Here is a 57,424-nt window from a genome sequence, read left to right on the forward strand (position 1 = left end):
CGCGCGGCGAAACGGACCGTGCCGAAGGTTGGCGCGATTACGTAGTCTCCGAACTCGATTACAGTTTCCGCGGCGCGCGTCTCGCACTGGAACGCAAGCCCGACGAATGCCGTGGCTGGATGGTGCGCGATACGCGCTGGAAATACGTACACTGGCAGGGCTATCGCCCGCAACTCTTCGACCTGGCGAACGATCCGGACGAATACGTCGATCTCGGCGCCGACGCGAGTCACGCCATCATCCACGCGCAAATGCATGCGAAGCTCGCCGACTGGTACGGCGCGTTGAAACAGCGGGTCACGATCGACAACCCGACGGTCGAAAGCAAGACCGACACGCACAAGGACTGGGGGGTCTTTTTCGGCGAGTGGTAATACAGGCAATTGGCAGTAAAGGCGAATGCGGCCTCTGGCAGAGCCTCAATCAGAGTTTCTGAGCAGAGCCTGACTCAGCGCCTCACAAAACCATCATACGCGCCCGGCCCAACGTGCCGGGCCGCCAGGAGACACCATGCAGCGCTCGCCAGCCCTTACGCCCGACGACGCGATTTATCGCAAGATCGCGCGGCGTATCGTGCCGTTTCTGTTCATCTGCTACGTGGTCAATTTCATCGACCGCGTCAACATCGGCTTTGCAAAGCTTCAGTTCCTGCAAGATCTGAAACTCGACGACGCCGTGTTCGGTCTCGCGGCAGGGATGTTCTTCGTCGGCTATCTGGTGTTCGAGTTGCCGAGCAATCTGCTGCTTGAGCGCATCGGCGTGCGCAAGACGCTCCTGCGGATCATGGTGTTGTGGGGTGCTTTGACGGTGCTGCTGATGTTCGTCAGGAGCGCGGGCATGCTGTATCTGCTGCGCTTTCTACTGGGCGCCGCCGAAGCCGGTTTTTTCCCCGGCATCATTCTTTACCTAACCTACTGGTTTCCCGATCGGCAACGCGGACGCATCACCAGTCTGTTCATCATGGCTGTGCCGTTGGCGGGCATCATCGGCGGACCGTTGTCGGGCTGGATCATGGTGCATTTCCACAACTCGTTCGGCTTGCATGGCTGGCAGTGGCTATTCCTGATCGAAGGTGTGCCGGCGATCGTGCTCGGCATCATGGCGATGCTCTATCTTGACGATCGTCCGCTGCATGCAAAATGGCTGAGCGACGCGGAGAAGGCCCACATCACCGCCGCGCTCGAAGCGGATCGAAAACAGCGCGGTGTTCAGCACGCGCCGCCCGCGCGCCTCGCCGATGTGTTGCGCAACCCGCGGATCTACCTGCTGTCGGCGATCTATTTCTGCGTGTTCATGGGACTCAATGCGGTCGGCTTCTGGATTCCGACGCTGCTGCGGCATGTCGGCGTGCAGCAGATCGGCAATATCGGCTGGCTCAGCGGCGCGATTTCGGTTTGCACAGCAATAGGTATCGTGGTGATCGGGCGCAGCTCGGATCGTCAGGCCGAACGGCGCTGGCATGTGGCGGGCTGCGGCTTCGCGGTGGCCGGAAGTTTTCTGTTGCTCCCGCTCGCTGCGCATAGCGTACCCTTCACGGTCGCCCTGCTGGTCGTCGCGTCGATCTGCATCTACGCGACCCTGAGCATCTTCTGGACGATCCCCACCGCCTATCTGGACGGCGGCGCCGCTGCAGCCGGTATCGCGACGATTACCGCAATCGGCGCGATTGGCGGCGCGGTGAGCCCTTCATTGGTCGGGATGCTGAAGGCCGAAACCGGCAGCGTCTACGCAGGTTTCGCGGTTATCGCCGTACTTCTGGTCGTGGGCATGGTCGCGCTGCTGTGGGCCGTGCCCGCGCCAGAACGCAAAGGATTGAGCACGGTGCAGCCGGCTACGTTGAAGTAAGCACTCGCCCGTGCTGTTCGTCAATCCAGATGACACACCACATAATCAGCAGCCGCGTCATCGCCGTACGCCTTGAAGTCCGCGAGCACCGTCTCGCGCTCGCGGACATCGGCAAGCACAGCCGGATCGAGTAGCGCGGTAATCACTTCTTCCTGTTCACGGCTCGCCTCCTCCACCACGTCGCCATAGGGGCCCCAGATCGCGCTCGCGCCGCACGTTTCCCAGCCGCCTGTCGTGCCGACGTGATTCGATAACAGCACGTACATGGTGTTGTCGAAAGCGCGCGCGGGAAACCAGATGCGTGACTGGTGGTAGCCAGACTTCACGCTGAAGAGCGCGCTCACGAGATACGCGTGCGCGCCGTTTACCGCAGCGCGGCGCGCGTGTTCCGGAAAACCGGAGTCGTAGCACACGCCGAGCGCGAGCCGCCATCCGTCGATCTCCAGCATGCAGCCTTGCGTGCCCGGCCGGTAAATCTTCGTCTCGCCGCTGTAGAGATGCTGCTTGTGATACGGCTCGATCTGCTCGCCGGAACGGTTGAACACCAGCGAAGAAATATGAAGGCCGTTCGCTCCGCCTACGCCACGTGTTGCCGCGCCGACGATCACGGCGATCTCGCGCTCGCGGCAGATATCCCGAATCGGCTCGAGGCGTGCATCGTGTCGGTCGAATGCGTATTTTGCGGGGTCACCCGCAATCAGGTCGGGCTCGTAGCCGCTTAGGAATTTCTCGGGAAAAACCACCAGTTTCGCGCCATGGTCAGCGGCGATACCGGCCAGTTCAACCGTTCTGGCAATGTTTGCCGTGACGTCACCGGAAACGGGTTGCGCTTGCGCTGCGGCAATTCGCAGTGGCGCTCGCGGCAGCGGGGCCTGTTTGTTATTCAACACGAACTCCGTCAGGAATGGACCGTTGGGGTATGCCCGCCGGGGAGTGGCTTTGGCGCTTTGTATGGCGAGCGGGGCCTTGGCATTTAAACACGGGCTGCGTGCCGTGCGTGAGTGCGAAGGTAGGTTTGTGAAACACCTTCGATTATTCATGGCGCCTACGCGTAGCGGCAAATGACGCGGAAGGAGTTTGACTGGGGGCGTCGTTTTGTCGAAGGCGACCGGCATTGCTGTGCGTACTCCGACTGCCTTTTCGATGGACGGTTGCGGCTTCGAGTTGTTGTCCGCACAACCATTCGATTGGACGGCGGGATTGGAGAGTGAGTTGTTGTCGTTTGGGGAACTCGATGCCCCAGTGCACTCGCCTCGCGCTCGAGGGGATGGCCACGAGCCGCGTGGTCGAGATGTAGACCGTGATGCGAGTAAATGTCTCGCATCAGTGTCTGCCCAGACACAAACGAGAATTTACAAAGCCAGGAGTGAGGGCAACCACACAGACCGTGCACATCAGGCAGGAAGCGCACTCCGTCATGCGCCTTGACATCTCCTCTGCACAAACGCTGTCGTTTTCGATGCGCCGCCCCACTGAACAAGCGAGAAAGCCGAATCAGGCGACAATAGGAAAATCGAAACCTCGTCAACAACAGGAAAAGAGATGCTTTTATCCGAACAATGGGTGCTGGTAACGGGGGGCGCCCGCGGACTCGGCGCCGCGATCACGCGTGCACTGGTACGCGAAGGCGCGGGCGTCGTGGTGAATTACCGTAAGAGCGAAACGCTGGCTCACGCACTCAGAGACGAACTCGGCGACCGTATCGTGCCGATCCAGGCGGACGTAACCGATGCAGCGGCTGTCGCGCGTCTGTTCGAAACGGCGCAGGCGCAAGCCGGGCAGCCTATCGTGTCCGTGGTCAACAACGCGCTGGCCGACTTCCAGTTCGACGGCGACGCTCGCCCGAAAATCGACTCAATCGACTGGGCGCGCTTCCAGCAACAGTCGGACGGTTCGCTCAAGGGCGCGCTCAATACGATGCAAGCGGCCGCCTCGGGTATGCGCTCACGCGGATTCGGCCGCATCGTCAACGTCGGCACCAATCTGTTTCAGAACCCCGTGGTCCCCTATCACGACTACACCGCGGCCAAAGCGGCGCTGCTGTCGCTAACGCGCACCGCTGCTCACGATCTCGGCCCGGACGGCATTACGGTGAACATGGTGTCGGGCGGCCTGCTACGCACCACGGACGCGAGCGCGGCCACGCCGGAATTCGTTTTCGACCTGATCGCCAGTTCAACGCCGGTGCGGCGCGTCACAACCCCCGAAGAGTTCGCCGACGCCGTGCTGTTCTTCCTGTCGCCTTGGGCGCGCGCGGTCACGGGTCAGAATCTGATCGTGGACGGCGGCCTCGTGAAGGGCTAATCGAAAAGCGCGCAGCAACGCCGCGTTCAACGTTCCGCTCAGCTCACCTCGACCACAACTTTGCCTCGCGCGCTACCGTCGGACAGTGCGTCATAAGCAAGCTGCGCGGAACTCAGATCAAAGCGCCGTGCGTCGAGGCGGGGCGCGAGCCTGTTTTCTTCAGCGAACCGCGCCGCCACATGCAGCATCTCGCCGTAATGCGCGCGGCCTTTGCCGGAAAGCAACGCATGCAGCGTAAACACGCCTGAGTAAGTGGCTTCGCGAAACGACAGCGGCGCTAGCGCATGCGTGCCCCACCCGAGCGCGCTCACCACATGGCCGAAATGCCTCACGGCGGCAAACGATGCGTCGAGCGTCGCCCCGCCGACCGTATCGACGACCAGGTCGAAACCCACGCCATCCGTCGCAGACTGGACATATTGCTCGACCGACTGCGCACGGTAGTCGATCGGCGTAGCACCGAGCGCCTCGATCAAACTGCGTTCGCGCTCGCTCACTGTCGCAAAGACTTTCGCACCGAGCGCGAGCGCCAACTGCACTGAGACGTATCCGACCCCGCCCGCCCCGCCATGTACAAGCACCGTTTGCCCCAAGCGCAAATGCGCGCGATCGACAATGCCCGAGTATGCCGTGATGAAGGCAAGCGGCAGCGCAGCGGCTTCGCGCATCGAGAGATTGGACGGCTTCAAGGCCAGCAGATCCGCGTCGACACATGCGTATTGCGCCAGCGAGCCTTGCAAGCCACCCACGCCACCGGTCATTCCGTATACCTGATCACCCGCTTTGAAGGCGCCGACACCGTCGCCGACTGCCTCGACGACGCCTGCCATGTCGATCCCCAATACCGCCGGTAACGGATGTTTCGCGTGCCCGGCGGCGCCGGCGCGGATCTTGGTGTCGAGCGGATTCAGGCCGCTCACAGCGATTCGCACCAGCACCTCGCCGCGCGCAGGTTCAGGGCGCGGCAATTCAGTTAGTTCGAGCGGGCCGTTGTGCCGTTTGAGAACGAGAGCTTGCATGGACATGACGCTTCCCCTGCGATTGATTGTGAACGAGTCGATACAGGCATAGTCCTCCCCGCGATACAGCGTGTAAATCGACACTTCCGCACGGCACGCAAACAAAAATGCCACCGTTCGTCCACAAAAGTGTCGCCGCGCAACCACCACCACGGCGCACAACCAACACTTCTTCTCGTTGTCTTTTTCCGAAGCATTTCCACCATATGCAGCAGTGACGCCAGCCATGACTCGCCCCGCAACACGCGGACACTTGCCGCACGCGCTTTCGCGCGGCGTCGATCGCGGACGCGGGTTTACCTTCGTTTGACTTAAGGAAGCAGGGCCGTTTACTGGACGCAGTTTGAGCCCGCCCAGACGCTTTCAATTTACTTTGCCCAGCTGAATTGTGTTCTGGGAGCGTCTCCCATTATTTATGGAGGTGTGTCATGGTTAGCGTGTCCAGCAGCGCCGCCGGAGAACTCAAAGCCGCGATCCGAGGCGAATTGTTGCTGCCCGGCGACGCGGGTTTCGACGAGGCCCGCAGCATCTGGAATGCAATGATCGACCGGCATCCAGCGATGATCCTGCGCTGCGCCGGTGTGGCCGACGTGCGCCGCGGCGTAGCATTCGCGCGCGACAACAATTTGCCGCTGGCGGTGCACAGCGGCGGCCATAACATCGCCGGCACCGCGCTGTGCGACGACGGCCTCGTGATCGACCTGTCGCCGATGAAATCGGTACATATCGATCCGCTGGCGCGGCGCGCGTATGTCGAGCCTGGCGCGACGCTCGCCGATTTCGACCACGAGGCGCAAGCGTTCGGGCTCGCCACGCCGCTCGGCATCAACTCGACCACCGGCGTAGCAGGTCTGACGCTCGGCGGCGGATTCGGCTGGCTAAGCCGCAGATACGGCATGACCGTCGACAATCTGATTTCAGCGGACGTGGTGACCGCCGACGGCGAGCTGCTGCACGCGAGCGCCGACTCGCATGACGATCTGTTCTGGGCGATTCGCGGTGGCGGCGGCAATTTCGGCGTCGTGACACGCTTCGAGTTCGCGCTGCATCCGGTCGGACCGCTCGTGTACGGCGGCCTCTTTGTGCTGCCACTCGATCAGGCGAAAAATGCCCTGCTCCAGTACCGCACGGCTGCAGAACAGATGCCGGAGGAATTGAGCGTATGGGCCGTTTTGCGGCTTGCGCCACCGCTGCCGTTCCTGCCGCCCGAAGTGCACGGCAAGCCGGTCATTGTATTCGCCATGTGCTACTCGGGCCCCGTCGAAAAAGGCCCGTCCGTGGTGGAGGCCGTACGCGGCTTCGGCACGCCGGTTGGCGAACATCTTGGGCCGATGCCGTACGCCATGTGGCAACAGGCGTTCGATCCGCTGCTGACGCCGGGCGCTCGTAACTATTGGAAGTCACACAACCTCGACAAAATATCGGACGGTCTCATCGATGCACTGCTCGATGCGATTGGCAAGCTGCCGTCGCCGCAATGCGAAATCTTCTTCGGGCAGATCGGCGCACAGACGAGCCGGGTGCCGGTCGAAGCCACGGCCTATTCGAGCCGCGACACGCAGTACGCGATGAACGTGCACGGCCGTTGGGACGACGCGAGCGATGACGAGCGCTGCATTGCCTGGGCCCGCGCTTTCTTCGACGCCGCAGCACCGTTCGCGCTGGGCAGCGTGTACGTCAACTTCATGACAGAGGAGGAAGGCGGCCGGGTGGCTGACGCGTATGGGCCGAACTACGCGCGTCTCGTCGCCGTGAAGAACCGCTACGACCCGCGCAATCTGTTCCGCCACAATCAGAATATCCGCCCGGCGGCGTAGGGATCGAGGGGGAAGCGGCGTTGAATGCCGCGAATCCCCGCGAACGTCAGCGCATTACGGTTGTCTGAATCACAAGCCGTGGCGTCAGGCACGCTAAATGCTCGTTAGCAGGCATACGGGCTCCCGGCGTATGGACGTGCCGGCGTCACGGCACTCACTGTCACATAAGAAAACGCAACCTTCACCACGCAAAAAGGAAAACAATCATGCGCAGACGACAATTCATCATGACCACGAGCGCTGCTTTGGCTACGGCGGGTTTTAGCCTTGCCGGTTGCACGACCACGTCGCCGTCCTCGAGCGCATCGCCGTCGGCAAACGCCGGCAAGCGCGACACAATCAACGCCGGTGTCGATTCCACGCTGTCGCGTCTGTACGCGAACGTCACCGGCTCGCGTGAACTGGTCGCCAAAGCGCGTGGCGTGCTCGTATTCCCGTCGGTGATTTCGGCGGGCTTCTGGGTCGGCGGGCAGTACGGCGAAGGTGCGTTGCGCGTGGCTGGACGCACAACGGGCTACTACAGCACCGTCGCGGGCTCGTTCGGTTTGCAGATCGGCGCGCAGTCAAAGGCGCTCGTGTTTCTGTTCATGACGCAAGAGGCGCTGGATAAATTCCTCGGCAGCCAGGGATGGGCTGCCGGCGCCGATGCAACGGTCGCCGTGCTGAAGGTCGGCGCGAACGGCGCGGTCGATACCTCGACCGCCACCAGCCCGGTCGAAGCGTTTGTACTGACGAACGGCGGCCTGATGGCTGGTTTGTCGCTCGAAGGCACCAAGGTCTCACGTCTGATCATCTGAGCACGCTCCGCTCGCTAAAGACAGTCACGCGGCCTTGCAACCGGCTGCGTGACGCCGCCATCTGGCGGCGTCATCCGCGCCACGGCCGCAGCTCTGTTCGCCTCGCCAGGTCACATTGACCGGTCTGCTGTAAAATTCACCCGTTTTGCAATCCAGGCTGGCCACTGCTCTCTCCTGGCCACGACATTATTCTGTCTGGCGCCTCGTGTATCGCCACGCTGTTTGCCCCGGCTTCCCACTTCGCCGACCGCTCGCGGACGGCTTTTGTGTATGAAAGCGGCGGCACGCCACCTTTTACACATTGATAGCGCAGCCGCCCAGCCGACGCGCTCGCAACCCGCAATCACAGCTCCCTTCAGATGAACACCGCTAGTCCCACTCACGGTTGGCTCGCCAATCTTCCCGGTATCAAGAGCAATGTCCTCGCGGGTCTCACCTCGTCGTTCGCGTTGGTGCCGGAATGTATCGCCTTCGCGCTGGTCGCCCACCTCAATCCGCTGATGGGTCTGTACGGCGCCTTCTTCATCTGCACGATCACGGCGCTTTTCGGCGGACGGCCCGGCATGATTTCCGGCGCGGCCGGTTCGATGGCTGTGGTGATCGTGGCGCTGGTCGTGCAGCACGGCGCGCAATATCTGCTCGCCACGGTGGTGCTCAGCGGCATCCTGATGGTGCTGTTCGGCGCGTTACGGCTGGGCAAGCTGATTCGCATGGTGCCGCACCCCGTGATGCTCGGTTTCGTCAACGGACTCGCAATCATCATCGCGATGGCGCAACTGGCGCACTTCAGGCAGAGCACGCCGCAAGGCGAACAATGGCTGCACGGCAGCGCGTTGCTGATGATGTGCGGTCTCGTCGCGCTGACGATGCTGATCGTCTATCTGCTGCCGCGGCTCACACGCGCCGCGCCGCCCGCGCTGGTGGCAATCGTCGGCGTGGGGCTCTTCAGTCAGATTTTGCACCTGCCTACGCGTACGCTCGGCGACATGGCCCACATTGCCGGCGGCCTGCCGAGCCTGCATTTACCCAGCGTACCGATGAATCTCGACACGCTGTATGTAGTGCTGCCCTATGCGTTGCTGATGGCAATCGTCGGTCTGCTGGAAACGCTGCTGACTTTCAACCTGACCGACGAGATCACCGAAACCCGCGGCCAGCCGAATCGTGAATGTCTGGCGCTGGGCGCGGCGAATATCGCCTCGGGGCTGTTCGGCGGCATGGGCGGCTGCGCGATGATCGGGCAGACCATGATCAATCTGAATTCGGGCGGCCGTTCGCGGCTGTCGGGCATCGTCAGCGGCGTGATGATCCTGATGTTCATCCTGTTTCTGTCACCGCTGATCGAACGGATTCCGTTGGCGGCGCTGGTCGGCGTGATGTTCGTGGTGGCGCAGCAGACCTTTGCATGGGGCTCGCTGCGGGTATTGGGCAAGGTGCCGCGCAACGACGCGCTGGTCATCGTCGCAGTCACCATCATTACCGTATTCTCCGATCTCGCGATCGCAGTGTTGTGTGGCATCGTGATCGCCGCGCTCAATTTCGCCTGGCAACATGCCCGCGAAATTCACGCGCATATCGAAGACCACGGCGGCGACAAAACCTACGTTCCGCGCGGCACGCTGTTTTTTGCGTCGACCACCCGCTTTCACGAGCTTTTCGACCCGGTCAAAGATCCAGCCGACATCACGGTCGATTGCAGCCATCTGATGCTCGCGGACCATTCCGCATTGGCGGCGCTGCAGGGACTGGTCGAACGCTACCGGAAAGCCGGCAAGCAACTACGCGTGAAAAATCTGTCGGAGCGCAGCCTGCGCCTGCTGACCCAGGCCGGCGTTGAAATATCAGGTAACGGCGACCTTCTTCATCGGCGCGCGTCGCTTTAATGGCCGCGTTCAAGGCCGCGTTCAAGACAATTCACTCGATCGACAGCACAAGCGAGGCAACTTCACAACGCGGCCACTGCTGCAGCACCTCGGGCGCCAACAGCAACTTGGCCGCCCGCACCCCTGCCCCCATCACGATCTGAGCGCGCTCCATGACCGCGGCGTCGACGAGAATGCGCCAGTCGTCCGGCAAGCCAAAGGCAGTAATTCCGCCGAACTCCATCCCGCTATGCTCCACCGCGGCCTCCCGCCTGGCGAACGAAAGGCGCTGCGCACCCAGCGCAGCCTTCACCGCACCGTTAATGTCGAGGCGCAGCGAACCCAGCGAAACGAGCGCCGCGTAGTGCTCGGCACCCTCCTTCTTGTAGCGGATCACGATCGTGTTGGCGCAGTCCTCAAGGCCGAAGCCGTAGCGCGCGCTGAATTCGGCGGTATCAGAAGCGTCATCGCTAACGGCAAATACGGTCACGCCCTGAGCCGGCAAATTCTCGACGACATGCGCTGGCAAATGCGCGCTCAATTGTTCCGCAGGAATGATGTCCAGCTGCTTTACGGGTTCGTGCGAGTGCATAGTGATCAAAGTGTGAAGGTCCAACGGCATTCTAACGGCACACCTGCTTGCGGCGCATCACGCCCATGCGCATACGGCACTTGATATAGTGACAGGCACAAGGTTTGCGAAAGGTGTCGATGCGAAGACTGCGTCGATGCCACCTCAACGGCACGCACACGGCGCATCCGGCGCCAGTATCCCATTGAGAAAAACGACCATGGACATCGACACGCTTTCCGCCGAGAACCTTCAACTGGTGGCCCGCAAGCAGGCCAATTGGGCAATCGGCGCATTCAAACAGTTTGCCGACGACCGTTGCGCGGCCATGGCCGCCAGCATCGCTTTCTATGCGGCATTCTCGCTCGCGCCCACGCTGGTCATGGTGATCGCCGTGGCCGGCTGGTTCTTCGGTGCTGAAGCCGCGCGCGGTGAGTTGTTCAACCACATTCACGGCCTGCTCGGCGACCAGGCTGCCGCGGGCGTGCAGACCATCGTCGAGAACGCCCATCACAGCGGCAGCGCCGGTGGCGTCGCGGCCATCATTTCATTCACGATGCTGGCGATCGGCGCCTCGGCGACCTTCTCATCGCTCAATAGCGCACTCAATATGGTGTGGCCGTACACGGGGCCGCGCTCGTCGAGCGTGATCGCGCTGGTGCGCGTGCGCCTGATTTCGTTCGGCCTCGTGCTTGGTGTCGCGTTCCTGCTGATCGTCTCGCTGGTGCTCGATACGGTCATCACATTCATCGGCAAATGGCTGTGGGGAAACTCGCCGTATGTGGTGATCGGCAACCTGCTGCAACTCGGGGTCGGCCTGCTGGTGCTGGCGTTCGCCTTTGCCGGCCTGCTGAAGTTTTTGCCCGACGCCAAGGTGCGCTGGCGCGATGCGTTTGTCGGTGGGATCGTCGCGGCCGTATTGTTCTCGGCGGGCAAGAAACTATTCGCGCTGTATATCGCGCACGCCGGGATGGCGAGTTCGTTCGGCGCGGCCGGTTCGCTCGCGGTGTTGCTGATGTGGCTGTACTTCTCGGCCGCCGTGCTCCTGCTCGGCGCGGAGTTTTCAGCGGCACGCGGGCGCATGCACGATCCGCGCGGCGGATGGGGCATGCAGGAAGACTCGCCGCCTGGCAGCCGCGCCATGCTTGCGTCGGTGCTCGCAGCATCGACGGTATCGGCTGATGCGCGACCGCGCGTGCAAGACCGTGAATCACGCGCTGCGGGCGCCGCGCCGGCAACGGGAGCGGCAGCCGCCGCGGCGCTTGCAGCAACCGCTCCGGCGTCGGCTTTGCCGCAGATGGAATCGCAAAAGAAGGCTTCGCCACGGGCGACCGCGGTCAAGGTCGGCCGCACCGTCGTTCGTGCTGAAGTGCAGGCAACGCGAGTCGCCGCCGTCACGCTGGTCGAAGCCGGCCGCACGGCCGTCGCGGCCGATCGCTATGTCAAACGGCATCCGTGGACCTCGGTGCTGCTAGCCGCGGCGGCCGGACTGGCAGCCGCGACCGTGGCGCGCCGCAACGGGAAACGATAGCGGCCGTCACGAGCGGCGACCCCACACTGCGCGGCCGCGCCTCGCGCTAACAAGCGCTGGATATGACTGCGCCGATGCGAAGGCCATCACATCGGACCGCAACGGCAAGTCTCCGCCCAAAAGGGTGCAACCGCAGCGGTTGCGCCTGCTCACACCGCACAAATTCTGTCCAGCGCGCACGTCAAGCGAAAACACGGCCCCATTTTTATATGGGCGCTACAGAACGGCGAGAGTAGTTAGACGACTAAATTACAAATGCCATTCAAACATGTGTCTAAATTGAGGGTACCGGACCCTTCACTATCAACGAAACAACAATAATGCGCAGTCAACGAATAAATATTGCGGAAATAGCAATAATCGTTAACGGGCTTTAAATACAAGGCTTTGCGTCGTTTGTCACTTTTTAGAGACAGTCTTTTTTTTCCTGTTCTTGCCGGTTGAGGCAGTGAGCTATTCTCCTTTCCGCAACAAAGAAACTAATCATCTGCGTGGAGAAATGGATGAAACGAATCGCACTGTCTACCCTCTCGCTGGCGCTTCTGGGCGTCACCGGCGTGGCACATGCTCAAAGCAGCGTTACCCTCTACGGCCTGATCGATGAATCGATCCAGTTCGCGCACAACACGGTTGACGCTTCCGGCAAGAACTCGAATCAAACCGGCCTGGTCGGCGGCAACCTTCAAGGTAACCGTTTTGGCCTGAAGGGCACGGAAGACCTCGGCGGCGGCCTGAAGGCGATCTTCCAGTTGGAAAACGGCTTCGACATCAATACCGGCAAGCTGGGTCAAGGCAACAAGATGTTCGGTCGTCAAGCCTTCGTCGGCCTGTCGGGCGATCAGTGGGGTACGGTCACGCTGGGTCGTCAGTACGATCCGGTGGTGGACCTGGTTCAACCGCTGACGGGTGACAACTACTTCGGTTCGACCTTCGCAACGCCGGGTGACGTTGACAACAACGACAACACCTCGCGCACGAGCAGCGCCGTCAAGTACACCTCGCCGGTGTGGAGCGGCTTCCAGTTCGAAGGCATGTACGCGTTCGGCGGTGTGGCTGGCGCAACGGGTTCGGGTCAAACGTGGTCGGGTGCAGCAACGTACTCGACGGGTCCGTTCAGCGTGGCTGCAGGTTACTTCCGCGCCGACAATCCGAGCTCGACGGCTCTGCGTTCCACTTGGGGCGGCACGTCGGACGGCACGTTCGACAACCAGGTCAGCACCATCTACACCACGGCGAAGTCGATCGGCATCGCTCAGGTGGCAGTGCAGTACGTGGCAGGCCCGTTCACGGCCAACCTGCGCTACAGCAACGCTCAATACAAGCCGGACGCACAATCGGGCTTCGGCTCGGCTGAGAAGTTCAACGTCGGTGGCGCTTACCTGGGTTACCAGGCAACGCCGGCAATGCTGGTGGGCGTAGGCTACGTCTACACGAAGGCTAGCGGCGACACGAGCGCAACGTATCACCAGGTTTCCCTGGGCGGCGACTACAACCTGTCGAAGCGCACGGACATCTACCTGGTCGGCGCATATCAGCACGCAAGCGGCAACCAACGCGTTTCGCTCCCGGGCAGCACCACGGGCACGGCGATCGTCGACGCTGGCGCAGCGATCGGTTCGTACGGCTACAACTCGGCTACCAGCTCGCAAGAACTGGTCAGCCTGGGCATCCGCCACAAGTTCTAATCGGGCTTGACGGACTGCTGAAGCAACACGCAGTTGAAAACCAGCCACGGGCGCAAGCCCGTGGCTGGTTTTTTTTCGTCTGCCGATCCGTACGCTACTACCCTGAACCGCCTAGCGCCGCTGGGCCTTGCCCTTCTCTGCCTGCGCCAACGTCTGTGCGGGCTTCGCATCGAGCTCATGCTCCACGCCGTCCGCACCCACCGGCGCGCGATGCAGCACCAGTGCCCGCTCACGCTGCAGCAGCGGCACATTGGGCGAATCCTGCCAGTCCGGATCGGGAATTTCGCCGAACACCTGGCGCAAGCGCTCGCCCCATGTGCGATGAATCATCTCGAAGTACGCATTGTCGTGATCGATCGAGACGAAGCGCGTGACGTGCAGCACATCTTTCTCGTAGACGAGCAGATCGAGCGGCAAACCGACCGACAGATTCGAGCGTAGCGTCGAATCCATCGAGATCAGCGCGCACTTGGCGGCTTCGTCGAGCGGCGTGGACGGCGTGAGCACGCGGTCGATGATCGGCTTGCCGTACTTGGCCTCGCCGATCTGGAAATACGGGTTCACGGCCGACGCTTCGATGAAATTTCCCGCCGCGTAGATCATGAACAGACGCGGCCGGTTGCCCGCGATCTGGCCGCCGAGAATGAAGCTGCAATTGAACTCGACGCCGAATTCCTGCAACGCCTCGGCTTCGCGCTGATGCACGCAACGCACCGCACGGCCGATCACGCGGGCCGCGTCAGCCATAGTGGGCGCGTTCCAGAGCGTGGGCAGCGAGGGATCGGCAGGCTCGGACAGTTCGTGGAGCACCGCTTGCGTGAGCGACAGATTGCCGGCGCCCAGCAGCACGAGCATGCGTTCGCCAGGCTGTTCGAACACCGACATCTTGCGTGCGGTGCTGATGTGATCGACGCCCGCATTGGTGCGCGTGTCCGAGAGGAACACGAGCCCGTCGTCGACGGACATCGCTACACAGTAAGTCATAAGGAAAGGTACCCGCGAAAGACGACAGAACGGCGCTATTGTAATGCGGCGCGCATGCACCTTACCCCTATTACGGCGCGTGCGGGCCTAATCTGAAGCGCTATGCGGGCTGACGCTCATCCAGGCCCCTCGTCAGGCCTGCTGGCAGGCGTCGCCCCGCGATGATGCCAAGGCCGGTCCCAGGGGCCTGTCAGGCGGCCGGTCAGCGCCCCTGGAGCCTGTCCACCCCGGCCGCTCTATTGCGCCAGTTGCGCACTGACCGTGACGGACACCTTCAGTTGCTCCTCCAGCCCGCCGATACGCCGTCCGCGCACTGGCGCTGCGGCTTCGTAGTCGCGCGCCACGGCGAGCCGGCAGTAGATCTCACTGGCAAACGCGGCGTGCGTGACGTCGACGGAAATCCAGCCCTTGCCGTCGAGCCATACGTCGACCCATGCGTGACTCGCTCCGTGCTCGACTTCGCCGGGTTCGATGTAGCCGCTCACATAACGCGCCGGAATGCCTCGCGCGCGACAGCAGGCCAGCATCAGATGCGCATGATCCTGGCACACGCCGTTGCCGAGCGCGAGCGCCTGGGCGGCCGTGCTGGTAACTTCGGTGATGCCCGGGTTGTACTTCACGCGCTGCACGATCTGCTCGGACAACGCAATCAGATTGCTCGAACTCGCAAGGCTCGGCACCGATCCGGCCAGTTCGCGGATCGCCGCGTCGGCCTCGGTAAGACGCGTCGAGCAGGTGAAATGCTCGAGCGGAATCGGGCCGACTGCGTCGGGCAGTTGGCCGTCGATCAGCGGGATCGTGTCCACTTCGCCCGCTACGTGCAGACGAATCTCGCCGTGCGGTTTGTTGATGACGAGCGTATGCAGCACGTTGCCATAAGCGTCGAAGGTGGCGTCGAGCTTGCCGGGCGCATCGATACTCCAGCGCCGCACCACCTGCGAGGCGCCGCTCGACGGCGTCAGACGCAGTTGCTGGATCGAATAATGGACAGTCGCTTCGTAACGATAGGACGTGTCGTGGCGGATCGTCAGGTACATATAAAACTCCGTCAGGCGACTGGCAGCATCAGATAGGTACGCGCAACCAGATTACCAAGCTCGAACACGCGAGCGAGGAACTGCGTCAGATAGGCGTGCAGGCCGGCTTCGAAAATCTGCCGGATGTCGGAGTACACCAGCTCGGCGCGCAACTTGCCGGCAAATCGCTCACACTGGTTCGAGCCCGCCGTGCGCAGCATCGCCAGATTCGCGCAGACGCCTTCGAGCGAAGCGAGCAGCGAGCGCGGCATCTGCTGGTTCAGGATCATCAGTTCGACCACCCGCGCCGGCGTGACGACATCGCGATACACCTTGCGATAAATCTCCAGCGCCGACACCGAACTGAGAATCGAAGTCCAGTAGTAAAAGTCTTCGAGCTGGCGCGCGGCATCGCGTGAGTTCGGCTCGACGTCGGCAAAGCGCACGTCGAGAATCCGCGCGGTGTTGTCGGCGCGTTCGAGGAAGGTGCCGAGCTGTGTGAAGAAGAACGCGTCGTCCTGCAACGCGGTGCCGATCGTCACGCCGCGTGACAGGTGGGAGCGGAACTTCACCCACTCGAATAGCGCGCCTGGATTGCTCGACGCCTGCCCGGACGAGGCGCGTTCGTTGAACTCGAGCCAGGTGTCGTTGATGGTTTCCCACCATTCGGTCGTCAAGGTGCCGCGCACGGCGCGGGCGTTTTCGCGCGCGGCCTGCAAACATGAATGAATGCTCGACGGATTGGTCGCATCGGCCACCATGAAATCGAGCACATGTTCGCGGGTCGGTTCGTCGTAGCGTTGCGCGAAGGCAGACTCGAGTTCGGAGATGCGCAGCACCGAACGTTGCGTGCGCGCATCCTGTTCGGGCGTTTGCGGCAACAGCAGTGCCTTCAGGTTGATGTCGAGCATGCGGGCGGTGTTCTCCGCGCGCTCCATGTAGCGGGCCATCCAGAAAAGGTGATCGGCGGTTCGGCTTAGCATGACGGCGTTCCGTATCTGATGGCGCGGGACCTTTGCAAAAGTAAAAGGTCCGCGCTGGTTATCCGTGTGCGCCGGAGACAGTCTGGTTCGTCTGCCGGTGCGTTAGGTTGCGGGCACGGTTGCCTGCATCGCTACAGGCGTTGCTGCTGGAATTGCTGCGTGAGCTGTTACCTGAGCAATCGCTGCAACCGCATTGGCAACCGCGTCAGTCGACCATCCACGTATCTTTGGTCCCGCCTCCCTGCGACGAATTGACGACGAGCGAACCCTCCTGCAAGGCCACGCGCGTGAGACCACCCGCGCACATCGTCACGCTCTTGCCAGACAGCACGAAGGGGCGCAAATCGATATGGCGCGGCGCAATGCCCGCTTCGACAAAGGTCGGACACGCGGAGAGCGCCAGCGTGGGCTGCGCGATATAACCGGCGGGCCGCGCAATCAGACGTTCGCGGAACGATTCGATTTCGGCTTTCGTCGACGCCGGCCCCACCAGCATCCCGTAACCGCCCGCGCCATGCACTTCCTTCACGACCAGCTCGGCCAGATGCGCGAGCGTGTAGGCGAGGTCGTCGGGCTTGCGGCACTGGAACGTGGGCACGTTGTTGAGGATCGGCTTCTCGCCCAGGTAAAACTCGATCATTTCCGGCACGTACGGGTAGATCGATTTGTCGTCGGCGATGCCGGTGCCCATGGCGTTCGCCAGCGCCACCCGTCCGGCACGATAGGCGGTCAACAGACCCGGCACGCCCAGCGCCGAGTCGTTGCGGAAGGCGAGCGGATCGAGAAAATCGTCGTCGACGCGGCGGTAGATCACGTCGACACGCTTCGGCCCCTGCGTGGTGCGCATGAACACATAGTTGTCGTCGACGAACAGATCCTTGCCCTCCACCAGTTCGACGCCCATCTGTTGCGCGAGGAAGGTGTGCTCGAAATAGGCCGAGTTATACATGCCCGGCGTGAGCACCACCACGACCGGATCGTCGACGCCTTCGGGCGCAACCGAGCGCAATGTGTCGAGCAGCAGATCGGGATAATGTGCGACCGGCGCAATGCGGTTCTGCACGAACAGCTCGGGGAAAAGCCGCATCATCATCTTGCGGTTTTCCAACATATAGGACACACCCGACGGCACCCGCAGGTTGTCTTCGAGCACGTAAAAGTCGCCCTCGTCGCCCGCGCGGACCACGTCGACCCCGGCGATATGCGCGTAAACACCGAGCGGCACGTTAACACCCTGCATTTCAGGCCGGTATTGCGCGTTGGTATAGACCTGTTCGGCCGGCACGATACCGGCGCGCACGATGTTGCGATCGTGATAGACGTCGTGGATAAACAGATTGAGCGCCTGCACCCGTTGGCGCAACCCGGCCTCCAGGGTCTGCCATTCGCTGCGCGGAATGATGCGCGGAATCAGATCGAAGGGAATCAGCCGCTCGGTGCCGGACAAATCGCCGTTCACCGCGAAGGTGATGCCGACCCGGCGGAACAGCAGGTCGGCTTCCGCACGTTTGCGTGCGATCGCCTCGTTGCCCTGCTTCACCAGCCACCGCTCAAAGCGCGCGTAGTGTGGCCGCACGGCATCGTCATGATGACGCATCTCGTCATAGCATCGCATGTCACGCCCCGCTCTTGTTGTCGGATAGAAGGCGAATGCGCTGCGCATTCGGTGTTCGACAATCGTTGAAGCAAGCGCTATGCCATTCGGCTTTTCGCGTGCTAAACACGGTGCATGCACGCCAAGAGCGCATCCTGACCGGCATGGCCTCGCTGCCATCGTACTGCGGCGGCCCATGATGCGCTAGTACGGTGCATAAGGGGCACCGTGGCGGGCGGCGGCGAATGCGCGGACCGCAGCAGGCGCGCATAAAAAATCCCCGGGGATTTGCATCCACGGGGATTTGGACAACTCGCACTGCGGGTCGGCTCAAACGTTAATCACAGTTAAAAGCGCACGGTTAAAAGCCCACGGCTAAAAACGCACCGTTAAAAACCCACGCTCAAAAACCGCGACAACGCATCAAGCACGATCAGCCTGCTGCTGCGTCTTTCAGCTTCTTCAGCGGACGTGCCTTGATGCGCACGCTAGCCGGCTTGGCCGGGAACCAACGCTCTTCGCCCGAGAACGGGTCTTTGCCGAAGCGCTTCTTCTTCGCCGGCACAGCTTGCACGACGATCTTCAGAAGACCCGACAGCGTGAATTCGCCAGCGCCCTTCTTGTGCACTGCGCCGAGGATCGTGTCTTCGAGCGCGGCCAGCACAGCCTTGGCAGCCTTCGGTTCAACAGCAGCGCGTTCAGCGACGTGAGCAGCCAGCGAGGCCTTCGTGAAGGTGTCCTTGATCGGCGACGGAGCGCTGGACGCCTTCACGGCGACCTTCTTAGCTGCGACGGCTTTCTTCGCAGGAACTTTCTTTGCAGCAACCTTCTTGGTCGGTACCGGGGCAGCAGCCTTCTTGGCCACCTTTTTTGCGGAAGTCGGCATGTTTCTCCTACCTGTAGTGGTCAGTGAATTGCACGAAGCGCATACGGTATGTGCACGCTTCAACGCCGGATTCTACAAGCGCTAATGCGATTTGCGCGACTCTTTTGTGTATAACAGCGAAGGTTTGTTGCGTGGCGCAGACTGCGCAACACATTTTGATCCTTGTTTTAGCGGGTAAACGTGCGTCGGCGAGGTCTGCAACACGAACACGTAACGCGCGTTACAAGTCGTTTCGATGCATGAATAGAGGCACTTTCGGTGCCGGGCGATGCCCGGCGGATCGCGAATCGAAGCGACGCGATCGCCAGATCGCCGCTCTCCGGCGCGCTCGCGATACCGATTCACGCGGCGGAAAAAACACGCCCCCTGCAGCGAAAGTCTCTGCAGGGGGCGGCTAACGTTGCTCTGCGACAGAAAATCGCAGGCCGCCTCAACGCGCGATCAGGGCCGGCTGACGTGTTTCAGATCGTGCTCGCTCTCTTTTACGTGGGCCCAGTACGCGTCTTCGTCACGCGCCATGCCGAATTCGCCGTTGCGATACGCGATTGCCAGCGCCAGATTGGCCTCGGGTAACTCCGCACTGGCTGCGCGTGTCAGCCATTGCAACGCCAGGGCGTCGTCGTGCGGCAGCGTCGTGCCGAAACGGTACTCGTTGGCGAGCTGGAATTGCGCAAGCGGCACGCCCGCTTGCGCAGCCTGTTCCAGCCAGCGAATCGCGAGACGCGGATCACGCGCGACGCCGTAGCCGTTGCGATAAAGCGTCGACAGATCGTAAGCAGCCTGCGAATCATGCAATGCGGATTCGCTCAACCAGCGGCGGCTTTCCACGTAATCCGGCGTAATGCCGGGCAGTCCGCGCAACAGCAGATGTCCGAGTGTGGCTCGTGCGCCCGCCACACCGCCGAGCGCAAGTTGACGATACAACTCGACGCCTTGGCGCCGTTCGTGGAGTTGCGCCGAGCTCACCAGCACGTCGGCGAGAGCCTCACGCGCCGCCGCGTTACCGAACGCCGCGGCGAGGCGCAACCGCCACACCGGCCACGCCGCGTGCGTGGCCGTGCCCTGCATGCGCCAAGCGTCGATTTGCACATTCGACACGGGCGTCGCCACGCGCGTAGCCGCGACCGTGACGAGCGTACCGGCGGCAATCACGACGGCCACCGCGATGGTCGCCGCCACGGCCGCGGGCTGCAAAGAGAAGCGCGCGGTCATTGGTTGAGGTTCACCGAGTAGACCGCAAGACCCTTGCCGGTGCCGTCGTCGGTCTGGATCTGGGTAACGTTGGTGATGCCGTTGGTCTGCGCGAGCGCCACCAGGTTCGGCGCCGCCTTGAACGTCACCTGCCCGGCCGTCGCCACTTTCGTGAAACGCCAGCTACGGTCGCTGCCGTTGTTCGCCGCCTTGATGGCCTGCACCTTCTTGATGTAAGCGATCAGGACGTCGCGGCTTGCATCCGGCGAGGCGTAAATCGTCTTGCTGCCATCCAGACCCGGGAAATTGCCGCCGCCGCTCGCGCGATAATTGTTGGTCGCGACGATAAACGACTGCGCGTCCGAGATCGCCGCACCCTGATATTTCAGGTTGCGGATCCGGCTGCCGACGGCCTGCGTGACGTCGATCTCATAGCTGAAATCCTTCGACGTGATGATGTCGAAGTTATAGCCCGGATAGGTACTGACCAGCGCCTGCGCTGCCGTATTGGCCGGATCGATCTTGTTGAAGCGCTTCGCTGCGGTTTCGAGCCACGCCTTCAGATCGGCGCCCGTCACCTTCACCGCGTAGATCGTGTTCGGGTACAGGTAGAGGTCGGCGGCGTTGTTGATCGCAACGTTGCCTTGCGAGACGTCGGTGAAATCGTTGCCGCCGCCAAAGCCGCTCTTGAACGGCGCGCTCACCGACAACACCGGAATGCCCGCATATTGCGGCAGATTCGCGGAAATGTAGTCCTGCACGTAAGCGGCCTGCGCCTGGTTGACGATCTCGATGGCCGATACGTCGCCCACATCCGCGAAATAGGTGCTCATGCGGAAATCGGTCGTGCCGATCGGTGTTTTCACATAGTTGATGGTCGCGTTGTGTTCGGCTGCGATCGCCTGCGAAATCGCTGGATCGACTGCCACGTAGCTGTTATCCGCGTTCTGGATCGAGCGCGCTTCCGCCGTGCTCGACGTGCGGTCCACCGTCCAAGTACCGTTCGTGTAGTTCAGCGCGAGTTTGATCACGCCGAGATGCTTGCCCCAGAAATTCGCCATCACGGTCGGCACGCCGTTGACGGTGCCCTTCACCTTGTCGACGCCCGGCAGGTTGAATTGCGTGACCGTGCTGTTCTTGTCGGGGAATACCTGATGCGAATGGCCGATCAGCATCGCGTCGATGCCGGGCACCTTCGAAAGATAGTAGCTGCCGTTTTCCATCGACGGCGAATAGGTCGAATTGTCGAGCCCGCCATGCGACATCGCGACGATAATCTGCGCGCCCTTCGCCTTCATTTCCGGCACGTACTTCGACGCACTTTCCACCAGCCCCTGCGTGTAGACGTTGCCGTCGAGCCAGCGCTTGTCCCACGCCATGATCGCGGGCGGCGTGAAGCCGATCACGCCGATTTTCACCGGCGCGCTAATAGTCTTGCCGTCGGGCGTCGTGGCGGTGAGCGTGCGCTCGAGGATCGTGTACGGCTTGAAAATCGGCTGCTGCGATTTCGCGCCGAGCACGTTCGAGAGCACCAGCGGAAAGTTCGGCCCCGCGCACGCCGGTTGCGACGCGACCGGGCTCATGTTCGGCACGTCGAATGCGTTGCCGGTGACTTGCGCAAGGAACGGCAGGCCGTAGTTGAATTCGTGATTGCCGATCGTGCCCGCGTCGTACTTCAGCAGGTTCATCACCTTGTAGACGCCGAGCGTCGTCTTGCAATCGATCGGCGCGACCTGCGCCTGGTAGTCGGCGAGCGCCGTGCCCTGGATCGTGTCGCCGTCGTCGAGCAACATCGTGTTCGGGAATTCCTTGCGCGCCGCCGCGATCAGCGTCGCCGTGCGCTCCAGACCGAGCGACTTGTCTTCAGCCAGCTTGTAGTAATCGTAGCTGAGGAGATTGGTGTGGATGTCGGTGGTTTCCAGCAACGCGAGCGTCGCCTTCGTACCGTTCGCCACCTGCGGCTGCGACTGCGGCGTATCGATGTCGCTGCTGCTGCATGCCGCGATGCCGATCGCGCTCAGCGCGCCTAGCGCTCCCAGGGCACTGGCCGCGCGAAGCGTGCGCATCCTTTTTCCTGCCATAAACGTAACTCGCATCCCTGCCATCCTCCGGTTTGTCGTGTTGTCGCGCCGGTCCATCCGGGCCGGCACTGCCTTACAAACAATTACAGAGGCGCAAGGTTACGATTGCTTTGTGACAATGATTTGTATGGCGTTAGATAGGTTTAAGTAATGTTATTACGTGTTCCGGGTCGTCAGCGCGTGAGGCGCGGCAGGATACCGGCGAGCTTCGTGAGCGCCGCGTCGATATGTTCGACGGCGATGCTGCCGTAGCCGAACATCAAGCTGGGCTGCGGCTTCACGCGCTGATGAAACGGTGCGAGCCCATACAAACCGATCGACGCTTCACGCGCGGCGCTCACCAGCGCCGCCTCGGTCAACGGCGCCTTCAGCCGCGTGGCCATATGGATGCCCGCGACCGGCACGATCGGTTCGAACCACGGCGCGAGATCGCCCCGCAGATGCTTCAGCAGCATCGCGCGACGGCCCGCATAGATCTTATGCATGCGCCGTAGATGTTTGGCGAAGTCGCCATTGAGCATGAAGGTCGCGAGCGCGGTTTGCGTGAGCGTGCAGCCGTGCCAGTCGGCGATCTGCCGGGCCTTGAAAAGCGGACCATAGAGGGAGGCCGGCGGCACCACGTAGCCGACCCGCAGCTCCGGGAAAATGGTCTTCGAAAACGTGCCCACGTAGGCGACGAGACCGGCGCGGTCGAGGCTTTTCAGCGGCTCCATCGGCCGGCCTTCGAAACGGTACTCGCAGTCGTAATCGTCCTCGATGATCACGGCACCACGTTTCTGCGCCCATTCGAGCAACTCGACGCGCCGCTCCAGACTCATCGGCATGCCGAGCGGGAACTGATGCGAGGGCGTCACGTAGACCAGCCGTGCCTTGTCCGGGAGCTTGCTCACGATCAGGCCTTCGGCGTCCACCGGCACCGGCACCACGCGTGCGCCCGTGGCCATGAAGCATGCTCGCGCCGGCGGGTAGCCGGGGTCTTCGAGCGCCGCGATTTCGCCGGGACGCAAGGTGATGCGCGCGATCAGATCGAGCGCGTGCTGCGCGCCTTGCGTGACGATCACCTCATCCCAGTTGCTCACGACCGCCCGGTTGAACGCCAGGTAGCGCGAAATCGCGAGACGCAACTCCTGCTCGCCGGCCGCGTCGCGATAGGTGCCTGTGCCGCGCGCTTGCACACGCAATGCGTGGTTCACACAGCGGCGCCAGACGTCGAAGGGGAACAGCGATTTGTCGGTCGCGCCGCCGACGAAATCGTGCGGCGAGGCCACCGTGGGCAACGGCAACGGCAGGGGCTCGGACATCTGCTCCCACAGAGGCTGGGCGCGCGCCGCCGATTTCGGTTTCGCTTTCGCCCGTTCGCGCGCCGTCTCGGCGGCCCGAGCATGTGGCGAGCGCTCCACCGGCAGACGCTCCAGACCGTCCGCCACGAAGGTGCCCGAACCGGCGCGAGCACTCAGATAGCCCTCAGAAAGCAGCCGTTCGAATGCCTCGAGCGTGGTCTTGCGCGACACGCCCAGTTGCGTGGCGAGGTCGCGCGTGGACGGCAAACGCGTGCCGCCGGCGAGGCGCCCTTCGAGTGCGCCGGCACGCAACTGCCGATAGATCTGTCCGGACAGATCGTGACGCCCTTCTACCGCGATATGGATCTCCATCCGAGTGGTTACCTCAAATATCCGAGAAATGGTTATTCCGAAAGACCAATACCAATCGTAAGCTTACCTCCGTCGCCGCCATCGGAGCGAAAACTTACGATAAGGAACAGTGCATGCAAGCCCGTCTCGACTTCTACAAAGCCAGCCCAAGCGGCACCCGCGCGATGCTCGCGCTCGAAGAAACCATCGGCAAAAGCACGATCGACAAACCGCTCGCGGAACTGGTGCGGATCCGCGCGTCACAACTGAACGGCTGCGCGTTCTGCCTCGACATGCACGTGACGGACGCGCGCAAGCACGGCGAAACCGAACGGCGTCTGGCAACGGTAGCGGCGTGGCGCGAAGCGCCGTTCTTCACCGATCGCGAGCGTGCGGCGCTCGAATGGACCGAATCGGTCACGCTGGTCGCGCAAACACGCGTACCGGACGAGATGTGGGAAGCGGTGAAGCCGCATTTCACCGAACAGGAGATTAGCGACCTGACCTTGTTGATCATTGCGATCAACGGCTGGAACCGGATTGCGGTTTCTTTCCGGAAAATGCCGGAGTAAATGTGCGGAGTAGATGCGCGCCGCAGATTACTCCGCCACCGCCCCACTCAATGCAGCGGTTTGCCGCGCATTCTCACGCGCTTCGTCGCTGCAACGCTGATGTTCACGCGACAGCTTGCGCATCAGCGGCAACAGCAGCACGGCAACCAGCGCACCCACTGCCGCGAGCCAGCCCAGGCCCGTAAACAGCTTGACGTACAACGGCAACGATTCGAGCGGGTCCATATCGCCCGCCGGCATCTGCGCGAAGTTCGCGACCACGCTGCCCAGATACTGCGACACGCCGGTTGCCACGAAATAAGCGCCCATCATGAAGCCGCTCATCCGCGCCGGCACGTAGCGCGCGATCATCGCGAGACCCAGCCCGCTCACCAGCAGTTCACCGAGCGAATACAAGCCGTAACCGCCCACCATGAACCATGACGACACGCGCCCGTTCACCGCATAGTTGCCGCTCGCCGCATACACGAAGAAGCCAGCCGCCACCACCGCGAAGCCGAACGCGTACTTGACCGCCACCGGCACGTCCTTGCCGCTCTTCGCGAGCTTCGTATAGAGCAACGCGAGCAGCGGGCTCAGCAACATGATCCAGATCGGATTGAGGGCCTGGAACTGCGCGGCGCTCCACGTGAACAGCGTCTCGCCGAACAGCACGAAGCGCGGATCGACGTTGCGCAGCGCGAATAGCGTGAGCGACGTCGACATCTGCACGTAGAACACGAAAAACAGGATCACCTGCGCGGTCAGGATCAGCGCGGCAACCAGACCCGAACGCTCCGAGCGTTCGCACTTCATCAGCATGTAGCCGAAGATCGCCAGAATCGCGATGCCCGCCGTGTACACGCAAGCCACGGCAATCGCCTTGTGCTGCAGCACGAACATCGTTACCGTGCCGAGCACGATACCGCCCAGCGCGACCGCGCCGACGCGCTTCCAGCGGATCGGTTCGGCGTCCGGCGCGGAACCGATATGCGCGAGCGTGCGGAACATGATGAAGTAGTTCAGCACCGACAGCAGCATGCCCGCGCAGCAGACCGCGAATGCCGTGTGCCAGCCCCAATGGTCCTTGATCCACGGCGTCGCGAGCATCGACGCTGTCGAGCCGATATTGACCGCCATGTAGTAGATCGTGAATGCGCTGTCGATGCGCGCGTCGTCGCCTTCATAGATACGGCGCACGAGGTTCGCGGCGTTCGCCTTGAACAGCCCGTTGCCCACCACGATCACGCCGAGCGACGCATACATGTAGCTCAATTGCTCGTTGGGCAGCGCCAGCATGAAATAGCCGGCCGCCAGCACGCCGGCGCCGAAAATCATCGTGCGGCGCGCGCCGAGAATCTTGTCGCCGATCCAGCCGCCGATCGACGGCGATGCGTACACCAGTGCCGTGAACGCGCCCCACGTGAGGGTGGCGTGGCTGTCGGTGAAGTTCAGCTTGTCGATCATGAACAGGACCAGCAGCGCGGCCATCCCGTAGTAACCAAAGCGCTCCCACATCTCGATCAGAAAGACTGTCGAGAACGAACGGCTCTGCGAGACGCGCGCGCCGGGGGGATTGGACGAATTCATCATGTGCCTCTTGTTCTTACGGTTACGGCGGCGCGTGGGCTGGCCACGCGCCGCGAAAAACTGGATCTGGAAAAACGGTCGATGGACCATGCGCGACGCGACACACACATTTGCCTATGCATGTGCGTAGTCGGTGGCACGTTCATCTACGTGTTCATCTGGAAACTGAGCCGCGCGCTCATTTGCAAACTGAATTGCAAACTGAGGCGCCGGTACCAGCAGAAAAACCAGGGAATGGGACAGGGGCCCGCCACGCGGTACGCCCCGAAGGAAGTCCCCCTAGGGGGCACCCCGAAGGGAATCGTCCGGGAGGCCGCTGCGTCACATCGGGCTCGGGCTCCGGCAAGCGGAACGGGCTCAATGATAAAGCATCGCGGGAAATGGGGATCCGGAGGCCGGCTATCCGGGGGCCGGCCATCCGGAGGCCGGCGATCTGGACGGCGGCTATCCGGCGGGCGGCAGACGGCGGCCGCGCCAGGCGGCGGGCGCAATGCCCGCGGCGGGAAAAATCGGCAGTGATAGTGATGTCCTCATGCCGGCCAGCGTTCGGATGGAACGTGCCGGACAACGCTCCGCCGCGCAGGATCGCTGCGTGCGGAATGAAAAACAGCGGCCGGCGTCGCGTCTGATACAAACACGTGTGCCCAACCGCCAAGCGGGGCTGATTCTGCAAATAGAAGCACGATTCGTCACTCAGGGAATTCACTGATGCCATGCCAATTACCTGTTGTTACACGCGATAGCAGCTTCGCTGCGCAATCGCGTGTGGCTGAAAATAGTCTTTGATGTCATGGCTTTAACGATTCCCCATACTCAATCTGCATAAATGCCGACACCCTTACAATGCAGCAGTCTTTACCGCATCCACCTTCAGTTTCTGGTCGACCCCGGTCAAAACGGCGGGTGCGAATTTCGGTTCTGGCAACATAGAGCGTTGTCTCGAACATGCGGCCCCTTGCACGGCCGGGCGCTGAACGGCCCGCCACCCCGGCCTGGACCGCAATCAAACCATATTTACTTATATCAAACAAATTTTGACGGGCTAATTTCCTCCTGCTATGGTCACGACAATTCAAAAGAAGAATCCGGCACTCGAACTCGGCAGTAAGATCCGCGCGCTGCGCCAACGTCTCAAGCGCACGCTGGATGACACGGCAACAGCGGCGGGTATTTCCAAACCGTTTTTGTCGCAAGTCGAACGCGGTCTGGCATCACCGTCCATCACTTCGCTGGCCGGGATTGCCCACGCACTCGGGGTGACGGTGCAGTATTTCGTCGACACACCAAGCGAAGAACGCTCGATGTGCCGCGGCGATCAGTTGAAGTTTTTCGGTTTTGCGGACTCGGCCAATCTGTTTGCACGGCTGACCAATCTGACGGGCGGCCGTCAGCTCGAAGCGATCCTCGTGAGGATGCCGCCCGGGCAGAAGCGCTCGGAAGTCACCACGCACGCTGGTGAGGAGTTTGTGTATGTGATCGACGGCGAAGTGTCGTTGACGCTGGAAGGCAAGACGTTCGTGCTGCACGCGGGAGACAGCGCGCATTACGAATCGACGGTGCCGCATAGCTGGGCGAATACCGCTCGTATCGAGTCGGTGGTCGTCTGGGTGGGCACACCGAGACTGTTCTAAAAAGCAGGCACCTTTTCCGGTTGATCCGGCCAGGGTTTGCCTGCATTACGCAATGTAAGGAATCCTGCATGTCGCGCAACCAACACGGGCAACAAGGGCCTCCCCGGCCCGAGCACCGCAGATAACCGGGCGCCTGGCGCCAGCGCGTTCTTCTCTCGACCTTTCCTGCGATCTCAACCGATGAAAACCCCGTTCGTCTACGCGACGGCGCTGACCGCGCTCGTCCTTACGTTTCAGCCTTCCGCCTTCGCCGTCACGGTGCCCGCAGGGGTCACGCTCGCTGCCAGCCAGGAGATGACCCGCCAGGTGCCGGCCGAAACCGAATCGCTCGACCCCGCGCATATCGAATCCTGGACCGGCGACACGATCGCGCTCGACATGTTCGAAGGTCTGACGCGCATCGACGCGGCCGGTGCGATCGTGCCGGGCGTCGCACAATCGTGGACGCGTACCGGGCCGACTACGTGGGTTTTCAAGCTGCGCCACGACGCGCGCTGGAGCAATGGCCAGCCGGTCACGGCGGCTGACTTCATCTATGCATGGCAACGCGTGCTCGATCCGAAGACGGGTTCAAAATACACGGTGCTGGTCGAATTCGTGAAGAACGCCAAGGCGATTCTCGCCGGCAAGGCACCGCTGACGAGTCTCGCCGCGCGCGCCGTCGATCCGTACACGCTCGAAGTCACCACCGAAGTGCCCGCCGCCTTCTTCCCGCAACTGACCGCCATGCCAGCCATGGCCCCGGTCAATCGCGAGACCATTACCAAATTCGGCGGCGAGTGGACCCGGCCGGGTAACTTCGTCGGTAACGGCCCGTATGTGCTGACCGACTGGCAACCGAGCAACCGGTTGGTGGCGACCAAAAGCAGCACGTACTGGAATGCCAGCAAGGTCGTGATCACGAAAGTGACCTATCTGCCGATCGAAAACGACGAAACGGCAATGCGTATGTATCAGGCCGGCCAGTTCGACTACACGTATTCGATTCCGTCGGGCATCTACGCACAGCTCAGCAAACAGTTCGGCTCCGAACTGAAAACCGGCCTGCAGATCGCGACCTACTACTACAGCCTGAACAACGAAGACCCGGCATTCAAGGACAAGCGCGTGCGCCAGGCGCTGGCGATGGTGCTGGACCGCGATCTGCTGACCAGGCGTCTAACGGCCGACGGCGAGGTGCCGATGTACGGCCTGATCGCCAAGGGCACGCAAGGCGCGAACGTCTTCACGCCCGACTGGGCAAGCTGGCCGATGGCCAAACGCGTCGATTACGCGCGCAACCTGCTGAAGGCCGCAGGCTATTCGGACGCGAAGCCGCTGACGTTCACCCTCACCTACAACACCAACGACCTGCACAAGAAGGTCGCGCTGTTTGCCACGTCGGAATGGCGCACCAAGCTCGGCGTGACCGCCAGGCTCGAAAACGTCGAATACAAGGTCCTGCTCAAGCAACGCCACGACGGCAAGGTGCAGGCCTCGCGCGACGGCTGGTTTGTCGACTACAACGACGCCAACTCGTTTTTCGATCTGATACGCTGCAACAGCGTGCAGAACGATCAGCGCTACTGCAACCCGCAAGTCGACAAGCTGGTCGATGAAGGCAACCAGCAACTCGACGACGCGAAGCGCACCGCCCTGCTCACGCAGGCGCACGATCTGGCGATGAACGACTACCCGCTGGTATCGCTCTTCCAGTACTCGGCGGACCGACTGGTCAAATCGTATGTGGGCGGCTACACGTCGACCAATTACGTCGACCAGCGCGCCACGCAAGACATGTACCTGATCAAGCACTAAGCGCGGGAGCACCGTCATGCTGGCTTACACGCTGCGCCGCACGCTCTGGGCGATCCCGACGATTCTCGCCGTGATCACCGCGTGCTATCTGCTGCTGCACCTCACCCCCGGCGGGCCGTTCGATACGGAGAAACACCTGTCGGCTGCCGTGCTCGCGAACCTCAACGCCAAGTATCACCTCGACGAGCCGCTGTGGTTGCAGTACCTCCACTACCTCGGCTCGCTGCTGCATGGCGATCTCGGTCCGTCATTCCGCTACGCCGACTGGTCGGTCAACGATCTGGTGTGGAAGGCTTTGCCGGTGAGTCTCGGCGTAGGCGGCGTGTCGGTGCCGATCGCGCTCGTGATCGGCGTCACGCTCGGCACGCTGGCCGCCGTACGGCGCGACCGTTTCATCGATCACCTGGTGATGGTGCTCGGCAATATCGGCAACGTCGTTCCGCCGTTCGTGCTGGGTCCGGTGCTGGTGTGGATCTTCGCGATCCTGCTCAAGACTTCCGCAGGCAACGGCTGGCTGCCGGCCGGCGGCTGGGGCGATGGCGAGTGGCGCTATCGTGTGCTGCCGATCGTGCTGCTCACCATCATCAATGTCGCCGGCATTGCCCGCGTGATGCGCGGCAGCATGATCGAGGTGCTGTCGGGCAACTTCATCCGCACCGCACGCGCCAAGGGTCTGCCGGGCCGCACGATCGTGTTGCGCCACGCGATGAAACCAGCGCTGATGCCGGTGGTGTCGCTGCTCGGCTCGATCTGCATCTCGTCGATCACCGCCGCGGTGGTCACCGAGTCGGTGTTCGCGCTGCCCGGCCTCGGCCAACTGGTCGTCAATGGCGCGATCAACCGCGACTACACCCTCGTGCTCGGCCTCGTCGTGCTGACCACCGCGGTCGCCGTCCTGTTCAATCTGCTGGTCGATCTGGCGTATGCCTGGCTCGATCCGCGCATCCGGTACTGATCCATGCCTCGCTCAATTCAATCGACTGCCGCAGCGCTCGATCCGCTCGCGGCTATCGCAAGAGCACCGCGTTCGCGCGGGCCGCTCGCTACCGCCGCGATGCGCTTCGTGCGCAATCGCGCGGCGTTCGCCAGCTTCGTCGTCCTGCTGCTGATCGTGATTGCGTGCGTGGCCGGTCCGTGGTTTCTGCCGAACAATCCGATCGACAGCGACTGGAGCGCAATCAGCCTCGCGCCGACGCTCTCGAACATGCACTGGTTCGGTACCGACGAACTCGGCCGCGATCTGCTCGCGCGCACGCTGCAGGGCGGACGCGTCTCGCTGGAAGTCGGTCTGCTCGGCACGCTGGTCTCCGGCCTGATCGGCGTAGCGTACGGCGCCACCGCCGGCTATCTGGGCGGCCGCGTCGATGCAGTGATGATGCGCATCGTCGACATGATGTACGCGATCCCCTACATGCTGATCGCGATCCTGATGATGACGATGTTCGGCCGTGCGTTCTATCTCGTCGTGCTGACGATCAGCGCATTCTCGTGGCTCGATATGGCGCGCGTAGTGCGCGGCCAGACGCTGTCGCTGCGCTCACGCGAATTCATCGACGCCGCGCGCGCAATCGGTGTGAGTTCGCGTTCGATCATCGCGCGTCACATCGTGCCGAATCTGCTCGGCGTGGTGGTCGTATACGCCAGCGTGACCGTGCCCAACATCGTGCTGACCGAATCTGTGCTGTCGTTCCTCGGCCTCGGCGTGCAGGAACCCATGACAAGCTGGGGCGTCCTGATTCAGGACGGTGCGCAGAAGCTCGAATCGATGCCGTGGCTGCTGCTGTGCCCCGCGGTGATGCTGTGCGTCACCTTGTATTGCGTGAATTTCGTCGGCGATGGCCTGCGCGACGCATTCGATCCGAAGGACCGCTGACATGCCGCTACTCGAAGTCAAAGACCTGAGCGTGCGCTTTACGCGCCGCGAAGGCGCGCCCGTCGACGCGGTGCAGCGCGTATCGTTCTCGCTCGAAGCGGGCCGCACGCTCGGCATCGTCGGCGAATCGGGCTCCGGGAAAAGTCAGACCGTGATGGCGCTGCTCGGCCTCCTGGCCGGCAACGGCAAGGTGTCCGGTGAAGCAAAGTATCGCGGCGAGAACCTGCTGACGATGAACGAAGCCGAGCTGAACCGGATTCGCGGCGACCGCATCGGCATGATCTTTCAGGATCCGATGACCTCGCTCAATCCGTTCCTGACGATTGAACGGCAGATGACCGAGACGCTGCAACTGCATCGCAAGATGTCGCGCCGCGAAGCACGCCGCCGCGCAATCGAAACGCTGGAAACGGTGCGCATTCCCGATGCCGCGCGGCGTATCAACATGTATCCGCATGAGTTTTCCGGCGGCATGCGGCAACGCGTGATGATCGCGATGGCGCTGCTCTCCGAGCCGGAAATCCTGATCGCCGACGAGCCGACCACCGCGCTCGACGTGACCGTGCAGGCGCAGATCATCGAGTTGTTGCGCGAACTGAACCGCGAACGCGGCACTGCGATCATTCTGATCACGCACGACATGGGCGTCGTGGCCGGTTTGTGCGACGACGTGATGGTGATGTACGCCGGCCAGACCGTCGAGCAAGCTAACGCCGCCACGCTGTTCGCCGCGCCGACGCATCCGTACACGATCGGCCTCCTGAACGCCCTGCCGCGTCTGACCGATGACGATGACCGTCCGCTGCAAACCATTCCCGGCAACCCGCCCTTACCCGGCGAAGTCGGTGAGGGCTGCGCCTTCGCGCCGCGCTGCGCGTATTGCTCAGACCGGTGCCGCGAGTCGCGGCCTGAGCTCACGGTGTCGCCGACGGCCGCCGACGCGTTGCGCGCATGCCATCGACCGGTGCGGGAAATCATGGAGGTACAACACGTATGAACACCACTTCCATTGCAAGCCAGCGTCAAGACCAGAATCAGGATCCAGCAACGCTATTGTCGGTCGACAACCTCAAGGTGCAATTCGGCGTGCCGCGCGGCGGCTTTCCGTGGTCGGGCAAAGCGACGCTGCGCGCAGTCGACGGCGTATCGTTCAGCGTGCGGCGCGGCGAAACCGTTGGTCTCGTCGGCGAATCGGGTTGCGGCAAGTCCACCCTGGCGCGCGCGATCATCGGCCTCGCCCCGGTGGCAGACGGCAGCGTGCGCTGGCTCGACAAGGAAACCGTACTGACGGGCGCGCGCCGCGATACCTCCCGCTTGCGCCGCGACGTGCAGATGATCTTCCAGGACCCGCTCGCCTCGCTCGATCCGCGCATGACGATCGAACAGATCGTCGCCGAACCCTTAACCACTTACGGCCAGGACATTGCCCGCACCGACGTGCAGCGGCGTGTTCTGACAATGCTCGAACGCGTCGGTCTCAACGCGCAGCATCTGCACCGTTATCCGCATGAGTTTTCCGGCGGCCAGTGTCAGCGCGTCGGTATTGCGCGAGCGTTGATCGGCGAGCCGCAACTGGTGATATGCGATGAGCCGGTGTCGGCACTCGACGTGTCGATCCAGGCGCAGATCGTCAACCTGTTGCGCGATCTGCAGCGCGAGTTGTCGCTTTCGCTGCTGTTTGTCGCGCACGATCTCGCGGTCGTCAAAGCAATCAGCCACCGCGTGCTGGTGATGTATCTGGGACGTGTGATGGAATTCGGCGACAAGCGCGACGTGTATGGCACGCCGCGTCATCCATACACGCGCGCGTTGCTGTCGGCCGTGCCGGTGCCCGATCCGGTGGTTGAACGCGCACGCCGTCATCTGCTGTTGCGCGGCGAAATTGCGTCGCCGCTCAGTCCGCCCTCCGGCTGCGCGTTTCGCACGCGCTGCCCGGATGCGATCGAGGCCTGCGCGAACGAAATTCCGCAGCCTGTCACGCATGGTGCGAGCGCGACACGCATCGCATGCATTCGCGTGAGCGACGCCCCGAAGGAAGTGCCCTTGGCGGGTCGCTAAAACAACCAGTCTGCAAATTAAAACCATATTCCCCCGGCGCGGCAGACCGTCGCGCCGTTGGACTCGTTCGTCCTGTCATCAGCAGAACGAACGATAAGACCGAACGACAACCGCGCGTTTCCGCCGACTTCGACTATATCAACGAAACCAACGGTATCTACCTGACCAACTCGATGGACGTCGACTACAACGCGCCGCATGAGCAGTCACTGCAATTGCGTTACACGTTCGACGGCAAATACGCCGGCATGCCGGGGCTCAAGGCGATGTTCTGGGGCGAGTATGGCTGGGGCGCGGACGCGGCGGCACGTGCCATTCACGCATTCACGTAGACTTTGGCTCAGCCGCGGCGGCGAGTCCCGTTTCGTACGCGAAGCGAAACAGATCCGCGTCGCGTTCAATGCCGAGCTTGCGCATCGCACTGCTTTTCTGCGAACTGACGGTCTGTTTGGTTCGATGCAACTGATCGGCGATTTCATTGACTGACATGCCCGAGACATACAACCGGACGACTTCCGCTTCACGCGGCGTCAGTTTGACTGTCGTCTGTGTACTCGCCGTCCGGACGCGGGCCTGGAGCGGCTCGCGGTTTGCGGCAGGTGAAACGTAGGTCGCACCTGCATATACGGCATGAATCGCCGAAACAAGATGCGCGGCATCATCGACCTTATTGACTACCGAGGCGATTCCGAGCTGGGTGATTTCCCGGATCATCGCCGGATTATCGACCGTCGTGAAGACGATTATCTTGAGGTCGGAAAAGCGGCGGCGAAGGAATGACAGTAAGGTCAGACCGTCGCCATACTCGCCGCCGGGCATCGCATAGTCCGTGACGAGAATAATCCTGATCCGGGCGTATCGATCGGAGTAAGCCCCGCACACCTGAAAACACGCTATGGCTTGCAGGCGCTCGCGCGGCCACCGCGAATATGCGCCTTATCCGGTGTATGAGAAAACCACGAACTCAAACCCGTTGAAGCGGAATTCGGCGACCTCGCGCATTCCCATCCGCACATGCGCGCGAAGCGATGCTTCATTGTCGCGCCGTATGAAGAGAATGCCCTCACGCCCCGGTTCCAGACGCCGCAATTCAGCGAACATAAGCTGCGCGAGCCCCTTACCACGCGCCTGCGCACTGACGCAGATCGGGCCGTACACATAGGCCTCGGTCGTGCCGTGATACGCAGCGAACATCGCCTGCACGATGGGCAGGTCGCCGTTCATCGCCCGCGTGGTCGTCATCAGAAAACCCGTAATGCGGCCCTCGCTGTGTGCAACGATAAGCGGCATGGCACGCATCATCTCAGCCACCCGCTCGCGTGGCAGGCTGGCGGACAACGCACCGCCACGTTCAATCTGATTGTCGGCCTGAAGCTCCAGAATCCCGTCCAGGTCAGCTTCAATTGCCTTGCGCACAGCCGTTCCAGTTTCTTCCATCTCGATCTCCTTACCCCGCGATCCGCTCAGTCGTCATCGCGCGCGACAAACCATGCATCGGCCGGCGCAACGCGACATCGAACGGGTTGGTTTGCGGGCCGATCGCATCGGCCTGGCGCCGCAGCAATTCGACCACCATTGGCAAACGATCGTCACCGAGTCGCGCCGCCAGCGTGCCGACGCTCAACGCAGCCACCGCGACGCCGGTGCGATCCAGAATCGGCACCGCCACGCCCGCCATGCCGTCGAGCACACCGCTATTACGCCCCGCGTAACCGAGTTGGCGCACGCGTTCGATCTCGGTGCGCAAATACACTTCGTCGAGCACACCATAGCCGCGAATTCGCGGCACGTTAAAGCGAATGATCTCTTCGCGCTCCGCTTCCGGCAGGAACGCAAGAATCGCCAGGCTCCCCTGACCGACACCCAATGCCACGCGCCCGCCGATATCGCCGGTGAACGAACGAATCGGAAACGGCCCTTCGCAGATGTCGAGACACACCGCGTCGAAGCTGCTTTTGACCAGCAGGAAAATCGTATCGCCAAGACTCGCGCACAAGCGCAGCAACGCGGGGCGGCACAGCGTGCGCATGCCGCTCGGGTTGCCGGCCTGCGCGGCAAGCGCAAAGAAATCCACGCTCAGCCGATACAGCTTCGAATTTTCGTCCTGTTCGACGATGCCTTCCGCGATCAACGCGTGAAGAATGCGGTGCACCGTGCCTTGCGTCAGCCCCACCGCTTTCGCGAGACGCGTGACGCGGCCGCCGTCAGGTTGCGCCTCGGATAACGCACGGATCACAGCGAAGGCGCGCTCCAGCATCCCGGGGCCGGGCGCACTGCCCGTCTCGACCAGTTCGGAATCGACATCTCGTTTGACGGCAGCATTCATCTCCGGCGCTCCGAATTATTTTATTGACTGGAACACTATAGAGGGTTTTATCTCTGGATGGAATATTACCGGCACGCTCGTTCCATTCGCAATTTTCGCCGTTTCACAGGGATTGTCCCGACATCATGCAGCGGAATAGTTCGCGTACGCATCGCCAAATATATTCCATGAAGCGGAATTTTTTCAAAACTTATACCATCAAACGGAATTTGAAATTGACGCGATGTAATTTGGCTGGATAGAGTCGGCTCCATCGAAGCAGTAGCCGATTGAACCGGTGTCGAACCATCCAGAGGCCAGATCATGTCGTTCCTCACACTCACGGACGTAGCGAAATCGTTCGGCGATTTGCAGGCAGTCGCCGACGTGAACCTGTCGGTGGAAAAAGGCGAGTTCGTTTCGCTGCTCGGGCCATCCGGCTGCGGCAAGACCACCACGTTGCAGATGATCGCGGGTTTTGTCGAAACGACACGCGGGCGTATCACGCTCGACGGCCACGACATCACGCACATGAAACCGAACAGGCGCGGCCTCGGCATCGTATTCCAGAGCTACGCGCTGTTTCCGCATATGAGCGTCGCGGACAACGTCGGCTTCGGGCTCCAGATGCGCAACATCGACAAGGCCGAGCGCAAGGAGCGTGTGCGCGAAGCGCTGGCGCTGGTGCGGCTCGATACGCTCGCGCACCGCTTTCCGCGCGAGTTGTCCGGCGGTCAGCGGCAGCGCGTGGCACTTGCCCGCGCGATCGTGATCGCGCCGCCCGTGTTGCTGCTCGACGAACCCATGTCGAACCTCGACGCCAAGCTGCGCGAAGACATGCAGTTCGAACTGCGCACTATTCAACGCAAAATCGGTACGACCACCATCATGGTCACGCACGACCAGTCGGAGGCGCTGTCGATCAGTGACCGCGTGGTGGTGATGGAAGCAGGCCGTATTACGCAGATCGATACGCCGTATGAAGCTTACGAGCGACCTGAAAACAGATTCGTCTCGCAGTTCATCGGCAAGGCAAACATGCTGGCGGGCACGGTGGTGGCACGCAACGGCGACGCGATCCGCATCGACCTGGGACACGACCTCGCCGAAACCGGCCACACCGCGCAACTGCCGATGCGCGAACGTGTGATCGGCGTCGGCGATGCTGTGACGTTGTGCATTCGCCCTGAAAAGCTGCGCCTGTGCGCGCCGGACACGGGACGTCTCGCGGCCACTGTGACAAGCCGCTTCTTCCTCGGCAGCCAATGGCTGTACCGCATGGACAGCCGGCTCGGCGAAGTGCTGGTGTGCTGCCAGAACGAAGGCACCGAGCCGCTGCCGGAAGGCGCTACGGTCGGTGTCGACTGGAACAGCGAAGCGATCCGCTTCATTCAACGGGATGCGCTTCATGGCTAGTACGCTGCCCGCTTCGAACAACAACAGCATGAAGACCGGCAATGCGCGCCGCGCGCCGTGGCACGCGTTTTTGCCCTTGTGGCTGATGTGCGCGCCGGCTTTCCTGCTGTTTGCCACGCTCGTACTGGTGCCGCTTGTGATGACGCTGGTGTTGACTTTCTACCGCTTCGATCCGTCGAGCGGCCCGCTCGTCGCATTCCAGTTCGGCAACTATGCGGAAGTGCTGAAATCGTCGTATTTCCACACGATCTTCCTGCGCACCTTCGGCATCGCCTTTCTGACCACGCTGCTATGCATCGTGATCGGCACGCCCGAAGCGTACGTGCTGTCGCGCATGCGCGATCCGTATCGCTCCATGTTCCTGCTGATCATTCTCGCGCCGCTGCTGGTCTCGGTTGTGGTGCGCGCATTCGGCTGGAGCATGCTGCTCAACAGCAACGGCCTCGTGAATCAGGCGTTCGGCCTCGTCGGGCTCGGACCGTACAAGCTCGAATACACCACCTTCGCCATCGTCATTGCACTGGTGCATGTGATGCTGCCGTTCATGGTGATTCCGGTGTGGACCGCGTTGCAGAAGCTCGACCCGCAAACGGAAAACGCCGCGCTTTCATTGATGGCATCACCCGCCACGACATTGCGCCGCATCGTGTTGCCGCAACTCACGCCGGGCATTCTGTCGGGCAGCCTGATGGTGTTCGGCCTGTCGGCGAGCGCCTTCGCGATTCCCGGCCTACTCGGCGGACGGCGTCTGAAAGTCGCTGCCACTGCCGTCTACGACGAATTCCTCGGCTCGCTGAACTGGCCGCTCGGCGCAACCATCGCGCTCCTCCTGCTGGTCGCGAATCTGATCGTGATGCTCACTTACTACCGGGTTCTGGAACGCAAATACACCAGAAGCCTCGGGTAATGCGTCGGCTCATTCATCGGCTTCATTGAGTAAGATCATCATGAGAAAAAACGGCCCCATTGCGCTGATTTTCCACACACTCGTTATTGCGTTCGTGCTCGCGCCGCTCGTGATCGTGGTGCTGGTCGCCTTCACGCCCGACGAAACGCTCACACTGCCCACACACGGTGTATCGCTGCGCTGGTTCCGCGCGATCCTCGATTACCCTGACTTCATCTCGGCGTTCTTCAACAGCCTGAAGCTGGCGTTCGCCTCTGCAACGCTGTCTTTGATCGTCGCTTTGCCTGCCGCGTTGGCCATCGGTCGTGCACGCTTTCCGGGCCGCGGCTTCCTCAACGGTTTGCTGCTTTCGCCGTTGGTGATTCCCGGCCTCGTGCTCGGCATCGCACTGCTGCGCTTCTTCGCGTTGATCGGCGCAACGGGCTCGTTCGCATGGCTCGTGCTCGCGCACATGATCATCATCACGCCGTTCGTCATGCGGCTCGTGCTGGCCTCGGTCAGCGGGCTGGACCGCAGCGTCGAACATGCGGCGCACTCGCTCGGCGCGGATGCATGGACCACGTTTCGTCGCATCACCTTCCCGATGATTCTGCCGGGCATTACCGGCGGCTGGCTGCTTGCTTTCATCAATAGCTTCGACGAACTGACGATGTCGATCTTCGTCACCTCGCCGCAAACCGTCACGCTGCCGGTACGCATGTATATGTACGCGACCGAATCGATCGATCCGATGATGGCGTCCGTCTCCGCGCTGGTGATCTTCATCACCGCAGGCGCAATGCTGCTGCTCGATCGCGTGTATGGGCTCAACCGGATTCTGATCGGCCAGCACTGATGTCTTCTACTGCCCTCCCTCACATGCCGTCGAATTTACCGTCTTCCGAACCCGCCGCGCCGAAGCGTGATGCGCAATTCGTTCGCGTCGCGGAAACGCAGCGTGAACCGCTCAGTTTTTTTATCGACGGTTACGAAGTCCCCGCCTTGCAAGGCGACACGTTGCTGACTGCCGTATTAATGCAGCAACGGCGCGTGCGCGAAAGCGAATTCAGTGGCGCGCCGCGTGCCGGCTTCTGCCTGATCGGTGCCTGCCAGGACTGCTGGATGCGTACCGAAGACGGGTTGCGTGTGCGCGCGTGCTCGACGCTTGTGACGCAAGGCATGCGCGTGATCACGCGGCTCGCCAAAGTTGCCTCGGTCGCTGTCGTTACTTCTGACTCCGACTCTGCTGCCTCAACCTCGGCTGCAAACGGAGACCTGCAATGAGCAACGAACACCGCGTGGTGATCGTCGGTGCGGGACCGGCTGGCGTGCGCGCCGCCGAAACACTCGTGGCGGCAGGCGTCAGGCCCATCGTGCTGGATGAAAACGCCCGCTGGGGTGGACAGATTTATCGTCAACCGCCCGCGAGCGGCGCATTCCAGCGCCCGAAGAAAACACTCTACGGGTTCGAAGCGCACAAAGCCGACGCGTTGCATACGACGATGGCTGCGCTTCTTTCTCACCTCGACTATCGCCCCGACACGCTGGCGTGGGCGTGTGAACCTGGCCGGCTCGATACGCTGCACGCGGGGCGCGAAATCGGCGTGCCGTTTTCGCATCTGATCATCGCGAGCGGCGCCACCGATCGCGTGTTGCCGGTGCCAGGCTGGACGTTACCCGGTGTCTACACGCTGGGCGGCGCGCAGGTCGCTTTGAAGGCACAGGGCTGTGCAATTGGTCAGCGCGTGGTACTGGCCGGCACAGGGCCGCTACTCTATCTCGTGGCCTATCAGTACGTGAAAGCCGGCGCACAGGTGGTGGCGGTACTCGACACGAGTCCGCTGTCGCAGCAGATAGCCGCCGCGCCGAAACTCGCACGTCAACCGGCTACGTTCGCCAAAGGACTCTATTACGTCGGCTGGCTGAAATTGCGCGGCGTGCGGATCGAACGCGATGCGAGCCTGATCGGCATGCGTGGCGAACAAGGCGTGAGTGCCATTGAATGGCGTTCTTCAGCCGAAGGCTCGAAAACCGAAACCATCGCGTGTGACGCCGTCGGCATCAGTTTCGGCCTGAAGCCTGAAACCCAGCTCGCCGATCTCGCCGGGTGCCGCTTTCATTTCGATGCCCACAATCGTTGCTGGCTACCCGAACTCGACGCCGCCGGCCGCAGCTCGGTGAGCGGCATCTACCTGGCGGGCGACGGTGCGGGCATAGCCGGCGCCGACGCCGCCGAACTCGCCGGCCGCCGCACGGCGTTGGCGCTACTCGACGACCTCGGTATCGCGCACCCACATGGCCCCGGCATGCGCGATGCGGCTTCCCTCGACCGCAGCCTGCAACGTATCGCCGTATTTCGCCAAGGCATCGTAGCAGCATTCGCGCCGCCGGCAAAATGCGCGGCGCAATGGCCCGACGACATGACCGTGTGCCGCTGCGAAGAAGTCGACGCGGGCACCTTGCGGCGCTGCATCCGCGGTGGCGAAGCGAACGAGATCAATCGCCTGAAAGCGCTGACGCGTGTCGGTATGGGCCGTTGCCAGGGGCGCATGTGTGGCGAAGCCGCATTGACGCTGCTTGCGGAAGAAACCGGCAAACCCCTCGACGCCGTGGGCCGCTTGCGCAGCCAGCCGCCTGTCAAACCGATTCCGCTATCGCCCGCGATGGTTGCCGACGGTGTCGTCGACATTCCCGAGGAGGCGCGAGATGAGTGACACGCTGCACTACGACGTCGCGATTGCGGGCGGCGGGTTGGTCGGTTCATCGGCAGCATTGGCGCTGGCCCGGCGCGGCGTGCGCGTGGGCCTGTTCGAGCGGCGCTATTGCGGCGCGCAGGCAAGCGGCGTGAATTACGGTGGCGTGCGCGTTCAGGGACGGCCGGCTGAACAGATGCCGCTTGCCATGCGTGCACGGCGCATCTGGGATCGCTTGCCGGAGCTGATCGGCATCGACGGTGAGTTCATCGTGTCGGGACATTTACGGCTCGCCCGCAGCGAAGCCGATATTGCTGCGCTCGAAGCATGGGCGGACATGGCGCGCGGCCACGGATTGCAAACGCAGTTGATCAGCGGCGCCACGTTCCGGCAACGCTATCCGTGGCTGGGCGCTGCAGCGGTCGGCGGCTCGCTTTGTGCGACCGACGGTCACGCGAATCCGCGTCTGGTCTCACCGGCGTTCGCACGTGCCGCGCGAGCCGCAGGCGCGGACGTGCACGAGCAGACCGAGTTGACCGAAATCCATCATGACGGCACGCGCTTCCAGCTACGGGCCGGCGACACGCGCATCAGCGCCGACTGGCTGATCAATTCCGCGGGCGCATGGGCGAATACGGTCGCCGGCTACTTCGGCGAAACCGCGCCGATGAAACCGATCTACCCGAACATGTGGGTCACCGAGCCGCTGCCGCTTTTCATCACGCACAACCTCGGCGTGTACGGCGGCGGCATTTACGCGCGGCAAGTGGCGCGTGGCAATTGCGTGATCGGCGGCGGACGGGGGCACGGCGACGGCGAATACGGTCAACCGTCGACGGAAACCACTCGCACCGTGATGCGCGATGCGTGCGCCCTGCTGCCCGCGTTGCGCGAGACACTGCTGATCCGCACATGGAGCGGCGTGGAAGGCGAAACCCCGGACAGCAATCCGATCATCGGTGCGAGCCGCACGACGCCGCATCTGCTGCACGCGTTCGGCTTTTCGGGCGGCGGCTTTCTGCTGGCGCCAGGTGTCGGCGAAATACTCGCGGATCTCGTGATCGACGGCGCCACCACCACACCGCTCGACGCTTTTTCGATCAATCGCTTCGCTGCCGTTGCTGCACCATCCGTCGCCTAGTTACCCGCTCGTTATCGCTTATTGCTTTGTGTGTCGCCCAGTCATCGCCTCGTTATCGTTTAGTGAAACTCAGGAGCCTCTCAATGAAACTGTTCAAGACGATCGCGGCGCTGGCCGCATTATGCGCATTCGGTGCAGCCGCGCCGGCATGGTCGGAGACCAAGACCATTTATATCGGCATGAACGGCGGTCCGATGGAAAAAGCCTATACCAGCCAGGTCTTGCCCGATTTCGAAAAAGCCAACAACGTAAAAGTGGTTGTGGTGCCCGGCACTTCGTCGGACATTCTTGCCAAGCTGCTGGCCAACAAGGCCAATCCGCAAATCCACGTGGTGTTTCTTGACGACGGTGTGATGGCGCGCGCGGTCAGCATGGGTGTGTGCAAAAAGCTCGACGACTCGCCGGTGCTCAAGGAACTCTACCCGTTCGCGCGCATGAAGGACGACATGGGCGCGGGTGTGCAACTCGGTATGACCGGCATTGCCTACAACAAGAAGCTGTTCGCTGAAAAAGGCTGGGCGCCGCCGACTTCGTGGATGGACTTTGCCGATCCGAAGTACAAGGGCAAGGTGGTGTTTCAGTCCGCCTCGAGCAGCACCTTCGGCCTGCATGGCTTTCTGGCAATCAACCGTTTGATGGGCGGCAGCGAGCAGAACGTCGAACCGGGCTTCACGAAATGGGCCACGACGGTTGGCCCGAACGTGGTGGAGTACGTGCCGAACTCCGCGAAGATTTCCGAAATGGTCCAGACCGGCGAAGCGGGCCTGTTCCCGTTGACGCCGACTGCCGTAAGCGATCTGCAGGACAAGGGCATTCCCGTCGGCTATGTGAGTCCGAAGGAAGGACCGGTGTTGCTGCTGGTCGATCTGTGCGTGGTCAACAACAACCCCGATCCGCAATTGGCGCAGAAACTCGCGCAGTTCCTGCTTTCCGCACCGGCTCAGACTAAAGCCGCCGAGGCCGGCAAGCAGATTCCGACCAACCGTCTCGCGAAGATGACGCCGCCGATGCAGCAGAGCCTCGGCAACGTCGACGATCTGGTGAAGAAGGTAACCGTGGTGGACTGGGACACGATCAATGCGCACCGCGCGCAGTGGGATACGCGCTGGAACAGGCAGATCGAGCGCTAATCAGAAAATCACCGAAATCGCCACGCCCAGCCAGATCGACAGGACGCCGACAAGAAACATGTGCCGCGCAATACGGACACGGGAATCGCTGGTGTCCGGCTCGACCGGGCTGGTCGCCATCCACGGCACGAGGCCGAGACAACCGAAGCCGATCATTGCAAACACGAAGACAAAGACGTCGGAGACATGCCATTTCGTCTGATCGTACAAGCCCCAGTAGCCGAGAAAGACGATACCAATCGAGAAGATCGTTGCCGAGGCCGCGCTGAGCGCGGGTACGGATCCGGTTGGACTCGGCATGCTGTACCTCCGATCTTTGGACTGCTGTGGCTACCCGCGTCGCCGGACGCTCCGTCATTCAGGACGTACGGGTCTGCCTCGCCTCATACGTCTTCAGATGACTATAGGCGATACGCAGCAACGACAAGCCGTGCTCGCCCTTCTGCGCATCCCCGCCGCGCGAAATCAGATCGCCGAGGATGTGATCTGCCTCGGTATGCGAGTGGTTTTCGACGTCGCGCAGCATCGAAGCCGTAAGCGGTGAAGGCGTAAAAAGCGTTTGGGTAGCGCGAGCGTCGAAATCCGGGCCCATGGTAAAGCCGTTGTGCTCGGCGACGCCACGGCACTCGCCGAGCAGATTTTCGATAATGCGTTTGCCATCCGGCGCAGCCAGAATATCGCCGACCGAACCGCGCATCAAGCACGTACCGGCCGCCAATGTGGCCAGGAACACCCACTTTTCCCACATGCGCAGCAGGATGTTGTCGCTGATCACCGCATCGAAATTCGCCTCTGCCATGGCGTCTGCGATCGCCTGGACGCGCTCCGAGGTGCCGCCGTCCAGTTCACCGAAAGTGATGGCATGCGTTTCGTTCAGATGCATGATGTGCTGCTCGGGGCTGAGCGTCGCGGCGATCACACATTGACCGCCCAGTACGCGTGACGCACCGAATTTTTCCTTGAGCACGTCGATATGGCGCATGCCGTTGAGCATCGGCAGAATCAACGTCGATTCGCCGACCAGCGGTGCGAACGAATCGATCGCGTCGTCGAGACTGTAGGCCTTGCAACTGAGCAGCACCAGGTCGAACGGCTCCGCGCCAACGCCAGCGAGAATCGTCTTGACGTCGCGCAACGTGAGATTGCCACGCGCGCTGTTAATGACGAGACCGTCACGTTCGAGCTTTTCCGCGCGGCCGGGGCGTACCAGGAAGGTCACGTCCTGGCCCGCCGCTGCGAGACGTCCACCGAAATAGCCGCCTACAGCGCCCGCCCCTACTACTAAAATTCGCATCTTTGGCCTCTTGATAGATTTGGGTCACATACGCCGGGTCGATAAGCAAAGGCTTCAAGGACCGCATAAGCAGCACGTCTGCAGAAATGTAGCAAAGATTGACGATGCGCATCGGCCACAATGCCGGGCCGGTTTGCTGCAACGCACCGCGAGTGCATTGTTTCCGCGTTGTTCTTACATCAGATCAATCTGCGGGCCGCCAGCCGTCCACCACGCGCCTCAGCCTGCGTAACAGAAAGCACGGCGACGAGGCCCGCTGAACAAGCCGCGGTGGCATTGCACAATTACCCTATAGCGTGCCGCAGATGGTGCGTTCATAAAGCGCAAGCATTCCGGGCACATCCACGTCAATGCAGACTGTGCATTCGGGCCGGTTGTCCCAGTCCGGCGCGGGCACCGGCATCGTAGAAGGCTTCTGGATAGTTTGACCCACCGCGATGCCGTCCGTCAGCACACGTACGGGACCGCTGCGAGTCGTATAAAGATGCGGCGCCAACACGTAAGTGACCGCCGACGAGTCGTGTACGTAAATGCCCTTGAGTTGCGCGCTTTGCTCGTGAAAGGCCTCGTAGTGCCGCGAAACGTCCCACACGAACTGCCCTGCTGCACCGCCGCGATCGCGAAGCGACGCCAGATAGTCCTGGCTCATGATGGTGCGCTGCGTGACGTCGAGCCCGACGATCGCAACCGGCCACGGTGCGCCGAGCACAATGTCCGCGGCGTCAGGGTCGCCCAGAATATTCGCCTCCGCGGCGGGGGTCACGTTGCCGAGCACGCCGGCTGTGCCGAACGCGCCACCCATGATGACCACCTGCTTGACGAGCGAGGCGATCTGCGGATCCTCGGCGAGTGCCAATGCCAGGTTCGTGAGCGGGCCCACGGCGATCAGCGTGACTTCGCCCGGATACGCACGCACTGTGTCGATGACGAAGCGGTGCGCGGAACGTGCGTCGAGCGCGGCCTCAAGACCGGCTTCAGACCCGGCTTCGATCGCGATGTTGCCAAGGCCGTTGTCGCCGTGAATCCAGGCGAGCGGCTCAGGCGCTGCGCGCTTGAGCGGTGCGGCCGCGCCCTGCGCGACCGGCACGCCCGGCGCGAACCGTCCTGCCAGGAAACGCGCATTGCGCGTGGTGGTTTCGATCGTGGCATTGCCGAATACGCTCGTCAAACCGAGCAATTCGATGTCCGGATGCAGCGTCTGAAAAACAAGCGCCATTGCATCGTCCACACCGGGATCGGTGTCGTAGATAACCTTGTGCCTGCTCATAGATAAAACGCGTCCGGCAATTGCTCGCGCGCAGTGGTGTCGCGCGTAGCGCCATGCAGATTGCCGAGGCGGATCGGCAATTCCGGGCCGCCCAGTTCGATGATCACCTGACGGCACGCGCCACATGGGGCGATCGGGCCATCCGTATCGCCAATCACGGCAAGCGCGGCGAACTGGTCGCGCTGATAGCCCGCGGCAATGGCGCTGAAAAAGGCCGTACGCTCAGCGCAATTGCACAGTCCGTACGATGCATTCTCGACGTTGCAGCCGTCGAACACTTTGCCATCTTTGGTCAGCAGCGCGGCGCCGACCTTGAATTTCGAATAAGGCGCATAAGCCTTTTCTCGCGCGACACCCGCGCGTTCCAGCAGTTGTTCCAAGTTCATGCAACGATCCTCGATTCAATTCAATTCAGCGTCAGGAAGATGCCCGCAATCGTGGCGCTCATCAGGTTCGAGAGCGTCGCGGCGAGCACGACACGCAGGCCGTAGCGCGCGACTTCGGCGCGGCGTTCCGGCGCGACGGCGCTAAAGCCGCCCGTCAGCACCGCGATCGACGCGAAGTTCGCGAAGCCGCACAACGCAAACGACAGAATAGCAATGGTACGCGGATCGAGTGCCTGCAGGCCGGCCGCGCTCACGCTTGCGGCGTCTTTCAGATACGGCGACAGCGACGCATAAGCAACGAATTCATTCAGAATGATCTTCTGCCCGAGAAAATTGCCGGCGATTGCGGCCTCGTTCCATGGCACGCCGATCAGGTACGCGAGCGGTGCGAAGACCGTGCCGAGCACCGATTGCATCGACAGTTGCGGATGGCCGAACCAGCCGCCTATGCCGCCCACAATACCGTTGAGCAACGCGATCAGGCCGACGAACGCAATCAGCATCGCGCCGACCATCACGGCGATTTTCAGACCCACTGTCGCGCCTGAACTCGCGGCTTCAATCACATTCGTGGGACGCTTCTCGTCGAAGCTGAGGTTCTCGAGATGCACGCGGCTCGGTTCGGTAGTCGGGTGAATGATCTTGGCGAACAGCAAGCCGCCTGGCACCGCCATGAACGACGCAGCCAGCAGATAGTCAACCCGCACACCGAGGCCCGCATAACCGGCCAGCACCGAACCGGCAATCGCCGCCATGCCGCTCGACATCACCGCAAACAGTTCGGCGCCAGTCATGTCGCGGACAAACGGCTTGACCACGGCAGGCATTTCGCTTTGACCCAGGAAGATCGTGGTAACGGCCGAGAAAGATTCCAGCTTCGAAACACCGAGCAGTTTCTGGAACAGCGTGCCGAGCACGATCACAATCCAGCGCATCACGCCGATGTAGTACATCACGGAAATCAGCGCGGTAACGAAGATGATGGCCGGCAGCACCCGCACGGCGAAAACGAAACCACCGTCACCGAAGACCTGGAACATCTTCGATTGCACGAGGCCACCGAACAGAAACTCGATGCCCGCATTGCCATAGCCGAGGACGTGATTGACGCCGGACGCCGCAGCCGCGAGGACCGTCTTGCCGAACGGCACGAAGAGAATGAAGGCCCCGATACCGATCTGCGCAAGGAGTGCCGCAATGACAGTCCGTAAGCGGATGGCGCGCCGGTTGGTCGAAAAGATGAAAGCGATCAGCAGCAGTACGGCAATGCCGAGGAAGTTTCGTGCGATCAGTGCCATGTCTCTTGGTGTTCTCGTGAAAGTGGCAATGATGCTAATCGAAACCGATGCTGGAGAAAACTTTAAATATGGCCTTGCTCCGATACTGACAGCCAAACGGTCCGCGACAATCCCGGCTTGCGGCGGCCGTTGTTGGATCAACTCCGTTCAGGTACCCTCACGCTATAGGCGTTTCTCGCTCGCTCCCTGGCCGCTCCGCACGCCGTCAGACGCCTCGTAACGCTGTGACCATCACTCATGCTCAACGAGGTGGCCTATGAACGTCGGTATCTATGGAACACTCGTCACGGCTTCACTGGTTCTGCTGCTAGGAAACAGGCTGGTCGGGTGGATCCCTCTGCTGCGCAGCTATACGATTCCCGAACCCGTTGCCGGCGGACTTCTGGTGGCAATCGTCCTATTGATCCTGCGCATGACGAGCCAGATCGAAGTACGCTTCGACACAGCACTGCAAACGCCGCTGATGCTCGCGTTCTTCGCGACTATCGGCCTCAACGCCAACCTCGCCAGCCTCAAGTCAGGCGGGCCGCTCCTGCTGCGCTTCCTCGGGCTCGTGATCGGCCTGCTGATACTGCAAAATGCAGTAGGCATCGCTCTCACTTATGTACTGGGCATCGATCCGCTATACGGTTTGCTGGTCGGTTCGATCACATTGTCCGGCGGTCATGGCACCGGTGCGGCATGGAGCAAGGTGTTCGCCGAACACCACGGGCTTCAGTCCGCCACGGAGGCAGCGATCGCCTGCGCGACTTTCGGCCTTGTGATGGGCGGCATTCTCGGCGGCCCGGTGGCACGCATGCTGATGCGGCAAGTCGTCAGCAAAGACGTCGCGCCGGCCGGGCGCCCCGCAGGGAGCAACGGCGAAAGCCAGAACAATAGCCCCGCCGAACCACCGCTCGCCTTCGAAGAACCGAAGGCGGAACAAGCCACCACACCCGCCGCCTTCATCGAGACGCTGGCGCTGATTGCGATCAGCCTCGCGGCCGGCGACGCGCTCTCAAAGGTATTGGCCGGCACGGCGATCGAGCTGCCGACTTTTGTCTGCGTGCTATTCGTCGGCGTGGTACTGAGCAATGCACTCGGGCTCGCGGGCAAGCCCGTTATCGATCACGCGGTCGCCCTGCTCGGCAACGTGAGCCTCGCGCTGTTCCTTGCCATGGCGCTAATGACGCTTAAACTCTGGGATCTCGCCTCGCTCGCACTGCCCGTCGTTTCTCTTCTCGTCGCGCAGACCATTTTGATGGCGCTCTATGCGATCTTCGTCACGTTCCGCGTGATGGGCCGCAACTACGACGCTGTCGTACTCGCCTCCGGTCATTGCGGCTTCGGACTCGGCGCCACGCCCACCGCCATTGCGAATATGCAAGCTGTCACGGCCCGTTTCGGGCATTCTCATCTCGCCTTTCTGGTGGTGCCGATGGTGGGCGCGTTCTTTATCGACATTGCCAATGCGATCGTCATCAAGGGGTTTCTGGCTTTGCCGATCTTTCATTAGCCGATACGGCCGCGACCGTTTCAGGAACATCCCAGCCGCCGCCCAGCGAGCGGTACAACGCCACCGCCGCGAGCGCATGCTCGCGTTTGGCCTGATTCAACGACTCCGCGTCGCGCAGGTACGCCTCCTGCGCGGTGAGCACATCGAGAAAATCCGTCGCGCCGCCCTTGTAGAGTTCACTCGACAGATGCAGCGCATGGTTCGACGCATCGAGCGCGCCGCCCAGACGTTGCACCTGCACCGCACCCGTCACCAGATCGCTGCGGTTGTCCTCGATTTCCTTGAGCGCCTGCAGCATGGTCTGCTGCAGGCCGAGTTGCGACTCGCGCATCCGGCTCTCACTCGCGTCGATGTTCGCGGTGATGCGGCCGGCATTGAAGATCGGACTCGTTGCATTTAATGCGGCGCTGAAGAGGTTATCGGTCAGCGTCGGCAAGCCGAGGTAGGACGAGGCCAGCAACCCGTCCGCGAGATTGAGCCTGAACTGCGGGTAACGCTGCGCTTTTGACACGCCCACTTCTGCCGCGCGCTGCTCGACCGTCGCGTAGGCATTGCGCACGTCGGGCCGCTGCAACAGCGCGTCGGACGGCAGTGTCTGCGGCACGCTTTGCGCGGGCACAGGAATGTCGCGTGCGTTATGTGGATCAGCTGGCAGCACGCCGTCGACGCTCTCCGGTGTGCGTCCCGAATACACTGCAATCAGACTCAATTGATGCTGGACGGTCGACTGCATGCGCGGAATCTGCGCCTGCAAATCCTCTAACTGGTTCTGCGCACGCGCCACGTCGAGTTGCGTCGACAGGCCGTAATGCAAACGTTCCTGCGTAAGTTTCAAGGCGCGGGCGCGGATCTGTTCGTTGTCGCTGAGAATCTGCAATTGCGATTGTGCCCAGCGCAGATCGATATACGCCGCCGCCGTGTTCGCGGCGAGCGCCAGACGCAGTTGATTCAAGGCCGCCTGACGACCTGACACTTGTGCTTGTGCTGCCAGAACAGCGAGACGTTCACCGCCAAAAACGTCTGGCGTCCAGCTCGCCGTCACGCCGACACCGGCCTGACGCACATAGCCGAGTGGCGGCGGCGTGTTCTGCCGGGAGTCCGATGCGGTAGCGCTGGCGTTCAGTTCCGGCAGCAATGCCGCGCGATTTTGCGTCGCGAGATCCTGGGCCTGCTTGACGCGTTCCGCCGCAGCCTGTACGTCGAGATTGCCCGTCAGCACCGACTCGACCAGTTGATGCATGACGGGGTCGCCGAATTGCGCCCACCACGTATCGGCGCTAACGCTGTCTTGCGGCGCATCGACATTCCATGCGGTCGGCGCGACGGTTTGAACCGTATGCTGCAGATCCGCATGTGTTTCAGGTTGCACGGCGCATGCCACGAGCGTCAGCAGCGCCGCGCTCGCCAGTACTTTGATAACGATTGGTTTCATGCTGAATTCCTCAATGAGCATCGGGCGGCGGCGCGGTATTGCCGAACGGGCGCGAGAACAGCACGCTCAGCAAACCAACGACAAAACAGAGCGACAGCACAAAGAACGTATCGGAGAACGTGAGCACGAGCGCTTCGCGCAACAGCAGTGCATGCAATTCGCCGAGGCCCGCATTGGCCGCATTCAGCGCATCGCCACCCACCGCCGCGAAGTGCGCGCTTTGCTGCTGCAAAATCGATTCAACCACCGGACGCCCCGCGCTCAGGTGTTCATCGAGCCGCTCGTAATGGAGGTTCAAACGATCGTTGAGCATCGTGCTGCTCACTGCAATACCGATAGCACCGCCGAGATTACGCATCAGATTGAACAGGCCGCTCGCCGAACGCAGCCTCGAAGGGGGCAAGGAGCCGAGCGCCATGGTGACGATAGGCGGAATGCAGAATTGCTGGCCGATGCCGCGCAACGCCTGCGGTATCAGGAGTTCTTTCCAGCCCCACTGACTGGTTAACGGCACGTAGAGATAGCACCCGACACCGAATAGAACAAGTCCGAACACCATCAGCCAGCGCATGTCGATGATTCGAGCCAGCGTCGAATACGCCACCAGCGCAAGCAACTGGAAACAGCCGACCGACAGCAGCGCCAAACCGATCTGCAGCGAATCGAAACCACGCACGCGCGACAGGAACACTGGCGTCAAAAACACCGTGCAGAAAATCCCGATCCCGGTGACGAACGACAGCAAACTTCCTATGCCGAAGTTGCGAATCGCCAGTGCGCGCAAATCGACAATCGGCTCTTTCGCGGTGAATGCATGCACGAGAAACAGGAATCCGCAGATCGCCGATACCCACGTGCACAGCACGATCACGTCGTCGCCGAACCAGTTCTTGCGTGGGCCCTCTTCCAGTACATATTCGAGGCAACCGAGAAAGCCGGACATCAGCAGGATGCCGAGATAGTCGCCTTTTTTTAGCAAGGAAAGATCGGCTTTGTCGATGTGGACGTATTTCGGCACCATCAGCGTGACGGCGAGCCCCGGCACGAGGTTCAGATAAAACAGCCAATGCCACGACCATTGCGACGTGATCCAGCCGCCTATCACCGGGCCGATAGTCGGCGCGAGTGTGGCCAGCGCGCCGATGGTGGTGGACGCAATCAACCGTTGTTTGCCGGGGAAAAGTACGAACGCGGTGGTGAAAACGGTGGGGATCATCGCCGCGCCGAGCGCACCCTGCAAACCGCGAAACAGGATCATCGAGTTGATGTCCCATGCGAGGCCGCACAGCATGCTGGTGATCGTAAAGCCGAGTGCTGAGAACGCGAACAGCCAGCGCGTGGAAAACACCCGCGTGAGCCAGCCCGACATCGGAATCACAAGAATTTCGGCGATCAGATAGGAAGTCTGTACCCACGAAAGTTCGTCCTGGCTCGCGGACAAACCACCGCCGATGTCTCTGAGTGAAGACGCAACGATCTGGATATCGAGCGTCGCCATGAAAAAGCCAAGGCACATCAGCGCGAACGCGAAGAATTTGGTGCGCGTTGGCTGGTCGGCGGGATTGGCGAAGTCGGCTGGAGCTTGAGCCATGATTGATTTATCCGTTGACCGGCGCGTTGGCGGCGTCGATATGCACCTTCACCGTCGCCGAGAGCCCAGGGCGCAGCACGCCTTGCATGTCCTTCGGCACATCGAGACGCACACGCACCGGCACACGCTGCACGATCTTCGTGAAGTTGCCGGTGGCGTTCTCAGCGGGCAGCACGCTGAAGGTCGCGCCGGTCGCGGGTGCGAGACTCTCAACCACGCCGTGAATCCGTTTGCTCGATGCATCGAGATCGACGTCGACACCGTCGCCAACGTGCATCTTCTTCAACTGGTCTTCCTTGAAGTTGGCGTCGATCCACAATCCACTCGACGGCACCACGGTCAGCAACGACACACCCGTGTTCGCCAGCAGGCCCACCCGCGCGGTGCGATTGCCGACGTAACCGTCGATCGGCGAGCGGATCGTGGTGTACTCCACGTTCAATGCCGCGACACGTTGTGCCGCCTGCGCGGTGGCGATACGCGCCTCGGCATCGCCGATCTGTGCGTCGAGCACGGCGATCTGCCGTTGCGCCGCAATCAACGCTGCGCCGCTGCGGTCGACCGCGGCATGCGCCTTGGTCAGATCGGCGTCCGCACGTTCGACGACCTGGCTCGATACCGCATCGTCCTTTACCAGTTCGCGATACCGCGTCTGATCGGCGGCACTGCGCGTCAACTCCGCGCCGGAGGCGCGCACCTCGGCTGCCTGCTCGTTGATAGTGGCGAGCTGCAAGGACTTCTTCGCCTGCAACTCGGTGACGGCGGCTTGTGCGCTCTGCACTTCCGCGCTGGCTTGCGCGAGGCGAGCGTCGTAATCGCGCGCGTCGAGCCGGATCAGCACCTGGTTCGCGTGGACGAACTGGTTGTCGCGCACCAGCACGTCCGTGACGAAGCCGTTCACCTTCGGCGACATCACGGTCACATCGCCGCCCACGTAGGCATCATCCGTCGTTTCGACAAAGCGGCCGACAAAGAACCAGTACGACGCGGCAAGCGCCAACACGGCGAGCACCGTGATGATCGCGAGCAGCATCCACGGAATGCGCCGTGCCTGTTTGGTGGCGGTCGCCACGCTGGGCGGTGCAATAGTCGAGGGTGTAGTGGACATGATGGTCGAATGTGCGTATGCACTTTTTGAGCTTGAAAAAACGGCGTATTACGCTGCGCCGGCTATGTCTCGCAAGATGCGAGGCCTCAGATGGAATCTCGTGTGATTGCAAACAACTCACTGCGCAATGCTGCCGCACGCTGCTCGCCGAATCGATGCTCGAATTCGGCTTGTGCGGCATGCCAACGCTCGCGCCCGGCTACCAGACGTTCTTCGCCCGCCGCCGTCAACGCAATCGACAGTGCTCGCGCATCCGGGCCAAGCGCTGTACTCGACACCAGCCCGTTGCGCCGCAGCGGCTGGATCGTGCGGACCAGCGTGGTGCGCTGCATGCGCATCGCTTCGGCCAGTTGCTTCATGGTCATCGGGCCCATGCGTTTCAGACGCCCCATCAGCGAAAACTGCGTGATGGTGAGTCCGACGTTCTCGAGGTGGCGGTCGTAAAGTTGCGACACATAGCGTGCGGCCTGGCGGATCGCAAAGCAGTCGTCGTCGAAGAGCCCTTCCATCGTCGTGCTTCCTTTTATGTGAGTGCGTATGCACATAATCAGGTGTACCGACACTCGTCGGAACGAGTTCATACGCTTTGTCTATCCGGTGATGCTGAAGAGTTCGGAGCGCAGCAACCTGGCACGTGCATGGCCAAACTTTTCCTCGAACTCGTCTTGCGCGGCCCGCCAGGCGGTGGCGGCCTGATCGAAGATTGTTTCGCCCTTTTCGGTGAGACTGAACAGAAACGTGCGGCCGTCATGCTCCGCCGATTCGGAGACCACCAGCCCGTCCCGCTGCAATGGCTTCATGGCGCGAACCAGCGTGGTGCGCTCCATGACCATGGTCTCCGCGAGTTCCACCATCGGCAGGTTCGGTGTGCGCGCAAGTTTGGCGAGAATCGTGAACTGCGCAGCCGTCAGCCCTACCTGGCCAAGATGGCGCTCGTAGATCTGCGTGACGTGCCGGGCCGCCTGGCGCAGCGCGAAACAGTTGCATTCGTCGTAAGAGAGAGGACGGTTCATGTTCGGCAGTCTATATGTGCATACGCACAGAGTCAAGTTTACGTTCGCTCAGGATGAAGCAGGCAAGAATCCGCAATCCGTCCTGTCGAAGCGAACATCCATACATACGTCTGTTTGAAATGTCGGTGTAAGCCCCATGGCACGGCGAGAAAACGCATGGATCGGGTTTGGATTAATGCCACTATATACAAGTCCGCAGTACCGGCTTAATGTTCAGCCGCAAACATTAAATCTAATAACAGGCCAAGGAGACGTTAATGTCATCCAGAACAACTCAGGCGAAATCCGCAATCCGGAATGCATACGCCACGTCGATTATTTGCATTAACGCCATTTCCGCTGCACCTCATCTTCGCTGTTTTACTTAATAACCCGGCTGCCCGTCGCGCTTGCTGACGCATGTCGCCGCCAGGCATGGTTCGAGAGCCTATTTGAGCTTATTTTAGTCAGCCTGAGGCAGAGATCCCGCTTTGGCATCCGATATTGACCGGGCCTACTTCGTCGGCTTACAGCACCTGGTTTGCCGATAAACCGGGCGCCAATACGCGGACACGGCAATTCAGGAAACAGGGCAAAGAAAAGATCAGCAGCGGCGCCCGCTTAATCGCGTCGCTAAGCCGCGCCAATTAATAACGAACAACGATTCACGAGGAGACAAACAATGGCATTCAAACTGCACGGCCGCTCATCTGCCGCGACACTCATAGCTGCGCTCGCACTGCCTGTGCTGCTTGCCGCATGTGGCGGCGGCAAAGCAGATGATCCCGCCGCCGTGGCCGTACCGCAATGTTCAGGCAGCACCTGCCCCGCACAGGGCCAGCCGACCGGCACACCGGTTACCGCGGCCAAACTGTGCCCCGACACCCTCGACTATTCGACCACCTACACCGGCGGTTCAGGTAGCGGCGAATACGTCAAAATGAAATTCGATTCGACGAAGAAGCAATACCAGATGACCTTCATCGAATCGGCCGTACCGACCTCGGCGGGCCAGGTCAACAACACACGTGCCGGCATGACGATCACCGGCGACTACGACAACCCGAGCGGCGCGCTTGCGTTGCCGACCGCCGAACAGAACCGCTGCGCGATCATGCTGAAGAACGGCACGACTGCCGACGGCAGCTACAGCGTCACGATCAATCCGCAGGATCCGCCGATGCTGTTCGTCGGTCAGGGGATCATCGGCGGCGGGATTCCAGGGGCGACGATCCAGTTCGACGGACTCGAACCCTTCCCCGGATTTCTGATTGGTGTCGTGCCATCGCGCACGTTCGACTCGTACCCGTTCCTCGGCTTCAGCGAGACCGTCAGCGACTTCACGCAGGTGGCCGGCACATATAACGAACTGGGATTCCGCGTGAACCCGGAAGGCAGCTTCGCACAGAGCGCCGACGGCCAATCGATGACCGGCTGGTCGCCGACCGCGATTCAGGCCAGCGAGACACTCAACGCAGACGGTTCCTGTACACCCGATTCGTCGCTGTACTCGTGCGCGATGACCGGCACGCCGTGGACTCTGCGCACCAATGCCGATGGCACGCCGGACAACGTGTTCGTCAGCTCGAGTTCGGCGAGCACCCTGAGTTATCCCGCAGTCGGCGTAAGCGTGCTGCAACTGCTCTTCTCGCAGAGCCAGGCGCACGGCATCATGATCGTCGGCAAGGTGAGCAACCAGCTCGTGCCGGTTGTGATTCGCGTCGGTTATGCCCATACCGATGCGAACCCGCTCAATATCACGAACAACGCCCTCGACGATCAGCTCGGCATCTCGCTGCTGGCGCCCGCCACGAAGATCGCCCAAACGGCCTTGAGCGGCGGATACATCGGCGCCAACAGCGCTTCGGCGTGTGGCGTGGTGACCAGCATCGGTCAAGGTCCCACTGCGATCTACTTCAACGGGCAGTTGGTCTATGCCGCCGTGGGCACGTGCGGCGACGGCAGCGCCTCGTTCAATGCAGGGGTGAACTACGGCGCGACCTTGTTCCAGAGCCCGTCGGCCGCGTTGCTGAATCCGTTCACGTCGTCGTTGTCGAGCAACTTCTCGCTCGACTTCACGCAGACGCAGCCTGGCCTCGTCAATGTGACAGCAACCAAAGACCTGATGTCCGGTAGCACGGCGATCTACAAGGCGGGCGATACGGGCGTGATGGTCAGGGTGGGTCCGGTGTATGGTCTGCTGATGAACGGAGTCAATCAACCCAGCTTGACCTACGATCCGGCGAACTATGCCGGCAAGGTGAATCCGTTCCTGTCGATTGGGGCGTTTGTGCAGTAAGTAGTGCTGCGCTGGAGATGAAAAACGGCTCATTGGAGGAATCCGGTGAGCCGTTTTGTTTTGTGACCGGCGTCGCCCCGCGCTTTGCTGCACGGTGCTGTGCTGTGCGCTGCAGTTAGCGTGCTTAAAGCAACCGGTACGCCAATCGCACTGCCGCCCTCGCCGTACGCTTATCCTGATCGAGAGACGGGTTGTACTCCGCAATATCCGCCGCGCGCAGCTTGCCCGACGCACGCACGCGCTGCACCATCGCTTCGACTACCGACAAAGGCACACCCAACGCGGCAGGCGCCGAAACACCTGGCGCGGTGGCGGCCGGGAGCACGTCGAGATCGATGGTCAGATAGACGTCGTCCGCTGCATCGAGCAATTGCTGCAGATCGTCCAGACGCTGCGGCAATTGCGGCTCCTGCATATCGATGTCGAGCACGTAGCGCACGCCGAGTCGTTCCGCATGTGTGAACAGCGAGGCAGTGTTGCCCAGATCGCTAATGCCGAAACAGGCGTAGTTGAACGGCACGCCTCGTTCGGCGCAGTCGCTCGCAATCTGATCGAACGGCGTGCCCGAATTGGCGGGCCGCTTCTGACGCAGATCGAAGTGGGCGTCGAAGTTGATGATGAGGAGCTTGCGCGTTGCAGTTACCAACATGCCTGTCGAACTCGCATCTGCACTTGCTTCCGCATCCGCCGTCACTGGGGTTGCCGGCGTAACTGCGGCACCCCGACCGATGCTCGCCGCCTCATCCGTACGGTCCTGATGCAAGCGCAATCCGCTATACGTCCCCCACGCAACCTCATGGCCGCCGCCGAATATCAGGGGCCGGCCGCCGCTCGCGCGCACGTCGCTCACCACGTTCGCGAGTTCCGCCTGCGCGCCTTCGAGGTCGCCGTCATCGCACACCACATCGCCTGCATCGGCGAGTGCCGCCATCGAGGTCTTCGCCGGCAGACCGGCCAACGCTCGACGCAGTTCCTTAGGCGCGTGTGCCGCGCCGGTACGCCCTTGATTGCGCCGCACGCCTTCATCGGAACCAAAGCCGACGATTACCGGCGCATCGCTTCCACTGCGCGACGCCACACGAACACCGTCCTCATGCTGCAACGAGCGGTCGAACGCGAACGGCACCACCTGATTGAAAATACGCCGGGTGTCGCCGGGCTCTCCGTCGTCGGAACGGCCGCTCCACACCTTGTCATCGAATGGAACTCTCATGCGCGCGACAACACCGCCTGCAGAAAGGCTCGCGTGCGCGGCTGCGACGGCGCCGAGAAAATCTCAGCAGGCGGCCCCGCCTCGACGATCACGCCACCGTCCATCACCACCACTACGTCAGCGACTTCTTTCGCGAAACCCATTTCGTGCGTGACGACCACCATCGTCATGCCTTCGCTCG

51 protein-coding genes and 1 pseudogene (2 of these 52 only partly in view) are annotated in these 57,424 nt (G+C 61.9%); 25 read left to right on the forward strand and 27 right to left on the reverse strand.

Translation table 11 applies throughout. From position 1 onward, the window contains the following. Both ACUN0E_RS18765 and ACUN0E_RS18770 read left to right on the forward strand, forming a co-directional pair. A protein-coding gene (locus ACUN0E_RS18765; protein ID WP_445567578.1) for a sulfatase-like hydrolase/transferase crosses the window boundary here: on the forward strand, positions 1-374 show its 3' end. 1,198 nt of this gene lie to the left of the window's left edge; the window shows 374 of its 1,572 coding nt (coding positions 1,199-1,572); its start codon lies beyond the left edge, outside the window; its stop codon occupies positions 372-374. A gap of 136 nt (positions 375-510) precedes the next feature. Then, positions 511-1,845, forward strand: coding sequence for an MFS transporter (locus ACUN0E_RS18770; protein ID WP_445567579.1), 1,335 nt, complete (start codon positions 511-513; stop codon positions 1,843-1,845). Positions 1,846-1,865: 20 nt separating this feature from the next. Here ACUN0E_RS18770 and ACUN0E_RS18775 read toward each other — a convergent pair whose 3' ends face one another. Next, complete coding sequence (locus ACUN0E_RS18775; RefSeq protein ID WP_445567580.1) at positions 1,866-2,735, reverse strand: carbon-nitrogen hydrolase family protein; 870 nt, start codon at positions 2,733-2,735, stop codon at positions 1,866-1,868. Between the two features lie 652 nt (positions 2,736-3,387). Between ACUN0E_RS18775 and ACUN0E_RS18780 the strand changes: the two genes are divergently transcribed. After that, the gene (locus ACUN0E_RS18780) at positions 3,388-4,149 is read left to right on the forward strand and encodes a 3-oxoacyl-ACP reductase (protein WP_445567581.1); all 762 of its coding nucleotides are present in this window, start codon (positions 3,388-3,390) and stop codon (positions 4,147-4,149) included. A 38-nt stretch (positions 4,150-4,187) separates the two neighbouring features. On the opposite strand, the gene ACUN0E_RS18785 is transcribed toward ACUN0E_RS18780, so the two are convergent. Further along, the gene (locus tag ACUN0E_RS18785; RefSeq protein WP_445567582.1) at positions 4,188-5,174 is read right to left on the reverse strand and encodes a zinc-dependent alcohol dehydrogenase family protein; all 987 of its coding nucleotides are present in this window, start codon (positions 5,172-5,174) and stop codon (positions 4,188-4,190) included. Positions 5,175-5,596: 422 nt separating this feature from the next. Here ACUN0E_RS18785 and ACUN0E_RS18790 point away from each other — a divergent pair, with 422 nt between their 5' ends. From ACUN0E_RS18790 to ACUN0E_RS18800, 3 genes are all read left to right on the forward strand, one after another. After that, the gene (locus tag ACUN0E_RS18790) at positions 5,597-6,985 is read left to right on the forward strand and encodes an FAD-binding oxidoreductase (RefSeq protein WP_445567583.1); all 1,389 of its coding nucleotides are present in this window, start codon (positions 5,597-5,599) and stop codon (positions 6,983-6,985) included. A gap of 206 nt (positions 6,986-7,191) precedes the next feature. Beyond that, on the forward strand, positions 7,192-7,782 hold the full coding sequence (locus ACUN0E_RS18795; RefSeq protein WP_408228105.1) for a BPSL1445 family SYLF domain-containing lipoprotein: 591 nt from the start codon (positions 7,192-7,194) through the stop codon (positions 7,780-7,782). 359 nt (positions 7,783-8,141) lie between these two features. Further along, positions 8,142-9,665, forward strand: a complete 1,524-nt coding sequence (locus ACUN0E_RS18800; protein WP_445567584.1) for a SulP family inorganic anion transporter — start codon at positions 8,142-8,144, stop codon at positions 9,663-9,665. 31 nt (positions 9,666-9,696) lie between these two features. Here the strand turns inward: ACUN0E_RS18800 and ACUN0E_RS18805 are convergent, their stop codons facing one another. Then, the gene (locus ACUN0E_RS18805; protein WP_445570475.1) at positions 9,697-10,236 is read right to left on the reverse strand and encodes a YbaK/EbsC family protein; all 540 of its coding nucleotides are present in this window, start codon (positions 10,234-10,236) and stop codon (positions 9,697-9,699) included. Between the two features lie 199 nt (positions 10,237-10,435). On the opposite strand from ACUN0E_RS18805, the gene ACUN0E_RS18810 reads away from it, so the two are divergent. Together ACUN0E_RS18810 and ACUN0E_RS18815 are read left to right on the forward strand one after the other, a co-directional pair. Next, positions 10,436-11,746 (forward strand): YihY/virulence factor BrkB family protein, encoded by a 1,311-nt coding sequence (locus ACUN0E_RS18810; RefSeq protein WP_445567585.1) that lies wholly within the window; start codon positions 10,436-10,438, stop codon positions 11,744-11,746. A 503-nt stretch (positions 11,747-12,249) separates the two neighbouring features. Then, complete coding sequence (locus tag ACUN0E_RS18815) at positions 12,250-13,431, forward strand: porin (protein ID WP_408228113.1); 1,182 nt, start codon at positions 12,250-12,252, stop codon at positions 13,429-13,431. A gap of 111 nt (positions 13,432-13,542) precedes the next feature. Here ACUN0E_RS18815 and ACUN0E_RS18820 read toward each other — a convergent pair whose 3' ends face one another. The 8 genes from ACUN0E_RS18820 to pdxR form a co-directional block, all read right to left on the reverse strand. Then, a complete protein-coding gene (locus tag ACUN0E_RS18820) occupies positions 13,543-14,415 on the reverse strand; it encodes a peptidase (RefSeq protein ID WP_445567586.1) in 873 nt (290 codons plus the stop codon). 236 nt (positions 14,416-14,651) lie between these two features. Further along, the gene (locus ACUN0E_RS18825) at positions 14,652-15,452 is read right to left on the reverse strand and encodes a transglutaminase family protein (protein WP_408228119.1); all 801 of its coding nucleotides are present in this window, start codon (positions 15,450-15,452) and stop codon (positions 14,652-14,654) included. Between the two features lie 11 nt (positions 15,453-15,463). Then, the gene (locus tag ACUN0E_RS18830; protein ID WP_408228122.1) at positions 15,464-16,414 is read right to left on the reverse strand and encodes an alpha-E domain-containing protein; all 951 of its coding nucleotides are present in this window, start codon (positions 16,412-16,414) and stop codon (positions 15,464-15,466) included. 205 nt (positions 16,415-16,619) lie between these two features. Continuing rightward, positions 16,620-18,029, reverse strand: a complete 1,410-nt coding sequence (locus tag ACUN0E_RS18835; protein ID WP_408228125.1) for a circularly permuted type 2 ATP-grasp protein — start codon at positions 18,027-18,029, stop codon at positions 16,620-16,622. 412 nt (positions 18,030-18,441) lie between these two features. Beyond that, positions 18,442-18,894, reverse strand: coding sequence for an HU family DNA-binding protein (locus ACUN0E_RS18840; RefSeq protein ID WP_028198339.1), 453 nt, complete (start codon positions 18,892-18,894; stop codon positions 18,442-18,444). Positions 18,895-19,335: 441 nt separating this feature from the next. Next, a complete protein-coding gene (locus ACUN0E_RS18845; RefSeq protein ID WP_445567587.1) occupies positions 19,336-20,106 on the reverse strand; it encodes a tetratricopeptide repeat protein in 771 nt (256 codons plus the stop codon). Beyond that, on the reverse strand, positions 20,103-22,151 hold the full coding sequence (locus tag ACUN0E_RS18850) for a bifunctional 2',3'-cyclic-nucleotide 2'-phosphodiesterase/3'-nucleotidase (RefSeq protein ID WP_445567588.1): 2,049 nt from the start codon (positions 22,149-22,151) through the stop codon (positions 20,103-20,105). Before ACUN0E_RS18850 ends, ACUN0E_RS18845 begins: the two co-directional genes overlap by 4 nt. Positions 22,152-22,339: 188 nt before the next feature. Then, the gene (gene pdxR, locus ACUN0E_RS18855) at positions 22,340-23,818 is read right to left on the reverse strand and encodes a MocR-like pyridoxine biosynthesis transcription factor PdxR (protein ID WP_445567589.1); all 1,479 of its coding nucleotides are present in this window, start codon (positions 23,816-23,818) and stop codon (positions 22,340-22,342) included. A 113-nt stretch (positions 23,819-23,931) separates the two neighbouring features. Between pdxR and ACUN0E_RS18860 the strand changes: the two genes are divergently transcribed. Then, positions 23,932-24,369, forward strand: coding sequence for a carboxymuconolactone decarboxylase family protein (locus ACUN0E_RS18860; RefSeq protein WP_445567590.1), 438 nt, complete (start codon positions 23,932-23,934; stop codon positions 24,367-24,369). 27 nt (positions 24,370-24,396) lie between these two features. Here ACUN0E_RS18860 and ACUN0E_RS18865 read toward each other — a convergent pair whose 3' ends face one another. Beyond that, positions 24,397-25,938, reverse strand: coding sequence for a peptide MFS transporter (locus tag ACUN0E_RS18865; protein ID WP_445570476.1), 1,542 nt, complete (start codon positions 25,936-25,938; stop codon positions 24,397-24,399). 1,058 nt (positions 25,939-26,996) lie between these two features. Here ACUN0E_RS18865 and ACUN0E_RS18870 point away from each other — a divergent pair. From ACUN0E_RS18870 to ACUN0E_RS18900, 7 genes and pseudogenes are all read left to right on the forward strand, one after another. After that, complete coding sequence (locus ACUN0E_RS18870; RefSeq protein ID WP_408228139.1) at positions 26,997-27,569, forward strand: helix-turn-helix domain-containing protein; 573 nt, start codon at positions 26,997-26,999, stop codon at positions 27,567-27,569. A 180-nt stretch (positions 27,570-27,749) separates the two neighbouring features. Further along, positions 27,750-29,366 (forward strand): peptide ABC transporter substrate-binding protein, encoded by a 1,617-nt coding sequence (locus ACUN0E_RS18875; RefSeq protein ID WP_445567591.1) that lies wholly within the window; start codon positions 27,750-27,752, stop codon positions 29,364-29,366. A gap of 16 nt (positions 29,367-29,382) precedes the next feature. Then, positions 29,383-30,321, forward strand: a complete 939-nt coding sequence (locus ACUN0E_RS18880; protein ID WP_408228145.1) for an ABC transporter permease subunit — start codon at positions 29,383-29,385, stop codon at positions 30,319-30,321. Between the two features lie 3 nt (positions 30,322-30,324). Next, positions 30,325-31,239 carry an ABC transporter permease gene (locus tag ACUN0E_RS18885; RefSeq protein ID WP_408228148.1) on the forward strand — a complete coding sequence of 305 codons (915 nt, stop codon included), beginning with the start codon at positions 30,325-30,327 and terminating at the stop codon, positions 31,237-31,239. A 1-nt stretch (position 31,240) separates the two neighbouring features. Continuing rightward, positions 31,241-32,236, forward strand: coding sequence for an ABC transporter ATP-binding protein (locus ACUN0E_RS18890; RefSeq protein WP_408228151.1), 996 nt, complete (start codon positions 31,241-31,243; stop codon positions 32,234-32,236). Beyond that, positions 32,233-33,297 carry an ABC transporter ATP-binding protein gene (locus tag ACUN0E_RS18895; RefSeq protein ID WP_445567592.1) on the forward strand — a complete coding sequence of 355 codons (1,065 nt, stop codon included), beginning with the start codon at positions 32,233-32,235 and terminating at the stop codon, positions 33,295-33,297. Before ACUN0E_RS18890 ends, ACUN0E_RS18895 begins: the two co-directional genes overlap by 4 nt. A gap of 128 nt (positions 33,298-33,425) precedes the next feature. After that, positions 33,426-33,611 (forward strand): annotated as a pseudogene (locus tag ACUN0E_RS18900) (OprD family outer membrane porin); the annotation flags it as partial. A 10-nt stretch (positions 33,612-33,621) separates the two neighbouring features. Here the strand turns inward: ACUN0E_RS18900 and ACUN0E_RS18905 are convergent. The 3 genes from ACUN0E_RS18905 to ACUN0E_RS18915 all read right to left on the reverse strand — a co-directional run bounded on the left by ACUN0E_RS18905 (position 33,622) and on the right by ACUN0E_RS18915 (position 35,623). After that, on the reverse strand, positions 33,622-34,116 hold the full coding sequence (locus ACUN0E_RS18905) for a LuxR C-terminal-related transcriptional regulator (RefSeq protein WP_445567593.1): 495 nt from the start codon (positions 34,114-34,116) through the stop codon (positions 33,622-33,624). A 117-nt stretch (positions 34,117-34,233) separates the two neighbouring features. Continuing rightward, positions 34,234-34,734 (reverse strand): GNAT family N-acetyltransferase, encoded by a 501-nt coding sequence (locus tag ACUN0E_RS18910; protein ID WP_408228166.1) that lies wholly within the window; start codon positions 34,732-34,734, stop codon positions 34,234-34,236. 10 nt (positions 34,735-34,744) lie between these two features. Beyond that, positions 34,745-35,623: an IclR family transcriptional regulator gene (locus tag ACUN0E_RS18915; protein ID WP_445567594.1), complete on the reverse strand. Its 879-nt coding sequence runs from the start codon at positions 35,621-35,623 to the stop codon at positions 34,745-34,747. Between the two features lie 303 nt (positions 35,624-35,926). Between ACUN0E_RS18915 and ACUN0E_RS18920 the strand changes: the two genes are divergently transcribed. From ACUN0E_RS18920 to ACUN0E_RS18950, 7 genes are all read left to right on the forward strand, one after another. After that, positions 35,927-37,018, forward strand: a complete 1,092-nt coding sequence (locus ACUN0E_RS18920; RefSeq protein WP_445567595.1) for an ABC transporter ATP-binding protein — start codon at positions 35,927-35,929, stop codon at positions 37,016-37,018. Beyond that, complete coding sequence (locus tag ACUN0E_RS18925) at positions 37,011-37,925, forward strand: ABC transporter permease (RefSeq protein ID WP_408228176.1); 915 nt, start codon at positions 37,011-37,013, stop codon at positions 37,923-37,925. The genes ACUN0E_RS18920 and ACUN0E_RS18925 overlap by 8 nt, the downstream gene beginning before the upstream one ends. 40 nt (positions 37,926-37,965) lie before the next feature. Beyond that, positions 37,966-38,760: an ABC transporter permease gene (locus ACUN0E_RS18930; protein ID WP_120344644.1), complete on the forward strand. Its 795-nt coding sequence runs from the start codon at positions 37,966-37,968 to the stop codon at positions 38,758-38,760. Continuing rightward, positions 38,760-39,188: a (2Fe-2S)-binding protein gene (locus tag ACUN0E_RS18935; protein WP_408337214.1), complete on the forward strand. Its 429-nt coding sequence runs from the start codon at positions 38,760-38,762 to the stop codon at positions 39,186-39,188. The genes ACUN0E_RS18930 and ACUN0E_RS18935 overlap by 1 nt, the downstream gene beginning before the upstream one ends. Beyond that, positions 39,185-40,618 (forward strand): FAD-dependent oxidoreductase, encoded by a 1,434-nt coding sequence (locus ACUN0E_RS18940; protein ID WP_445567596.1) that lies wholly within the window; start codon positions 39,185-39,187, stop codon positions 40,616-40,618. The genes ACUN0E_RS18935 and ACUN0E_RS18940 overlap by 4 nt, the downstream gene beginning before the upstream one ends. Further along, complete coding sequence (locus tag ACUN0E_RS18945) at positions 40,611-41,738, forward strand: NAD(P)/FAD-dependent oxidoreductase (RefSeq protein WP_445567597.1); 1,128 nt, start codon at positions 40,611-40,613, stop codon at positions 41,736-41,738. The genes ACUN0E_RS18940 and ACUN0E_RS18945 overlap by 8 nt, the downstream gene beginning before the upstream one ends. A gap of 83 nt (positions 41,739-41,821) precedes the next feature. Further along, entirely contained in the window at positions 41,822-42,868 is a 1,047-nt protein-coding gene (locus tag ACUN0E_RS18950) for an ABC transporter substrate-binding protein (protein ID WP_171927865.1), read from the forward strand. Here ACUN0E_RS18950 and ACUN0E_RS18955 read toward each other — a convergent pair whose 3' ends face one another. The 5 genes from ACUN0E_RS18955 to ACUN0E_RS18975 form a co-directional block, all read right to left on the reverse strand. Further along, on the reverse strand, positions 42,869-43,168 hold the full coding sequence (locus ACUN0E_RS18955) for a hypothetical protein (RefSeq protein ID WP_408387883.1): 300 nt from the start codon (positions 43,166-43,168) through the stop codon (positions 42,869-42,871). Positions 43,169-43,226: 58 nt separating this feature from the next. Further along, complete coding sequence (gene panE, locus ACUN0E_RS18960) at positions 43,227-44,162, reverse strand: 2-dehydropantoate 2-reductase (protein WP_408228195.1); 936 nt, start codon at positions 44,160-44,162, stop codon at positions 43,227-43,229. A gap of 289 nt (positions 44,163-44,451) precedes the next feature. Further along, positions 44,452-45,429, reverse strand: coding sequence for a nucleoside hydrolase (locus ACUN0E_RS18965; protein ID WP_445567598.1), 978 nt, complete (start codon positions 45,427-45,429; stop codon positions 44,452-44,454). Then, positions 45,426-45,815 carry a cytidine deaminase gene (locus tag ACUN0E_RS18970; RefSeq protein ID WP_408337208.1) on the reverse strand — a complete coding sequence of 130 codons (390 nt, stop codon included), beginning with the start codon at positions 45,813-45,815 and terminating at the stop codon, positions 45,426-45,428. Before ACUN0E_RS18970 ends, ACUN0E_RS18965 begins: the two co-directional genes overlap by 4 nt. 20 nt (positions 45,816-45,835) lie before the next feature. Beyond that, positions 45,836-47,113, reverse strand: a complete 1,278-nt coding sequence (locus ACUN0E_RS18975) for a NupC/NupG family nucleoside CNT transporter (protein WP_408228204.1) — start codon at positions 47,111-47,113, stop codon at positions 45,836-45,838. Between the two features lie 256 nt (positions 47,114-47,369). Here ACUN0E_RS18975 and gltS point away from each other — a divergent pair, with 256 nt between their 5' ends. Then, on the forward strand, positions 47,370-48,608 hold the full coding sequence (gene gltS / locus ACUN0E_RS18980) for a sodium/glutamate symporter (RefSeq protein WP_408387885.1): 1,239 nt from the start codon (positions 47,370-47,372) through the stop codon (positions 48,606-48,608). Here gltS and ACUN0E_RS18985 read toward each other — a convergent pair. From ACUN0E_RS18985 to ACUN0E_RS19005, 5 genes are all read right to left on the reverse strand, one after another. Continuing rightward, on the reverse strand, positions 48,574-50,040 hold the full coding sequence (locus ACUN0E_RS18985) for an efflux transporter outer membrane subunit (protein WP_408337202.1): 1,467 nt from the start codon (positions 50,038-50,040) through the stop codon (positions 48,574-48,576). The two genes, gltS and ACUN0E_RS18985, sit on opposite strands and share 35 nt — an antisense overlap. Before the next feature lie 10 nt (positions 50,041-50,050). Next, on the reverse strand, positions 50,051-51,631 hold the full coding sequence (locus ACUN0E_RS18990; protein ID WP_408228213.1) for a DHA2 family efflux MFS transporter permease subunit: 1,581 nt from the start codon (positions 51,629-51,631) through the stop codon (positions 50,051-50,053). Positions 51,632-51,638: 7 nt separating this feature from the next. After that, the gene (locus ACUN0E_RS18995; protein ID WP_408520068.1) at positions 51,639-52,739 is read right to left on the reverse strand and encodes an HlyD family secretion protein; all 1,101 of its coding nucleotides are present in this window, start codon (positions 52,737-52,739) and stop codon (positions 51,639-51,641) included. A gap of 86 nt (positions 52,740-52,825) precedes the next feature. After that, complete coding sequence (locus ACUN0E_RS19000) at positions 52,826-53,248, reverse strand: MarR family winged helix-turn-helix transcriptional regulator (protein WP_445567599.1); 423 nt, start codon at positions 53,246-53,248, stop codon at positions 52,826-52,828. An 81-nt stretch (positions 53,249-53,329) separates the two neighbouring features. Further along, a complete protein-coding gene (locus tag ACUN0E_RS19005; RefSeq protein ID WP_408520067.1) occupies positions 53,330-53,752 on the reverse strand; it encodes a MarR family winged helix-turn-helix transcriptional regulator in 423 nt (140 codons plus the stop codon). 661 nt (positions 53,753-54,413) lie between these two features. Between ACUN0E_RS19005 and ACUN0E_RS19010 the strand changes: the two genes are divergently transcribed. Next, the gene (locus ACUN0E_RS19010; RefSeq protein ID WP_445567600.1) at positions 54,414-56,030 is read left to right on the forward strand and encodes a DUF2957 domain-containing protein; all 1,617 of its coding nucleotides are present in this window, start codon (positions 54,414-54,416) and stop codon (positions 56,028-56,030) included. A 124-nt stretch (positions 56,031-56,154) separates the two neighbouring features. Here the strand turns inward: ACUN0E_RS19010 and ACUN0E_RS19015 are convergent, their stop codons facing one another. Next, positions 56,155-57,243: a formimidoylglutamase gene (locus ACUN0E_RS19015; protein ID WP_445567601.1), complete on the reverse strand. Its 1,089-nt coding sequence runs from the start codon at positions 57,241-57,243 to the stop codon at positions 56,155-56,157. Continuing rightward, a protein-coding gene (locus tag ACUN0E_RS19020; RefSeq protein ID WP_408228230.1) for an amino acid ABC transporter ATP-binding protein crosses the window boundary here: on the reverse strand, positions 57,240-57,424 show its final stretch. Its footprint extends 592 nt past the window's final position; only the last 185 of its 777 coding nucleotides appear in the window; the start codon falls outside the window, past its right edge; it ends in the stop codon at positions 57,240-57,242. The genes ACUN0E_RS19015 and ACUN0E_RS19020 overlap by 4 nt, the downstream gene beginning before the upstream one ends.

The organism is Paraburkholderia sp. D1E (genome assembly GCF_052682275.1).

Coding starts and splice junctions, on each gene's coding strand:
- ACUN0E_RS18860 (WP_445567590.1), top strand. CDS start 23,932: ATGCAAGCCCGTCTCGACTTCTACAAAGCCAGCCCAAGCGGCACCCGC.
- ACUN0E_RS18865 (WP_445570476.1), bottom strand. CDS start 25,938: ATGAATTCGTCCAATCCCCCCGGCGCGCGCGTCTCGCAGAGCCGTTCG.
- ACUN0E_RS18990 (WP_408228213.1), bottom strand. CDS start 51,631: ATGGCTCAAGCTCCAGCCGACTTCGCCAATCCCGCCGACCAGCCAACG.
- ACUN0E_RS18820 (WP_445567586.1), bottom strand. CDS start 14,415: ATGACTTACTGTGTAGCGATGTCCGTCGACGACGGGCTCGTGTTCCTC.
- ACUN0E_RS18905 (WP_445567593.1), bottom strand. CDS start 34,116: ATGCCCGGCGGCGAGTATGGCGACGGTCTGACCTTACTGTCATTCCTT.
- ACUN0E_RS18945 (WP_445567597.1), top strand. CDS start 40,611: ATGAGTGACACGCTGCACTACGACGTCGCGATTGCGGGCGGCGGGTTG.
- ACUN0E_RS18870 (WP_408228139.1), top strand. CDS start 26,997: ATGGTCACGACAATTCAAAAGAAGAATCCGGCACTCGAACTCGGCAGT.
- ACUN0E_RS18795 (WP_408228105.1), top strand. CDS start 7,192: ATGCGCAGACGACAATTCATCATGACCACGAGCGCTGCTTTGGCTACG.
- ACUN0E_RS18955 (WP_408387883.1), bottom strand. CDS start 43,168: ATGCCGAGTCCAACCGGATCCGTACCCGCGCTCAGCGCGGCCTCGGCA.
- ACUN0E_RS18785 (WP_445567582.1), bottom strand. CDS start 5,174: ATGTCCATGCAAGCTCTCGTTCTCAAACGGCACAACGGCCCGCTCGAA.
- ACUN0E_RS18845 (WP_445567587.1), bottom strand. CDS start 20,106: ATGACCGCGCGCTTCTCTTTGCAGCCCGCGGCCGTGGCGGCGACCATC.
- ACUN0E_RS18965 (WP_445567598.1), bottom strand. CDS start 45,429: ATGAGCAGGCACAAGGTTATCTACGACACCGATCCCGGTGTGGACGAT.
- gltS (WP_408387885.1), top strand. CDS start 47,370: ATGAACGTCGGTATCTATGGAACACTCGTCACGGCTTCACTGGTTCTG.
- ACUN0E_RS18915 (WP_445567594.1), bottom strand. CDS start 35,623: ATGAATGCTGCCGTCAAACGAGATGTCGATTCCGAACTGGTCGAGACG.
- ACUN0E_RS18830 (WP_408228122.1), bottom strand. CDS start 16,414: ATGCTAAGCCGAACCGCCGATCACCTTTTCTGGATGGCCCGCTACATG.
- ACUN0E_RS18790 (WP_445567583.1), top strand. CDS start 5,597: ATGGTTAGCGTGTCCAGCAGCGCCGCCGGAGAACTCAAAGCCGCGATC.
- ACUN0E_RS18780 (WP_445567581.1), top strand. CDS start 3,388: ATGCTTTTATCCGAACAATGGGTGCTGGTAACGGGGGGCGCCCGCGGA.
- ACUN0E_RS18825 (WP_408228119.1), bottom strand. CDS start 15,452: ATGTACCTGACGATCCGCCACGACACGTCCTATCGTTACGAAGCGACT.
- ACUN0E_RS18910 (WP_408228166.1), bottom strand. CDS start 34,734: ATGGAAGAAACTGGAACGGCTGTGCGCAAGGCAATTGAAGCTGACCTG.
- ACUN0E_RS18940 (WP_445567596.1), top strand. CDS start 39,185: ATGAGCAACGAACACCGCGTGGTGATCGTCGGTGCGGGACCGGCTGGC.
- ACUN0E_RS18840 (WP_028198339.1), bottom strand. CDS start 18,894: ATGCCGACTTCCGCAAAAAAGGTGGCCAAGAAGGCTGCTGCCCCGGTA.
- ACUN0E_RS18810 (WP_445567585.1), top strand. CDS start 10,436: ATGGACATCGACACGCTTTCCGCCGAGAACCTTCAACTGGTGGCCCGC.
- ACUN0E_RS19005 (WP_408520067.1), bottom strand. CDS start 53,752: ATGAACCGTCCTCTCTCTTACGACGAATGCAACTGTTTCGCGCTGCGC.
- ACUN0E_RS18890 (WP_408228151.1), top strand. CDS start 31,241: ATGCCGCTACTCGAAGTCAAAGACCTGAGCGTGCGCTTTACGCGCCGC.
- ACUN0E_RS18770 (WP_445567579.1), top strand. CDS start 511: ATGCAGCGCTCGCCAGCCCTTACGCCCGACGACGCGATTTATCGCAAG.
- ACUN0E_RS19000 (WP_445567599.1), bottom strand. CDS start 53,248: ATGGAAGGGCTCTTCGACGACGACTGCTTTGCGATCCGCCAGGCCGCA.
- ACUN0E_RS19010 (WP_445567600.1), top strand. CDS start 54,414: ATGGCATTCAAACTGCACGGCCGCTCATCTGCCGCGACACTCATAGCT.
- ACUN0E_RS18835 (WP_408228125.1), bottom strand. CDS start 18,029: ATGCGATGCTATGACGAGATGCGTCATCATGACGATGCCGTGCGGCCA.
- ACUN0E_RS18815 (WP_408228113.1), top strand. CDS start 12,250: ATGAAACGAATCGCACTGTCTACCCTCTCGCTGGCGCTTCTGGGCGTC.
- ACUN0E_RS18800 (WP_445567584.1), top strand. CDS start 8,142: ATGAACACCGCTAGTCCCACTCACGGTTGGCTCGCCAATCTTCCCGGT.
- ACUN0E_RS18850 (WP_445567588.1), bottom strand. CDS start 22,151: ATGCGCACGCTTCGCGCGGCCAGTGCCCTGGGAGCGCTAGGCGCGCTG.
- ACUN0E_RS18950 (WP_171927865.1), top strand. CDS start 41,822: ATGAAACTGTTCAAGACGATCGCGGCGCTGGCCGCATTATGCGCATTC.
- ACUN0E_RS18970 (WP_408337208.1), bottom strand. CDS start 45,815: ATGAACTTGGAACAACTGCTGGAACGCGCGGGTGTCGCGCGAGAAAAG.
- ACUN0E_RS18930 (WP_120344644.1), top strand. CDS start 37,966: ATGAGAAAAAACGGCCCCATTGCGCTGATTTTCCACACACTCGTTATT.
- ACUN0E_RS18920 (WP_445567595.1), top strand. CDS start 35,927: ATGTCGTTCCTCACACTCACGGACGTAGCGAAATCGTTCGGCGATTTG.
- ACUN0E_RS19015 (WP_445567601.1), bottom strand. CDS start 57,243: ATGAGAGTTCCATTCGATGACAAGGTGTGGAGCGGCCGTTCCGACGAC.
- ACUN0E_RS18895 (WP_445567592.1), top strand. CDS start 32,233: ATGAACACCACTTCCATTGCAAGCCAGCGTCAAGACCAGAATCAGGAT.
- ACUN0E_RS18880 (WP_408228145.1), top strand. CDS start 29,383: ATGCTGGCTTACACGCTGCGCCGCACGCTCTGGGCGATCCCGACGATT.
- ACUN0E_RS18975 (WP_408228204.1), bottom strand. CDS start 47,113: ATGGCACTGATCGCACGAAACTTCCTCGGCATTGCCGTACTGCTGCTG.
- pdxR (WP_445567589.1), bottom strand. CDS start 23,818: ATGGAGATCCATATCGCGGTAGAAGGGCGTCACGATCTGTCCGGACAG.
- ACUN0E_RS18985 (WP_408337202.1), bottom strand. CDS start 50,040: ATGAAACCAATCGTTATCAAAGTACTGGCGAGCGCGGCGCTGCTGACG.
- panE (WP_408228195.1), bottom strand. CDS start 44,162: ATGCGAATTTTAGTAGTAGGGGCGGGCGCTGTAGGCGGCTATTTCGGT.
- ACUN0E_RS18935 (WP_408337214.1), top strand. CDS start 38,760: ATGTCTTCTACTGCCCTCCCTCACATGCCGTCGAATTTACCGTCTTCC.
- ACUN0E_RS18925 (WP_408228176.1), top strand. CDS start 37,011: ATGGCTAGTACGCTGCCCGCTTCGAACAACAACAGCATGAAGACCGGC.
- ACUN0E_RS18995 (WP_408520068.1), bottom strand. CDS start 52,739: ATGTCCACTACACCCTCGACTATTGCACCGCCCAGCGTGGCGACCGCC.
- ACUN0E_RS18885 (WP_408228148.1), top strand. CDS start 30,325: ATGCCTCGCTCAATTCAATCGACTGCCGCAGCGCTCGATCCGCTCGCG.
- ACUN0E_RS18805 (WP_445570475.1), bottom strand. CDS start 10,236: ATGCACTCGCACGAACCCGTAAAGCAGCTGGACATCATTCCTGCGGAA.
- ACUN0E_RS18875 (WP_445567591.1), top strand. CDS start 27,750: ATGAAAACCCCGTTCGTCTACGCGACGGCGCTGACCGCGCTCGTCCTT.